55 protein-coding genes and 1 pseudogene (1 of these 56 running past the window's edge) are annotated in these 55,826 nt (G+C 59.8%); 39 read left to right on the top strand and 17 right to left on the bottom strand.

Annotated elements, in window-relative coordinates:
- From porU to ACYU7Q_RS21240, 3 genes are all read right to left on the bottom strand, one after another.
- Positions 1-353: the 5' end (the start) of a type IX secretion system sortase PorU gene (porU, locus tag ACYU7Q_RS21250; RefSeq protein WP_460611467.1), read on the bottom strand. 3,673 nt of this gene lie to the left of the window's left edge; only the first 353 of its 4,026 coding nucleotides appear in the window; it begins with the start codon at positions 351-353; its stop codon lies off the left edge, out of view.
- A gap of 147 nt (positions 354-500) precedes the next feature.
- The gene (locus tag ACYU7Q_RS21245) at positions 501-1,196 is read right to left on the bottom strand and encodes a CDP-alcohol phosphatidyltransferase family protein (protein WP_460611466.1); all 696 of its coding nucleotides are present in this window, start codon (positions 1,194-1,196) and stop codon (positions 501-503) included.
- A 66-nt stretch (positions 1,197-1,262) separates the two neighbouring features.
- Entirely contained in the window at positions 1,263-1,904 is a 642-nt protein-coding gene (locus tag ACYU7Q_RS21240; RefSeq protein WP_460611465.1) for an MBL fold metallo-hydrolase, read from the bottom strand.
- Between the two features lie 122 nt (positions 1,905-2,026).
- Here ACYU7Q_RS21240 and ACYU7Q_RS21235 point away from each other — a divergent pair, with 122 nt between their 5' ends.
- The 7 genes from ACYU7Q_RS21235 to ccsA (ACYU7Q_RS21205) all read left to right on the top strand — a co-directional run bounded on the left by ACYU7Q_RS21235 (position 2,027) and on the right by ccsA (ACYU7Q_RS21205) (position 11,562).
- Positions 2,027-3,103, top strand: coding sequence for an NAD(P)/FAD-dependent oxidoreductase (locus ACYU7Q_RS21235; RefSeq protein ID WP_460611464.1), 1,077 nt, complete (start codon positions 2,027-2,029; stop codon positions 3,101-3,103).
- A 224-nt stretch (positions 3,104-3,327) separates the two neighbouring features.
- Entirely contained in the window at positions 3,328-6,585 is a 3,258-nt protein-coding gene (locus ACYU7Q_RS21230; RefSeq protein ID WP_460611463.1) for a hypothetical protein, read from the top strand.
- A gap of 132 nt (positions 6,586-6,717) precedes the next feature.
- A complete protein-coding gene (locus tag ACYU7Q_RS21225; RefSeq protein ID WP_460611527.1) occupies positions 6,718-7,386 on the top strand; it encodes a heme exporter protein CcmB in 669 nt (222 codons plus the stop codon).
- A 2-nt stretch (positions 7,387-7,388) separates the two neighbouring features.
- A complete protein-coding gene (gene ccsA, locus ACYU7Q_RS21220) occupies positions 7,389-8,054 on the top strand; it encodes a cytochrome c biogenesis protein CcsA (protein ID WP_342295917.1) in 666 nt (221 codons plus the stop codon).
- Positions 8,044-8,289 carry a CcmD family protein gene (locus ACYU7Q_RS21215; protein ID WP_460611462.1) on the top strand — a complete coding sequence of 82 codons (246 nt, stop codon included), beginning with the start codon at positions 8,044-8,046 and terminating at the stop codon, positions 8,287-8,289. The genes ccsA (ACYU7Q_RS21220) and ACYU7Q_RS21215 overlap by 11 nt, the downstream gene beginning before the upstream one ends.
- Positions 8,290-8,345: 56 nt before the next feature.
- Positions 8,346-8,774: a cytochrome c maturation protein CcmE domain-containing protein gene (locus tag ACYU7Q_RS21210; RefSeq protein ID WP_342295914.1), complete on the top strand. Its 429-nt coding sequence runs from the start codon at positions 8,346-8,348 to the stop codon at positions 8,772-8,774.
- Positions 8,775-8,961: 187 nt separating this feature from the next.
- Positions 8,962-11,562, top strand: a complete 2,601-nt coding sequence (gene ccsA, locus ACYU7Q_RS21205) for a heme lyase CcmF/NrfE family subunit (RefSeq protein ID WP_460611461.1) — start codon at positions 8,962-8,964, stop codon at positions 11,560-11,562.
- 15 nt (positions 11,563-11,577) lie between these two features.
- Here the strand turns inward: ccsA (ACYU7Q_RS21205) and ACYU7Q_RS21200 are convergent, their stop codons facing one another.
- Together ACYU7Q_RS21200 and ACYU7Q_RS21195 are read right to left on the bottom strand one after the other, a co-directional pair.
- Positions 11,578-11,778: a hypothetical protein gene (locus tag ACYU7Q_RS21200; protein WP_460611460.1), complete on the bottom strand. Its 201-nt coding sequence runs from the start codon at positions 11,776-11,778 to the stop codon at positions 11,578-11,580.
- Positions 11,779-11,877: 99 nt separating this feature from the next.
- Positions 11,878-15,510: a T9SS type A sorting domain-containing protein gene (locus ACYU7Q_RS21195; RefSeq protein ID WP_460611459.1), complete on the bottom strand. Its 3,633-nt coding sequence runs from the start codon at positions 15,508-15,510 to the stop codon at positions 11,878-11,880.
- Between the two features lie 241 nt (positions 15,511-15,751).
- On the opposite strand from ACYU7Q_RS21195, the gene ACYU7Q_RS21190 reads away from it, so the two are divergent.
- The 9 genes from ACYU7Q_RS21190 to pruA all read left to right on the top strand — a co-directional run bounded on the left by ACYU7Q_RS21190 (position 15,752) and on the right by pruA (position 22,356).
- Positions 15,752-16,546, top strand: a complete 795-nt coding sequence (locus tag ACYU7Q_RS21190; protein ID WP_460611458.1) for a DUF2520 domain-containing protein — start codon at positions 15,752-15,754, stop codon at positions 16,544-16,546.
- Between the two features lie 70 nt (positions 16,547-16,616).
- On the top strand, positions 16,617-16,952 hold the full coding sequence (locus ACYU7Q_RS21185) for a 2Fe-2S iron-sulfur cluster-binding protein (RefSeq protein WP_211531860.1): 336 nt from the start codon (positions 16,617-16,619) through the stop codon (positions 16,950-16,952).
- A 116-nt stretch (positions 16,953-17,068) separates the two neighbouring features.
- Positions 17,069-17,305: a Fe-S cluster assembly protein IscX gene (gene iscX / locus ACYU7Q_RS21180; protein ID WP_460611457.1), complete on the top strand. Its 237-nt coding sequence runs from the start codon at positions 17,069-17,071 to the stop codon at positions 17,303-17,305.
- A gap of 148 nt (positions 17,306-17,453) precedes the next feature.
- Positions 17,454-17,648: a cold-shock protein gene (locus ACYU7Q_RS21175; protein WP_168673555.1), complete on the top strand. Its 195-nt coding sequence runs from the start codon at positions 17,454-17,456 to the stop codon at positions 17,646-17,648.
- 153 nt (positions 17,649-17,801) lie between these two features.
- Positions 17,802-18,740: a geranylgeranylglycerol-phosphate geranylgeranyltransferase gene (locus ACYU7Q_RS21170; RefSeq protein WP_460611456.1), complete on the top strand. Its 939-nt coding sequence runs from the start codon at positions 17,802-17,804 to the stop codon at positions 18,738-18,740.
- Between the two features lie 152 nt (positions 18,741-18,892).
- Entirely contained in the window at positions 18,893-19,588 is a 696-nt protein-coding gene (locus ACYU7Q_RS21165; protein ID WP_460611455.1) for a YjjG family noncanonical pyrimidine nucleotidase, read from the top strand.
- Between the two features lie 31 nt (positions 19,589-19,619).
- Positions 19,620-20,168 (top strand): nucleoside/nucleotide kinase family protein, encoded by a 549-nt coding sequence (locus ACYU7Q_RS21160; RefSeq protein WP_460611454.1) that lies wholly within the window; start codon positions 19,620-19,622, stop codon positions 20,166-20,168.
- Positions 20,169-20,204: 36 nt separating this feature from the next.
- Positions 20,205-20,630, top strand: coding sequence for a hypothetical protein (locus ACYU7Q_RS21155; protein ID WP_460611453.1), 426 nt, complete (start codon positions 20,205-20,207; stop codon positions 20,628-20,630).
- Positions 20,631-20,691: 61 nt separating this feature from the next.
- Positions 20,692-22,356 carry an L-glutamate gamma-semialdehyde dehydrogenase gene (gene pruA / locus ACYU7Q_RS21150; RefSeq protein WP_460611452.1) on the top strand — a complete coding sequence of 555 codons (1,665 nt, stop codon included), beginning with the start codon at positions 20,692-20,694 and terminating at the stop codon, positions 22,354-22,356.
- A gap of 155 nt (positions 22,357-22,511) precedes the next feature.
- Here the strand turns inward: pruA and ACYU7Q_RS21145 are convergent, their stop codons facing one another.
- The gene (locus ACYU7Q_RS21145; RefSeq protein ID WP_460611451.1) at positions 22,512-22,934 is read right to left on the bottom strand and encodes a response regulator; all 423 of its coding nucleotides are present in this window, start codon (positions 22,932-22,934) and stop codon (positions 22,512-22,514) included.
- The gene (locus ACYU7Q_RS21140) at positions 22,915-24,474 is read right to left on the bottom strand and encodes a sensor histidine kinase (protein ID WP_460611450.1); all 1,560 of its coding nucleotides are present in this window, start codon (positions 24,472-24,474) and stop codon (positions 22,915-22,917) included. Before ACYU7Q_RS21140 ends, ACYU7Q_RS21145 begins: the two co-directional genes overlap by 20 nt.
- A 235-nt stretch (positions 24,475-24,709) precedes the next feature.
- Between ACYU7Q_RS21140 and ACYU7Q_RS21135 the strand changes: the two are divergent.
- The 11 genes and pseudogenes from ACYU7Q_RS21135 to ACYU7Q_RS21085 form a co-directional block, all read left to right on the top strand.
- A pseudogene (locus tag ACYU7Q_RS21135) lies at positions 24,710-25,099 on the top strand (NADH-quinone oxidoreductase subunit A); the annotation flags it as partial.
- A 101-nt stretch (positions 25,100-25,200) separates the two neighbouring features.
- Positions 25,201-25,758, top strand: coding sequence for an NADH-quinone oxidoreductase subunit B (locus ACYU7Q_RS21130; RefSeq protein WP_201986275.1), 558 nt, complete (start codon positions 25,201-25,203; stop codon positions 25,756-25,758).
- A gap of 73 nt (positions 25,759-25,831) precedes the next feature.
- Positions 25,832-26,392, top strand: coding sequence for an NADH-quinone oxidoreductase subunit C (locus ACYU7Q_RS21125; protein ID WP_460611449.1), 561 nt, complete (start codon positions 25,832-25,834; stop codon positions 26,390-26,392).
- Positions 26,393-26,485: 93 nt separating this feature from the next.
- Positions 26,486-27,673, top strand: a complete 1,188-nt coding sequence (gene nuoD, locus ACYU7Q_RS21120) for an NADH dehydrogenase (quinone) subunit D (RefSeq protein ID WP_460611526.1) — start codon at positions 26,486-26,488, stop codon at positions 27,671-27,673.
- 21 nt (positions 27,674-27,694) lie between these two features.
- Positions 27,695-28,267: an NADH-quinone oxidoreductase subunit NuoE family protein gene (locus ACYU7Q_RS21115; protein WP_460611448.1), complete on the top strand. Its 573-nt coding sequence runs from the start codon at positions 27,695-27,697 to the stop codon at positions 28,265-28,267.
- 30 nt (positions 28,268-28,297) lie between these two features.
- Complete coding sequence (gene nuoF / locus ACYU7Q_RS21110; protein ID WP_460611447.1) at positions 28,298-29,638, top strand: complex I 51 kDa subunit family protein; 1,341 nt, start codon at positions 28,298-28,300, stop codon at positions 29,636-29,638.
- A gap of 27 nt (positions 29,639-29,665) precedes the next feature.
- The gene (locus ACYU7Q_RS21105; RefSeq protein ID WP_460611446.1) at positions 29,666-30,682 is read left to right on the top strand and encodes an NADH-quinone oxidoreductase subunit G; all 1,017 of its coding nucleotides are present in this window, start codon (positions 29,666-29,668) and stop codon (positions 30,680-30,682) included.
- Between the two features lie 146 nt (positions 30,683-30,828).
- A complete protein-coding gene (gene nuoH, locus ACYU7Q_RS21100) occupies positions 30,829-31,908 on the top strand; it encodes a complex I subunit 1/NuoH family protein (protein WP_460611445.1) in 1,080 nt (359 codons plus the stop codon).
- Between the two features lie 6 nt (positions 31,909-31,914).
- The gene (locus ACYU7Q_RS21095) at positions 31,915-32,493 is read left to right on the top strand and encodes a NuoI/complex I 23 kDa subunit family protein (protein ID WP_460611444.1); all 579 of its coding nucleotides are present in this window, start codon (positions 31,915-31,917) and stop codon (positions 32,491-32,493) included.
- Between the two features lie 84 nt (positions 32,494-32,577).
- Entirely contained in the window at positions 32,578-33,087 is a 510-nt protein-coding gene (locus ACYU7Q_RS21090) for an NADH-quinone oxidoreductase subunit J family protein (RefSeq protein WP_198067260.1), read from the top strand.
- Positions 33,088-33,217: 130 nt separating this feature from the next.
- Entirely contained in the window at positions 33,218-34,252 is a 1,035-nt protein-coding gene (locus ACYU7Q_RS21085) for a phytanoyl-CoA dioxygenase family protein (protein ID WP_460611443.1), read from the top strand.
- Positions 34,253-34,391: 139 nt separating this feature from the next.
- On the opposite strand, the gene ACYU7Q_RS21080 is transcribed toward ACYU7Q_RS21085, so the two are convergent.
- From ACYU7Q_RS21080 to aspS, 3 genes are all read right to left on the bottom strand, one after another.
- Positions 34,392-34,580, bottom strand: coding sequence for a hypothetical protein (locus ACYU7Q_RS21080; RefSeq protein ID WP_460611442.1), 189 nt, complete (start codon positions 34,578-34,580; stop codon positions 34,392-34,394).
- Positions 34,581-34,772: 192 nt separating this feature from the next.
- Complete coding sequence (locus tag ACYU7Q_RS21075; protein WP_460611441.1) at positions 34,773-35,234, bottom strand: hypothetical protein; 462 nt, start codon at positions 35,232-35,234, stop codon at positions 34,773-34,775.
- Positions 35,235-35,238: 4 nt separating this feature from the next.
- Entirely contained in the window at positions 35,239-37,002 is a 1,764-nt protein-coding gene (gene aspS / locus ACYU7Q_RS21070) for an aspartate--tRNA ligase family protein (protein WP_460611440.1), read from the bottom strand.
- Between the two features lie 170 nt (positions 37,003-37,172).
- Here aspS and ACYU7Q_RS21065 point away from each other — a divergent pair, with 170 nt between their 5' ends.
- The 6 genes from ACYU7Q_RS21065 (at position 37,173) to ACYU7Q_RS21040 (ending at position 42,227) form a co-directional block, all read left to right on the top strand.
- Entirely contained in the window at positions 37,173-37,613 is a 441-nt protein-coding gene (locus ACYU7Q_RS21065; protein WP_460611439.1) for a hypothetical protein, read from the top strand.
- Positions 37,614-37,685: 72 nt separating this feature from the next.
- On the top strand, positions 37,686-38,246 hold the full coding sequence (locus ACYU7Q_RS21060; protein ID WP_460611438.1) for a hypothetical protein: 561 nt from the start codon (positions 37,686-37,688) through the stop codon (positions 38,244-38,246).
- 84 nt (positions 38,247-38,330) lie between these two features.
- Positions 38,331-38,762 (top strand): nucleoside deaminase, encoded by a 432-nt coding sequence (locus tag ACYU7Q_RS21055; RefSeq protein WP_460611437.1) that lies wholly within the window; start codon positions 38,331-38,333, stop codon positions 38,760-38,762.
- 106 nt (positions 38,763-38,868) lie between these two features.
- The gene (locus tag ACYU7Q_RS21050; protein ID WP_460611436.1) at positions 38,869-39,483 is read left to right on the top strand and encodes a superoxide dismutase; all 615 of its coding nucleotides are present in this window, start codon (positions 38,869-38,871) and stop codon (positions 39,481-39,483) included.
- Positions 39,484-39,661: 178 nt separating this feature from the next.
- A complete protein-coding gene (locus ACYU7Q_RS21045; protein WP_460611435.1) occupies positions 39,662-40,792 on the top strand; it encodes an alkene reductase in 1,131 nt (376 codons plus the stop codon).
- Positions 40,793-40,940: 148 nt separating this feature from the next.
- On the top strand, positions 40,941-42,227 hold the full coding sequence (locus ACYU7Q_RS21040; RefSeq protein WP_460611434.1) for a nucleoside permease: 1,287 nt from the start codon (positions 40,941-40,943) through the stop codon (positions 42,225-42,227).
- A 110-nt stretch (positions 42,228-42,337) separates the two neighbouring features.
- Here ACYU7Q_RS21040 and ACYU7Q_RS21035 read toward each other — a convergent pair whose 3' ends face one another.
- Entirely contained in the window at positions 42,338-42,748 is a 411-nt protein-coding gene (locus tag ACYU7Q_RS21035) for a nucleoside-diphosphate kinase (protein WP_460611433.1), read from the bottom strand.
- A 226-nt stretch (positions 42,749-42,974) separates the two neighbouring features.
- Here ACYU7Q_RS21035 and ACYU7Q_RS21030 point away from each other — a divergent pair, with 226 nt between their 5' ends.
- The 5 genes from ACYU7Q_RS21030 (at position 42,975) to ACYU7Q_RS21010 (ending at position 47,317) form a co-directional block, all read left to right on the top strand.
- Positions 42,975-44,021: a DHH family phosphoesterase gene (locus ACYU7Q_RS21030; RefSeq protein ID WP_460611432.1), complete on the top strand. Its 1,047-nt coding sequence runs from the start codon at positions 42,975-42,977 to the stop codon at positions 44,019-44,021.
- Positions 44,022-44,058: 37 nt separating this feature from the next.
- A complete protein-coding gene (locus tag ACYU7Q_RS21025; RefSeq protein ID WP_460611431.1) occupies positions 44,059-45,102 on the top strand; it encodes an FKBP-type peptidyl-prolyl cis-trans isomerase in 1,044 nt (347 codons plus the stop codon).
- 89 nt (positions 45,103-45,191) lie between these two features.
- Positions 45,192-45,788 (top strand): FKBP-type peptidyl-prolyl cis-trans isomerase, encoded by a 597-nt coding sequence (locus tag ACYU7Q_RS21020; RefSeq protein WP_460611430.1) that lies wholly within the window; start codon positions 45,192-45,194, stop codon positions 45,786-45,788.
- Between the two features lie 12 nt (positions 45,789-45,800).
- A complete protein-coding gene (locus ACYU7Q_RS21015; RefSeq protein WP_460611429.1) occupies positions 45,801-46,322 on the top strand; it encodes an FKBP-type peptidyl-prolyl cis-trans isomerase in 522 nt (173 codons plus the stop codon).
- Between the two features lie 41 nt (positions 46,323-46,363).
- A complete protein-coding gene (locus tag ACYU7Q_RS21010; protein ID WP_460611428.1) occupies positions 46,364-47,317 on the top strand; it encodes an FKBP-type peptidyl-prolyl cis-trans isomerase in 954 nt (317 codons plus the stop codon).
- Between the two features lie 82 nt (positions 47,318-47,399).
- On the opposite strand, the gene recO is transcribed toward ACYU7Q_RS21010, so the two are convergent.
- The 4 genes from recO to ACYU7Q_RS20990 form a co-directional block, all read right to left on the bottom strand.
- The gene (gene recO / locus ACYU7Q_RS21005; protein ID WP_460611427.1) at positions 47,400-48,119 is read right to left on the bottom strand and encodes a DNA repair protein RecO; all 720 of its coding nucleotides are present in this window, start codon (positions 48,117-48,119) and stop codon (positions 47,400-47,402) included.
- 64 nt (positions 48,120-48,183) lie between these two features.
- Positions 48,184-50,565: a type IX secretion system anionic LPS delivery protein PorZ gene (gene porZ / locus ACYU7Q_RS21000; RefSeq protein WP_460611426.1), complete on the bottom strand. Its 2,382-nt coding sequence runs from the start codon at positions 50,563-50,565 to the stop codon at positions 48,184-48,186.
- Between the two features lie 71 nt (positions 50,566-50,636).
- Entirely contained in the window at positions 50,637-51,263 is a 627-nt protein-coding gene (locus ACYU7Q_RS20995) for a thymidine kinase (protein WP_460611425.1), read from the bottom strand.
- A 151-nt stretch (positions 51,264-51,414) separates the two neighbouring features.
- The gene (locus ACYU7Q_RS20990) at positions 51,415-51,753 is read right to left on the bottom strand and encodes a 2Fe-2S iron-sulfur cluster-binding protein (RefSeq protein WP_460611424.1); all 339 of its coding nucleotides are present in this window, start codon (positions 51,751-51,753) and stop codon (positions 51,415-51,417) included.
- A 37-nt stretch (positions 51,754-51,790) separates the two neighbouring features.
- Between ACYU7Q_RS20990 and ACYU7Q_RS20985 the strand changes: the two genes are divergently transcribed.
- Entirely contained in the window at positions 51,791-52,960 is a 1,170-nt protein-coding gene (locus ACYU7Q_RS20985) for a hypothetical protein (protein ID WP_460611423.1), read from the top strand.
- Between the two features lie 61 nt (positions 52,961-53,021).
- Here the strand turns inward: ACYU7Q_RS20985 and ACYU7Q_RS20980 are convergent, their stop codons facing one another.
- On the bottom strand, positions 53,022-53,969 hold the full coding sequence (locus ACYU7Q_RS20980; protein WP_460611422.1) for a hypothetical protein: 948 nt from the start codon (positions 53,967-53,969) through the stop codon (positions 53,022-53,024).
- Between the two features lie 389 nt (positions 53,970-54,358).
- Positions 54,359-55,654: a rod shape-determining protein RodA gene (rodA, locus tag ACYU7Q_RS20975; protein WP_460611421.1), complete on the bottom strand. Its 1,296-nt coding sequence runs from the start codon at positions 55,652-55,654 to the stop codon at positions 54,359-54,361.
- Between the last annotated feature and the right edge of the window lie 172 nt (positions 55,655-55,826).

The following is a 55,826-nucleotide window of genomic DNA, read 5'->3' as shown; positions in this document are numbered from 1 at the left end:
ATCTCGATACCGGTGATGAGTTGGGCTTCGGGGCCGGCCGGCAGCTTGCTGAGGTTGTAGAGCTTGGCATCGGCCGCCGAGAACGGCTCGTACACCATGTTGAGAAACTCGCCTTGGCGCACAGCCCCATTCAGGCGCAAACTGAACCAGCCCACCTGGTCATCCAGGGCCAACTGAGCTTCGCTGAAACCGGGCACTTTCTGCTTGCGTGGGTTCAGGGTGGGCACCTCGATGTAGCCGCCCCACTTCACTACGCCGTGGGCCGTGGTAACATCCGACTGGGCTCGAACCACCGGGGCCGCTGCCCCCACGATGATTCCCACGAATGCAACAAAGAGGAGAGAAAGACGCATATACCTTACTAATTGAGACTTGTTCCCTGTATGCCCTGTCTGTCACGTAGTGGTTCCCGCAACAGCACCACCGGTCGGCAGGTTCACCCGGTAGTGGCTTCTTAACAACCAAATAATCTATTTATTGCGTCCCTGCATCCAACAATACTACCGAACGGCCGTTTTTGGCACCGAGAGCAGCACGTAGAGCAGCACCACCAGCGGCACCGCGGCGGCCTTCAGCACCAGCAATAATCCTGCCGCCAGCAGCAGGAAAATGAACCGCCGCCGGTTATCGGCCCAGCGGAAGGTTTTAAACTTGAGGGCAAACAAAGGCAATTCGGCCACCAGCAGCCCCGAGAGCAGCAGCGTGAGGCCCACCAACACCAAGGGATTCAGAATAACCGGGGCAATGCCAAACTGGTCGTAGGCCAGAATGAGGGGCAGCGACGCCACCACCAGCGTACAAGCCGGGGTGGGCAGGCCGATGAAGGAAGTCGTCTGCCGGGTGTCGTTGTTGAACTTGGCCAGCCGCAGGGCCGAGAAAATGCTGACCAAGAAGCCGAAATAGGGTGCCCATTCCGGCAGCCCGCCCGTACCCACGCTCCGCGTGAGCAACTGGAAGAAAATGGCGCCCGGCACCACCCCGAAAGAAACCATGTCGGCCAGCGAATCGAGGTCTTTGCCGATGGCGGAGGATACGCGCAGGGCCCGGGCCAGCAGGCCATCGGCGAAGTCGGCGGCGGCGGCGGCGGCCACAAACCACGCCCCCATTTCCAGCCGGCCGGCAAAAATATTGGTCAGCGCCAGGCAGCCGCAGAGCAGGTTGAGGGAGGTTACGGCGTTGGGCAGGTGTCGTTTCAAAAGGAGAGGCGAAGTGAGGATGGTGAAGGAGCAAGAACGCCAGGCACAGCTTGGCGCAGAGTAGTTTTAGTTAAGAAACGGATTGCCGCGCCGCTCCTCGCCGATGGTGGTGGCGGGGCCGTGGCCGGGGTACACCACGGTATCATCGGGCAAGGTCATGAGCTCGGTTTCGATGCTGTGCAGCAGCGTGGCGTGGTCGCCGCCGGGCAAGTCGGTGCGGCCGATGCTGCGCTGAAACAACACGTCGCCGCCAATGACCGTGGCCGTGGGCGCGTGGTAGAACACGACATGCCCCGGCGCGTGGCCCGGCGTGAAACGCACTTCTAGCTCGGTTTCGCCGATGTGGATGGGCTGGCCGGCCACCAGCTCGCCGGTGGGTTCGGCCGGCTGGTATTGCGGGAAGCCGTAGTTGCCGGCGTAGGTGGGCACGGCGCGCAGCGTGGGCAGGTCGAGCCGATGCAGCAGGAATGGCGTGCCGGGCCAGGTGTTGAGCACAAATTGGTTGCCCAGCACGTGGTCGATGTGCGCGTGGGTATTCAGCAGCAGTACTACTTGTAAATTATTATCCTCCACGTACTCCCGCAGCGCCTGCTGCTCGGCGGGCATGTAGCAGCCGGGGTCCACGATGGCGCACTGCCGGGTGGCCTCGTCAATGAGCAGGTAGGTGTTTTCGGAAAAAGGGTTGAAGGTGAAACCAGCGACAGTCATGGCAAAACAGAGGGTCTGAGCAATGCGGAAAGGTACGACGCTGGGCGGAATGAGGAATTAAGAGCGGCGAAAACGTCTGTCACCCCGTCCCTCATTTGCCCAGTGTCCTTACCTTGCCGGCCATGACGGACTGTGATTTTCTGGTGGTGGGCCACGGCATTGCGGGCGCCACGCTGGCTTATGTATTGCGCGAGCGGGGCCACCGGGTGCTGGTGTACGACCCCGGCCAGGAAAACTCGGCCTCCAATGTAGCGGCTGGCCTGATGAACCCCGTGGCGGGCAAGCGCTTCGCCCTCACCTGGCGGGCGGCCGAGCTATTACCCTTCGCAGCTACGTTCTACCGCGAATTGGAGCTGCGCTACCAGCAGTCGTTTTTCACCGAAGCGCCCATTTTCAAAATATTCAGCTCGGTAGAAGAGCAGAATGCCATACTGGCCCGCAGCGCCGACAACCCGTGGGGCGATTTTGTAGCTGGTTTCGCCACCACCGACCCCGGCCTGCCCGGCGTGAACGCGCCCTTCGGCGGGGCGTGGCTGCGTAACGGCGGCCACGTAGCCGTGCGCGAACTGCTGGCCAGCATGGCCGCCGAAGGCACCCGCGCTGGCTGGCTGCGCCACGAAACGTTTGACTGGAATCAGCTGGTTTTCGAACCCTCCGGAGCCGAGTACGCCGGGCAGGTGCGGGCCCACCATGTCATCTGCTGCGAAGGGGCGGCCGCCGTGCGCAACCCCTACTTCAACTGGTTGCCGCTCACGCCTAACCAAGGCGAGGTACTGGATGTGGAATGCCCGGGCCTGAGCCCGGCCCAGGTGCTTAATCGGGGGGCCTATGTGGTGCCGGTGGGCGCAGAGCGGTTTCGGGTAGGCGCGACCTACCGCTGGCCGCCATTTTCGGACGGCCCCACGGCCGTGGGCCGGGAAGAACTGGCCGCCCGGCTCAGCGTGGTGACCGACCTGCCGTTTGCCGTAACGGGGCAGCGGGCCGGGGTGCGGCCCGCCGTGCGCGACCGCCGGCCGCTGGTAGGCCCCCACCCCACCGTGCCCGCATTAAGCTTTTGCGGCGGCTACGGGTCTAAAGGCGTGATGCTGGCCCCCCGGCTGGCGGTATTGCTGGCCGATTTTCTGACCAATCAGTCCGAGCTTTGGCCCGATGCCAGCTTGCAGCGCTACAACGCCTTACGGCCGGTTAGCGTAATTTAAACCCCTATTGCGCGCGGCTCCGGGCGGAGCGGTGGCGCTCCATTTGCCCGGTCAGTGTGCGGCCGGATAACAATTCTCTGTTAATGCTTTTATTGCAGCCCGGGCGGGCGGTTCCGGTACTGCGCAGGTAGGCGGCGCGGGCCGCAAATTTTTTAGCGTTTCGGCGGATTAATTTTTGTTTTTGCTCGTTGGTTCCCATTATGACCATTCCACTATCCACTACTATGAAGCGTACGCTCGGGGCTCTGGCGTTGCTCCTGCCGATGCTCTGCCCGCCTACGGCCCGGGCCCAAACGGCGCAGGAGCCTTTCGGCCGGGTACGCATCCAATACAAGGATTTTCGTTGGCAGCAGCTCAGCACCCAGAATTTCAACGTGATGTACTACGACGGCGGCCAGGCCAGTGCCCGCCGTGCCGCCGAGTACGCCGAGAAGGAGCTGCAACGCATCACGGCGCTTATCGGCTACTATCCGTACTCGAAATCGACGCTGCTGTTCTATAATTCGGTGGGCGACTTGCGCCAGAGCAACATCGGCCTCACCGCCACCCAGCAGCAGATAAACGGGGGCGAAACCCCGCTGGCCCGCATGAGCAAGGTCCAGATTGCCTTCACCGGCGAGGAAACCGAGTTCAAGCGCCAGCTCAGCACCCAGATAACCGAGGTGCTGCTCAATGACATGATGTACGGCGGCTCGCTGAAGGAAGTGCTCCAGAGCAGCTACCTGTTGCAGCTGCCCGACTGGTTTATCGGCGGGGCTTCGGCCTACGCCGCCGAGGGCTGGAGCGTGGACATGGACGGCTACATGCGCGACATGACCAAGCAGTACCCCACCGGCAACCGCACGGCCCCGTTTTTCCTGCGCAATTCCAAGCTGGCCGGCCAGAGCATCTGGAACTACGTGGCCGAGCGCTACGGCTACACCACCATTCAGAACATCCTGAACCTGACGCGCATAACCCGCGACGTAGAAGTTGGCATCAGTTCATCACTGAACGTGCCGTTTAAGGTTTTCCTGAAAGACTGGCTCACGTACTACCGCGAGCTTAATGGCCAGCCCGTGGCTACGCTGGTGGAGCCCGATAAGAAATTCCGCCAGAGCGGCCGCAACCGGCACGCCGATGTGTTCTCGCAACCCATTGTGAGTCCTAACGGCAAGCAAGTGGCTTACGCCCAGAACGAAGGCGGCCGCTACCGTGTGATGGTGGTGGACCGCGACGGCCGCCACCGCCGCACCCTGAGCCGCGGCGGCTACCACACCCCCGACCAGCAAGTGGAAACCCGCCTGCCCGTGCTGGCCTGGCGCGGCAACTCCCAGGTGGCCGTGGCCGAAATGAGCCGGGGCGAAATGGCCCTGCACCTGCGCGATGCCGACGGCCGCGGCCTGGTGCGCCGGGTGCGCGAAGCCATTCGGTTCTCGCACCCGGCCTCGTTGTTCGCCGCCTACGACCAGATATTGAGCATGAGCTACTCGCCCGATGGCAAAGCCTTGGCATTTAGCGCCGTGCGCAATGGACAGAACGACATTTACCTGTTGCGCGCCGGCAGCCGCAAAGTGGAGCAGCTCACCGATGACTTATTCGACGACGTGCAGCCGGTGTTTCTGCCCGGTAGTCAGGCACTGGTGTTCAGCTCCAACCGCTACCTCGATTCGCTGGGCCGCGCCCGGCCGGCCACGTTCCAGAACGTGGTGAACAACTACGACTTATTCCAGTACCACCTCGACGGCCGCGCCACGCCGGTTGAGACGCTGGTGAGTACGATTTCGAACGAAACCCGCCCCCGCGCCATCTCCGACGATGAAATTCTGTACCTCGGCGAGGAGAGCGGCGTGCGCGCCCTGTATCGGTATTCGCTGAAAACCAAGCAGCACGCGCTGCTGACCAACTGGTTGCCGAATACGCAGGACTTTGATTACAGCCCGCAGACTTCGGCGCTGGTATTTGTGGCCCCGGCGCAGGCCCGCGACATTCTGTATGTGTACCCCGAGTACCCGTTGCCGACCACGCTGCCCCTCACCAAAACCGCCCGCCAGCAAACGCTGGAAGAACGGTCGGCCGCGCCGCGGGCTGCTACCCCCAAGCCGGCCGCGCCAGCCCCCACACAAGCCGCTGCTACTGCAGTTGAGCCCGCCGCTACGGATACTACTTCGCAGCCAGCCACCCGCCGCGAGCGCCGCAAAGCCAACGAAGCGGTGAACACCAGCGACTACCAGTTTGAGGAAGATGAGCCCGTGCAGGCTGCCGCGGCCAAACGCCGGCGCCTCACGCCTACCGCCGCCTCTACAGCGGCGGTGGCCACGGCCAAAGCGCAGGCCGAAGCCCCGGCGCTCACTGGTCCTTTCCGCTACGATACGCGCTTTATGGCCGATAACGTGTCGACTTCGCTTTACATGGACCCGCTGCTGGGCCTCGGCCTCCAGTTCAAGGCGGCCCTGACCGATGTACTGGAAAACCAGCGCATTGATGCCAGCCTGTTTGGACTATTCGACCTGCGCACCAGCAACATCCGAGCCTCCTACACCAACCTGACCAAGCGCTACGACTGGGGTATTTCTTACCAGAAGCAAGCTTACTTCTTCGACCTCGACGACGGCCGCTACCGCTACGGCCGCCACGAAATCGCCCCCACCATTGCCTACCCGCTCACCCACAACCTGAGTGTGCGCGGTGGCCCGCGCTTCGTAAGCATCTCGCGTACCCGGCTGGGCGATGTGTCGACGGAAACCGACCAGAGCTACAACTACTTGGGCTACAACGGTGAGTTGGTGTTTGATAACAGCATCAATACTGGCGTGAACATGGTGAGCGGTACCCGCCTGAAGGCCAGCGTCCTGAACCTGACCAACTTAAACAGCCAGAGCATGAGCTTCGGCAAGTTTGTCATCGACCTGCGCCACTACCAGAAAATCAGCCGCTCTATTGTATGGGCCAACCGAGCCAGCTACGGGCAGTTTTTTGGCCCCCGGCCGCAGGTGTTCCGCATCGGCGGTATGGATGATTGGCTGAATTCTGGCTACACCGGTTCCCGCTTTCTGACCGACTATCAGGCTCCCGACCAAGTGTTCAACCAGGAATTTGTGACCAACCTGCGCGGCTTCGATTACAGCGCCCGTAGCGGCCCGCGCTACGTTTTGTTCAACAGCGAGTTGCGCATTCCCATTGTGCAGTACTTCGCGCACCGGCCCATTTACTCGGGCTTTTTCCGCAACCTGCAACTGGTGGGCTTCACCGATGCCGGCACTGCATATTCGGGCACCAATCCATTTGGTACGGATAACTCGGCCAATACTGTAACCAAGCAGTACAACCAGTACTTTGGGGCTACGGTCACCAATTTCAGCAACCCCTTGCTTATTGGCTACGGCGTGGGTGCACGCACCACGCTACTGGGCTTTTATGGCAAAGTAGACGTGGCCTGGGGCCAGGAAGACTACGTAACCCACGGTCCGAAATTTTACTTCACGCTGGGCTACGACTTCTAAAGGCCTTCTTAAAAAGTGAGTCCTACCTGGAAGGTCCTGTTGAGCCCTGCTCGACAGGACCTTCTTTTTTTATACCCCTCAGCGACCGGTCCGGTCGTATCTTTGCGGCCCGAAACCAACCCGTTGCCTGTGCTGCTCCGCGAAATTTCTACTCTGCTGGCCAAAGACTTCCGCCTGGAATGGCGGCAGCGGGCGGCGCTGGGCGGGCTGCTGCTCTACGTGGGCAGCACGGTATTCGTGTGTTTTCTGAGCTTTAGCCTGCGCGGGGGCACGCCCCCGCCCCCGGCCTGGAACGCGCTGCTGTGGGTCATTCTGCTCTTCGCCGCCATCAACGCCGTGGCCAAGGGCTTTATGCAGGAAAGCCCCGGCCAGCGGCTGTATTACTACACGCTGGTGCGGCCACAGGCTGTTATTCTGGCCAAAATTCTTTACAACACGCTGCTGCTCACAGCTGTGGCGTTGTTGGGCTTGTTTCTCTACACCGTATTTCTGGGCAACCCGATTCAGGATGCGCCGCTGTTCGTGGCCAATCTGGTGCTCGGGGCCGTGGGCTTTGCCACCACGCTCACGCTGGTGTCGGGCATCGCGGCCAAGGCGGGCGGCAACGGGGCCACGCTCATGGCCATCCTCGGCTTCCCGCTGATGGTGCCCATGCTACTGCTGCTCATCAAGGTGAGCAAGAATGCGCTGGACGGGCTCGACCGCAGCGTGAGCCAGCAGTCGCTGCTCACGCTCCTGGCCCTGAACATGTTGGTGGGCGCTGTGTCTTATTTGTTGTTTCCTTTTTTGTGGAGGGGTTGAGTATGAAATGGACCTGGTGGAAGGTGTTGACCGTGGTGTTTTTGCTGTATTCGGCAGCGGCGGGCTTTTTGCTGCCGGTACCCCGGCTGGCCATTGTGAACGAGAGCATTCGCAACCTGTATTTCCACGTGCCCATGTGGTTTGCCATGATGGTGATTCTGGGCACGTCGGTGTTCCGCTCGATGCAGTACCTGCGCAATCCGTCGGCCCGGCTGGACATTCTCAGCCACGAGGCTGCCAAGTCGGGCATCGTGCTGGGGCTGCTGGGCCTGGCTACGGGCAGCCTGTGGGCCAAATACACTTGGGGCGCCTGGTGGACGCCCGACCCGCGCCTGAACGCCGCGGCCGTGGCCATGCTCATCTACGGGGCTTACTTGGTGCTGCGTGGCTCGTTCCGCGACGAGCAACAGCGGGCCCGTGTGTCGGCCATCTACAACATTTTCGCGTTTGCGGCGGCCATTCCGCTGCTATTTATCCTGCCGCGTCTGGCGGGCAACTCGCTGCACCCCGGCCAGACCGGCAACCCCGGCTTTAACAAATACGACCTCGACAGCACCATGCGGATGGTGTTTTACCCCGCCGTCATCGGCTGGATTCTCTTTGCTTTCTGGATGACTCAGGTGAGCAGCCGGCTGGCCTTCTTGCAATTGAAAATCGATGAAAAATAACCTCTTGACCCGTTTGTTCGGCGCGTTTGGCCTGCTGCAACTCCTGTTGTTCACCGCTACCACGGCCCTGGCCCAAGCCCCCGGCACCGAGGCTCCCGAAATGGCCGACGCGTTGCGGGCCAACGGCAAAATCTACGTGGTGGTGGCGGCTGTGGTCATCATCGTGGCCGGCCTGCTATTTTACCTCATCTCGCTCGACCGCAAGGTGAGCAAGCTGGAGAAAGAAATAAAGTAGCCCAAACCGTGCCCCCGCGGCACCCGAACGCTGTTACCGCTGTTAGCTATATCCGTATGAAAAAGTCGCACCTCTTCGTTCTGGCCATCATTGCAGTGGCCGCTGCCATCATCCTCAGCACCACCGCCGATGCCAGCGTGTACGTAGGCTTTGGCGAGGCCCGCGCCCGCGCCGCCGAAGGCAATACCACCAAAGTGCACGTAGTAGGCAAGCTGCCGCGCGATGCGCAAAAGCACCCGCTGGGCCTGGAATACGACCCCATGACGGACCCCAACTACTTCGCCTTCACGCTGGTAGACACCACCCATCTGGCCCAGCGCGTGGTGTACAACAACCCCAAGCCCCAGGATTTTGATGCCTCCGAGCAGGTGGTTATTACCGGCTGCATGAAAGGCGACGTGTTCATGGCCGATAACATTCTGTTGAAGTGCCCCAGCAAGTACGTGAAGAAGGATTTGAAGGGCGCGACGGCTTCGGTCAACTAAGCATTGATAGTGCTTGCCATAAAACCAGGCGGTGCCGGCAACGAATAATCGTTGCCGGCACCGCCTGGTTTTTTCATTGCTTTATCCGGCTCAAAAGCCCGAGCTGGCGACTTTTTCCTCGACCACTTGTTGTTGAACCTGCCGGCTCCGGCGGCGCGGCCGTAAATTTGCCCGATATTCTTTGCTTATGAACTTATTAGTAGGACAAATTGGCCACCTCAGCGTTATCGTGGCTTTTGCGGCGGCGCTGGTGGCGGCGTATAGCTATTTCCAGGCCTCGCGGGGCCGGGCGTTGGGCGAGGAAGATGCCAGCTGGCTGCGGCTGGGGCGCGGCGCATTTTTCGTGCACGGCGCGGCCATTGTTTCGGTGATTGTGTGCCTGTTTAACATCATCCACGCGCACCGCTACGAGTATTACTATGCCTGGAGCCACAGCTCCAATCACCTGCCGGTGCAGTACATGATTTCCTGTTTCTGGGAAGGCCAGGAGGGCTCGTTTCTGCTCTGGATTTTCTGGCAGGTGGTGCTGGGCTTCTGCATCATGAAGTTTAACCGCAAGTGGGAAGCGCCGGTGATGGCCGTGTTCAGCGGCGTACAACTGTTTTTGGTGAGCATGATTCTGGGCGTGGTGCTGGGCGGGTTGAAAATTGGCTCCTCCCCTTTCATCCTGCTACGCGAGTTCCTTACCGACCTGCCGGTGTGGAAGATGAACCCCAACTTCGTGCCCAAGGACGGCACCGGCCTCAACGCCCTGCTCCAGAACTACTGGATGGTGATTCACCCGCCCACGCTGTTTCTGGGTTTTGCGCTGACGCTGGTTCCTTTCGCTTTCGCTATTGCCGCGCTCTGGAAAAAAGAGCTCACGGCCTGGGTGAAACCGGCCTTGCCCTGGACGCTCATCGGCGGCGGGGTGCTGGGCGTGGGCGTGGTGATGGGCGCGTACTGGGCCTATGAAACGCTAAACTTCGGCGGCTACTGGAACTGGGACCCGGTGGAAAACGCCGTGTACATTCCGTGGCTGGTGCTGGTGGCCTCGCTGCACGGCCTGGTGCTGTGGCAGAAGCGCCGCACCGGCCTGCGCACCGCGTTTGCACTGGTGGTAGCTACGTTCGTGCTCATTCTCTATGCCACTTTCCTGACGCGGAGCGGCGTGCTGGGCAATGCCTCGGTACACTCGTTCACGGATTTGGGCTTGTCGGGCCAGTTGTTCATTTACCTGGCGGCCTTCACGGTGCTGGCGGTGGCGCTGCTGGTGTGGCGCTGGAAGGAGATTCCGATTTCGGCCAAAGAGCTGAATGCTTACAACCCCGAACTATGGGTATTTGTGGGCGCGACGGTGCTGTGCCTCGGGGCGTTCCAGGTACTGTTCACGACCAGCATTCCGGTCTATAATTCCTTTATGGGGCTGATTGGCATTAAGACCAACGTGGCTTTGCCAGCCGACCAGATTGCCCACTATTCCAAGCTACAGCTCTGGATGGGCGTGGGCGTGGCTTTGCTCTCGGGCGTGGCTCAGATTATGTGGTGGCAGCGCAATACCAAGGAAACGCTCATCAACTCGCTTACCGCACCCACGCTGCTGGCCCTGCTGGGCACGGCGCTGGTGGTGCTGCTGGTGCGCTATAATGGCCTCACGATTTCGCCAGCTTATGTGGTGCTGACCTTGGCGGGGCTGTTTGGGGTGCTGGCCAATTTCGGCACCATTTTCACGCTGTTGCGGCGCGGGGTGCGGCTCTCGGGCGGGGCGGTAGCCCACCTGGGCATCGCGCTGATGCTGCTGGGTATTTTGGCGTCGTCGGGGTACTCCAGCATTATTTCGCGCAACGTGTCGGGGCTGCTGTATTCGCGGGAATTCACCGAGGATTTGAACCGCGACAACGTGCTGTTGTGGCGCAACGAAACCGCGCCCATGCACGGCTACCAGCTCACCTACACGGGCCAGTATTTTGAGGTACCGGGCGTGCCCGGCTACGTGGACAAGCAGTTCCTGTACCGCACCGATGACGACTACAAGGCCGTGGCCCGTGCGCCCATCGCCGTGGATGGCAAGACCTACTACAAAACCGGCGACACGCTGAACATCCTGCCGGAAAACACTTATTACCGCGTCAACTACAAGGACCAGAAATCGGGCGAGCAGTTCACGCTGTACCCCCGGGCGCAGGTAAACGAGGAAATGGGCGGCCTGCTGGCTTCTCCGGCCATCAAGAAATTCTGGGGGCATGACATTTACACGCACATCAGCTCGGTGCTGGACCCGCGCAAGGAGAAGCCCTGGAGCGAGGCCAAGGAATCGGTACTGAGCGTGGGCGACACCATTTTCCTCAACGACTACTTTGCCGTGTTCCGGGCGGTGGAGGCGGCGCATGAGACGGCCGGCCTCAACCTGCAAAAGGGTGATTTGGCTCTGCAGGCCGACATGATTGTGTACGGCGAGAAGCGGCAGTACCACGTTCATCCCGTGTTTGTGGTGCGCAACCGCATGGTGGGCAGCCTGCCCGACGAGGCCGAAGACCTGGGGGTGCGCATCACCTTCAAATCGGTGGACCCGGCCAAAGGCAAGTTCACCTTCGGCGTGAGCACTACGCAGAAGGACTACGTCATCCTGAAAGCCATGGAAAAGCCGTTTATCAATTTGCTCTGGAGCGGCACGCTGCTCATGGCCCTCGGTTTCGGCCTGAGCGTGCGGCAGCGCGGCGGCAAGGGCGTGCTGGTCGATACATCGGCCGAAGCGGAAGCCCCAGCCCAGGCCGACGGGCGGCCCGTGCGGCCCCAGCCGGTGGGCTAGTGGGTAATGGTTATTTTAGCAAAAGGCCACTCCGGATAACGGGGTGGCTTTTTTGTGGCTGATGGGCGTCGTCGTTATGGTCGCAGGCACCAAATGGAAGTTGACTTGAGCAAAGTGCGGGCTGACACATGCCAAATGCAGGTTGACATGGCCCAAATGCAGGTTGGTAAGCATCACGGGGAGGTTGGTATGCCCCAAATGCAGGTTGGATGACATCACGGATAGGTTGGATGGTCGCCAACACGGGCGGATAGGACACAAAAAAAGGGCCGCCCAATGGGCGGCCCTTTTGCCGAAGTGTAGCGCAGCCGAAGCTTACTTCACAATCGAAATCTGCTGCTGGGTGTACTCCTCGCCGTTGCGGACTTTGATGGAGTAAATGCCCGAAGCGAGCGAGGACAGGTTCACGCTGTTGCTGAAGTTGTCCTTGGCCGAGCCCGTATACACGCGCTGACCGAGCATGTTGGTTACTTCCACGCTCATGGCCTGCTTGGCGTTGGCCCCGTGGATTTCGAGGTTGAACACGCCCGTGTTGGAGGGGTTCGGGAACACGCTCACGGCGCGCTTCAAAGCCTCCGAGGTAGCCAGCGGACCAGCCGAGATGCTGAGGTCATCGATGGCCAGGAAGCCCTGGTCGGCCTGGCTGATGGCGTGGAAGCCCACGTAGTAGTTGCCAGCCGTGGCGGGCGTGATGTCAAGCACGGCCGGGGTACTGGCGTTGCGGGCCAGCACGTAGGTGGCGCTGGTCATGTTGGGGTTGTTGTAAATCAGGTTGGTCTGGCCGGCAGGGGTAGCGGCGGCGCCGTACTTCACTTCCAAGGCCTCGGTGTAGGTGCTGGCCACGCGGTAGTAGAACGAGAGGCGGTAGGCCTGCGTGGTGGTCAGGCTCAGGGCCGGGGTGAAGAACCAGTCGTTGGCCGCCACCGTGTGCGTGGGGCCCACGTTGTTGTAGGAGTACACCATGGCGTTGGGGGCCGAGCGGGCCACGCTGGTGGTGGCCGGGTCTACCACGCTGCTGGTGGCGCGCCAAGTGAAGCCGTCGTTGTTGCTATCCGTGACGGTGATGCCGCAGGGCAGCGTCTGGCCAGCGACTATGGCGTCGAAGTTCTGGGTATATGGGAACGCCGCGATGGTGGGCGGCGTGCAGGCCGTGGTCACGCGAACGGGGCCACCCAGGCCGCTTTGCGACGTGGCGCTGCAAATGGTCTGGATGTAGAAATCGTAAGTGGTGCTGGGCGACAGGCCGGCCAGCGTGTAGGTGGTGCCGGTGAAGGTGGGCGAGGTGGTGCTGCCCGCGCCGCCGGGCGTGAAGCCCGGAGCCCCGTAGATAATCTGATAGCCAGTGGCAGTGGCCGCGGCCGTGAACGAGAACGAAGCCGACGTGGGCGTGCTGCCCGTAGCGGTCAGGCCCGTAGGCGTGGGGCAGGCGTTAGGGGCCGACGTTTCGGCCTCAATCATGTATCGCGAGTTGTTGCTGGCTGCATCAACCGGGGCCGTAGGCGTAGTGGTCGTGAGGTTGACGGTGTAGAAAGTAGCCGGGCGGGCCGGCGTTTCGTCCTGCACAGCCAGCGGGAACACGGCGGTGCTATTGGCGGGAGTTACAAAGGCCACGCCCACAAGGAAATCACCAGCCGGCACGTTGGCCGTGAGGCCGAAGGTGTGCAGTTGGCCCAGGTCGGCGGTAGTCAGGGTGTAGTCGGCTGAGCGGCCAATCAGGGCCCCGGTCGTGGCGTTCACGACCACGCCGTAGGCGACGGTGTTGCTGGTCGACAGGTTGGTGTCGTTGTAGATGAAAGCACGCACGGCCGTGATATCACGCGGGGTGTTCACAGTGAGCTTGGAGCAGAAGGCAATGGTGCGGGCCGCCGTAGTTACCGGTACCCCGAAAGCCCCGGTGGGGGCTACGCCGGGGGCGATGAACGAGAACTTGGTGGGACTGGTGGTCATGGCCTGGGCCACCGAGTTGTTGCCGGCCACGTCGTCGTTGGGCACGGTAACGGTCACCGTGTTAGCCCCGGCGTTGGGCAGAGAGATGTTGGTAAAGGTCAACACGCTGGTGGCACCCACGGCCAGCGAGGTCGCGGTCTGGGTCTGGGTGAAGGTGTTGGCGCCGCTGATGGTCAGTGTAACCACGGTGGGGGTGGTGATGGCGGCAGCTCCGGCGTTGCGCACCACGGCGCGCAGGCTAAAGGGGTTGCCGGCCGGCACGGCCACCGAGCCGTAGCCCTGAATTTCGTTCACGGCGATGTCGTTGTTGGCCGGTGCAGACGTCACGGCTTCCAGCATGAAGCGGGCATTGTTGGCCGCGCCGTTGTCGGTGGGAGGATTGGTCGAAGAAATGCTAGCGCTGTAGAACAGGCCCGTGCGGGCCGGGTTCTCGGCTTGGTAAGCCATGGGATACACCTGGAATCCTCCGGCCTGCACCACTTGTGCCAAGCCCACGAGGAAGCTGCCGGCCGGCACCGTGGGCGGCGACGTAATGGTAAACGTGTGCAGTTGGCCCAGGTCGGCCGCCGTGATGGTGTAATCGGGCGAGCGCCCTAGCAGCGCCCCGGTAGTCGCATCAACGACCACGCCGAACACGACGGTGCTTTGCTGGCTGTTGGCGGCATTGGGCACTAGGTTGACATCGTTGCCAATCACGGCGCGGACGGCCGTTACGGCCCGGGTGGCATTCACCGTGAACTTGCCGCAGAAAGCGCTGGTGAAGCTGGCAGCCGGCGAGAAGCCGTAGCTGCTGGTTTGTGGCACACCGGGCGCGATGAAAGAGAAGTCCGTGGCGCTCGTCTGCATAGCCTGCGAGAACGAGTTGTTGGTGTTGTTGCCGTCGCTCGGGACCGAGATAGTCACGGTGTTGGCACCCACGTTGGTCAGCGAGATGCCCGTGAAGTTCACTACGGCAGTACCGTTCACCGCCAGGGCGGTGGCATTCACGGTTTGGGTGTAAGTGTTGGCTCCGCTGATGGTGAGCGTAACGGGGAAGGCGGCCAGGCTCGTATTGCCCGCGTTGCTCACCTGGCCCCGGATGGAGAAGGGGTTGCCTACCGGCACCGCCATCGAGCCGTAGCCCTGAATGTTGTTGGCAGCTGCGTCGTTGGGCACTTGGATGGTGAAGCGGTAGGTGCGGCCCGGGTCGGGCAGCACCGTGCCGCGGATGTTGTGGGCGTTGACCCCGGTAGCCGCATAAGCGCCAGCCGAGAACAGCGTGCCCGACCACGGCGACACCGAAGACTTGGTGCCTACAATGGCTTGGGCGGTAGAACCGTCAGTGCCCTTGATACCCACCGTGATGAACTTGGGGTTGTCGGTGGCAACGGCACCGGCCGTGGCCGTGCCGTACACGAAGTCAATCTGGTTGCTGGTTTCGTACAGCTTTACCTGGAACGAGAAGTTGGCATACTGCGTGGCCACCGTGGTCGTGCCGGCCAGGCGTGGCTTATCGGCCACATTTTTCCACTGAATGGTGCACACGCGGTTGGGGGCCGTGCCGGTCGTAACCACCCGGTACTCGGTACCACCGGCCGAGCCAGCCGTCAAATCCTGGTTGAAGGGCAGAATCAGGTTGGCGTCGGTGCTGTTGAGCGGGCCGTTGATGGTGCTGTTGGCCCCATCGGTGAACTGGGCACCGGCCGGAGCCGTAGCCCCGAGCTCGATGAAGCCGTTCGTATTCAGCACAAACTGCGTGAATGCCGCGCCGTTGTAGTTGAAGGTGAAGCCGATGTTCTGCGCCGCCGAGTTGGCATCATCGGTGTTGGCTGTGGCAATGGCAGTGCCCGTCGTGCCAAGGTCAACGTAGGCGGTGGCACCACCGGCAAAATTGGTCGTACTGGTGGCCGAATACCCAAACTGCGCATGCGCAGAGGTAGCCGCCCCGGTCACAAACAGCGCAGCCAGCGCTAGTTGCCGAAGGCGCGCATTTGGCCTACGGCGATTGTATTGGTGAGTCATTAAAAGAGGGAGTAAAATGGGTGAATAAGGAGATTATGAAGCTAAGTAAAAGGGCTAAACTGACCTTTGTGCAAGTCGCCTTACAGACCGGACAGTAGCTTTGGGGCTACAAGTTGCTAAACTTTGGGCACAAATCAGTGAGCCCGCTCCTTTTTGCGGCTGCCTTAGCCATTGCACTGGCTGCAAGTAGGATAGTTAACCATTTGTTCTTTTTATTTATATCATATTTCATCATTAATTAATGACAAAAGGTCCGCCAACTTCTCTGCGAATTGGCTTATTTGGTACCGGCCGCGTGGCCAGTCAGCTGGCCCCGGCGCTGGTGGCCGCTGGCCACCAAATCGCCTTCGTGTGGAGCCGCACGGCGGCCGCTGCCACCGCCCTGACCGCCACACTCCCCGCCCCCCCGGCGCTGGCCACCCTGGCCCCGCCCCTGCCCCTGGCCGATGTGTACCTGCTGGCCGTGCCCGATGCGGCCGTGGAGCCGCTACTCGCCAGCATCCACTGGCCCGAGGGTGCCTTGGTGGCCCACCTGGCGGGCGCGTTGCCGTTGTCGGTTTTTGCCGCGCAGCCGGCGGTGCGCGGCGGCGTGCTCTATCCGCTTCAGACCTTCAGCCCGGGCCGGGCCATTGACTGGCCCACGGTGCCGCTCTGCATTGAGGCCGCCACGCCGGATGCCGAATCCACCCTGCGGGCCTTGGCCGACAGCCTCAGCCGGCACGTACTTCGGCTCGACTCAGCTCAGCGACTCAAGCTGCACGTGGCGGCTGTGTTTGCCAACAATTTCACCAATCACCTGTTGGGCATTGCCGATGCCTTGCTGGCCGAGGCCGCCCTGCCGCCGGAATTGCTGGCTCCGCTGGTGCGCGAAACGGTGGACAAAGCCTTGGCCAATCCACCCTTTACGGTGCAAACCGGGCCGGCAGTGCGGCGCGACGCGCCTACGCTAGCCGCCCACCACGCGGCCCTGGCGGCGCACCCGGCCTGGCAGGCGCTGTATGCGCAGCTCACGGCCAGCATTCAGGCCCAGCTTTGATGCCGGGGCCGGGAGGAGTACCTTTGCGGCGGCAAATGCCGTGTTTTTTTCGTCTTTTTTGATTCCTGTTTTGTCCGTTTCCGCCACCACCATCACCTTCCAGTTCAGCGACGGCCAGCCGGCCCAAACCCACGTGGCGGCCTCCGGCGAGTCGGTACTCGACGTGGCCCTGAACAACGGCATCCAGCTCCAGCATAACTGCGGCGGCGTGTGCGGGTGCAGCACCTGCCACGTCTACATCAACGCCGGCGGCGACGACCTGCCCGAGATTTCCGACAAGGAAGAAGACTTCATCGACCGCGCCGAGAACCCACGCATCAACTCGCGCCTGGCCTGCCAGTGCGTGGTGGAGAAGGACATGCAACTTGTTGTGACCATCCCGCCCCAGCATTTCCTGGGACACTAGTTTTTAGGGTGTGAGGGTATGGGGCGTAAGGGCAAGAGGCTAAGCAAATACCAATGCTTGCCCGTTCCTACAAAACCCCTGCCCTCCTGCCCCCATACCCTCTTACCCTTAACAACATGCCCCATTTCGAGCCGCCCATGCACTGGGCCGACCACGAGGATATCGCCATGGCGCTCTACGAGAAGTTCGGCGACGACTTCACGGAAGCCAAAATCTACCGTATTCGCTTCACCGAGCTGATTGAGTGGGTGTTGAGCCTGGACAACTTCGACGGCACCCGCGAGCAGTCCACCGAAGGCCACCTGGAGCAAATCCAGGCCAAGTGGGTGTACGAGTGGCGCGATAACCAATAGCGGAACTACGGACGAGCCTAAGCCCGTAATCGGCCAACCCCGCGTTGGCTTCCCGCGTAAGCGGTTTTGAAACGGCTGTTTATTGCTATTTCAGGCCTTTCCGCAGCCTTTACCCGGGCGGTTTTTCTTTTCCATTTTGTTTTTTTGCATGAAAACCGGCATCATCAAATTTTTTAACGAAGCCAAAGGCTATGGCTTCGTGACCGACGACCAAACGAAAGAAGACTTTTTCGTACACGTAACGGGCCTGAACGGGACCACAGTGCAACAAAATGACCGGGTGGAATTTGAAACCCAGGAAGGCCGCAAAGGCATCAACGCCGTGAACGTGCGCAAAATCTAAGCTTGAAAACACTCTGATGGCTGCATCACGCGCCATCGCAAAAGCCTCTCCCGCAACGGAGAGGCTTTTTTGTGCCCGGCGCACTCCTCCCACACGCAGGCAGCCCGCCACTTCTGCCGACCTTTGCACTTCGCCTGCCCCGTGCTTCTGCCGATGAATCCGCTGCCCCCCAAGCCGCCCGCGCCCGCCCTGCCCCCGCCGCCCCCTACGGAGCGACTGCGCACGGCCCTGCCCACGCTGGTGCGCTGGCCCAACCTGGTCATTATGCTGCTGTGTCTGGTGCTGGTGCGGGCCGGCCTGCTGCTGCCCGAACTGCCGCTGCGCGAGTCCCTGCTCAACCGGCGCTTCGGGCTGCTGGTGTGGGCGGCGCTGCTGGTAGCGGCGGCCGGCTACATCATCAACGACTATTACGACGTGAAAATTGACGCCATCAACCGTCCCGACCGGCTGGTGATTGGGCGCGTGGTGAACCGGCGCATGGCCATGCTGGCCCACTTGGTGCTGAGTGGCGTGGGCGTGCTGGTGGCCGGCTGGCTGCACCCCGTGCTGGGCCTGGTCACGCTGGGCACGGCGCTGCTGCTGTGGGGCTACTCGGCGCGCTTCAAGCGGGTGGCGCTGGTGGGCAACCTCAGCATTGCCACCCTCACGGCGGCGCTGGTGCTGCTGCCCGAGCTGCAATTGCAGTTGGAGCGGCATGACGGCCACAGCGTGGTGTGGCCCTACGCGCTGGCCGCCTTCCTGCTCACCATGGTGCGCGAAATCGTGAAAGATGTAGAAGACATGCGCGGCGATGCCCAGCACGGCTGCCGCACGCTGCCGCTGGTGTGGGGCGTGGCCCGCACCAAGTGGGTGGCCGGTTTTTTCCTGGCGAGTTTGGCGTTGCTTACGCTGGGCGCTACGGGCCGGCTTTTGGTAAGCGGGCACTGGCCGCTGGGCCTGTGGCTGCTGCTGCTGGTGCTGCTGCCCATGGCCCAACTAACGCGCCTGCTCATTCGGGCCGACCGGCGGCGGCACTTTCGCCACCTGAGCACGTTCTGCAAAGGCATCATGCTGGCCGGCGTGCTGAGCATGGCCCTGGCCGGGTCGCTCTGATGGGCACAACTAGGCCAAAGGCACGGTCATGCAGAACGTAGCGAAGCATCTTGCCCGCTTCGTTGTTTCAATTGAATTAGCGGTAGCCCGCGAGATGCTTCGCTACGCTCTGCATGACCGTTGATAATTCATAATTTATAATTCAAGATTCTTTGAAGACCTACCGTCACCTCTTCTTCGACCTCGACCACACGCTGTGGGACTTCGAGAAAAACGCTAACGAAACGCTGCGCACGCTCTACGAGCGTCACAACTTTGCCCGCTACAACAGCTTCTCGGTAGAGGAATTTATTCGGGTGTACAGCGACATCAACCACGCCCTCTGGCGCTTGTACCAAAGCAATAAAATCACCCAAAGCCAGCTGCGCGAAGTGCGTTTCAGCCGGACGCTGACGCGACTGGGCGTGCCGGAAGCGGAAATTCCGGCCACCATTTCGGCTGAGTTCACCGACATTCTCCCTCAGAAATCGGCCGTCTTCCCCTTCACGCACGAGGTGCTCGACTATTTAAAACCCAAGTATCGCCTGCACCTCATCACCAACGGCTTCAACGACATACAAGGCATTAAACTGGCTTCGTCGAACCTGACGCATTATTTCGAGGAGGTCATTACCTCCGAGGAAAGTGGCTGCCTCAAGCCCGACCCGCGCATGTTTGCCCACGCACTGGAACGCACCGGCGCCAGCGCCAGCGAAAGCCTGATGATTGGCGATAACCTCGAATGTGACGTCTTGGGCGCGTATAATGCCGGCATCGACCAGGTTTATTTCAACCCCGACAAGCGCCGGCATTTCAATCAGATTACGCACGAAATAAGCTGCCTGAGCGAACTGAAGGGCATTCTATAATTCGTCCGTCATCCCGAGCACGTTCTCATCCATGGTAAATCTCATCGGCCTCTCCGGCCGCCGGGGCAGCGGCAAAGACACCGTGGCCCGCATCCTGCAAGAGCTCCAGCCCGAGCGCAACTGGCAGATTCGCTCCTTCGGCGACTCTATCAAGTCCGTTTGCGCCGCCCTCACGGGCGAGGCCGTGGCCCCCTACTACACCCAGGAAGGCAAAGCCGAACTGGTGCCCACCTTTCACCGCACCCGGGGCGAAATGCTCCAGCAAGTGGGCCAGGCCCTGCGCTCGTGGGAGCCCCTGGTCTGGGTCGATGCCTTTTTCGCCGGCCTGCCGGCCAATGCCTTCGTGCTGGTGCCCGACGTGCGCTTCGCCAACGAGGCCGACCCCATCCGGACCCGCGGCGGCCTCATGTTGCGCGTGGAAGGCGACCCATTGCACCAGCGCGGCGATGGCACCCGCGACGACAACCACCCCAGCGAAATTGCGATGGACGACTACCCGCATTTCGATTTCACGCTCCACAACAACGGCTCTTTAGACGACCTCACACAGCAGGTACGCGAGCTAATGGGGCGGCTGTAGACACCATTTGTATCCACGCTCATTATAGCAACTCTTATGATTGCCAAAACCCTGATGCAAATGGTCCTTTTCTTAATCAGTATGCTGATGATTGGAACATTTCTTCTAGAAACAACTGGGCGCTGGAGTGCTAGTAAAGGTCCATTAGTCACAGCGCGCCTAAAGAATAAAGTTGAAATTATCAACCCTAAAGCGGCAAATAACACTTATAAACTTGAGTTGGAATTCAAAAGGAAAAAGGGTGATTCTGTTACCGCTACTACCGAAGTAAGCCAACATGTTTACGCGACATGTAGCACAGGAAGTCTGATTCCGATTCATTACCAGCTCAACGCCCCCGAGAATACTATTGTGGCAGCGGAAGGATGGTTTGAGTGGAGGACCTTGGCCATTCTGGCTTTTGGGCTGGTGCTACTTTATGCTTGCTTTAATGTTAAGGAAGGCAGGAAAGCGGTTCCGTAACAAAGGGGCTTTATAAACTGCCTTTACCTTTGCCCCACGCCCACTCAAACCTAATTCAATTATGGCCAACGGCTTTTTCAACGTCCCCATCCCGATTAACGAACCCGTCAAAGGCTACGCGCCCGGCTCGAAAGAGCGGCTGGAGCTTCAGCAGCAGCTCAAGAGCCTGCGCGGGCTGGAGCTGGACATTCCCATGCACATCGGCGGCAAGCAGGTGCGCACCGGCAACCTTAAGCGCATCAGCCCGCCGCACGACCACCAGCGCACCATTGGCCACTTCCACTACGGCGATGCCAGCCACGTAACCCAGGCCATTGAGGCTGCCCTGGCCGCCCGCACCGCCTGGGCCGAGCTGCCCTGGGAACACCGCGCCGCCATCTTCCTCAAAGCCGCCGACCTGCTGGCCGGCCCCTACCGCGCCCGCATCAACGCGGCCACCATGCTGGCCCAGAGCAAAAACGCCTTCCAGGCCGAAATCGACGCCGCTTGCGAGCTCATCGACTTCTTCCGTTTCAACGTGCACTTCATGCGCCAGGTGTACGAGCAGCAGCCCGAGAGCCTGCCCGGCATGTGGAACCGCCTGGAGCAGCGCCCCCTCGAGGGCTTCGTGTTTGCCCTCACGCCCTTCAACTTCACCTCCATCGCTGCCAACCTCCCCTCCTCTGCGGCCATGATGGGCAACGTAGTGGTCTGGAAGCCCGCCGACACGCAGGTCTACTCGGCCCAGGTGCTCATGGAGCTGTTCGAGGAAGCCGGCGTACCGGCCGGCGTCATCAACCTGATTTATGCCGACGGCCCAGTGGTGGGCGACGTGGTGTTCAAGCACCCCGATTTCGCTGGCATTCACTTTACCGGCTCCACCAAGGTCTTCCAAACTATCTGGCAGGAAATCGGCCAGAACATCCACCGCTACAAATCCTACCCCCGCATCGTGGGCGAAACCGGCGGCAAGGACTTCATTGTTGCGCACAAGACGGCCCACGCCAAAGCCGTGGCAGTTGGCATCTCGCGCGGCGCGTTCGAGTACCAGGGCCAGAAATGCTCGGCTGCTTCCCGCGTTTACCTGCCTTCGAACCTCGCAGATGAAATCCTGGGCTACGTGAAAGAAGACCTCGCTTCCTTCAAAATGGGCGACGTGGAAGACTTCTCGAACTTCATCAACGCCGTCATCAGCGAAGTCTCCTTCGATAAGCTCGCTAAATATATCGACGGCGCCAAAGCCGACCCCAACGCCGAAATCATCGCCGGCGGCGGCTACGACAAATCGAAAGGCTACTTCATCGAGCCTACCGTCATTCTGGCCAAAGACCCGAAATACATCACGATGTGCGACGAGCTGTTCGGCCCGGTCGTGACGGTGTTCGTCTACGACGCCAGCAAATTCGAGGAAACCCTGGAGCTGGTCGACACCACGTCACCCTACGCCCTCACCGGGGCCGTGTTCGCGCAGGACCGCTACGCCATCGACCTGGCCTCGAAGAAGCTGGTGCACGCCGCCGGCAACTTCTACATCAACGACAAACCCACCGGCGCCGTGGTAGGCCAGCAGCCCTTCGGCGGCGCCCGCGCCTCCGGCACCAACGACAAAGCCGGCTCCATCCTGAACCTGCTCCGCTGGGTATCGCCCCGCGCCATCAAGGAAACCTTCGTACCCGTGACGGACTACCGCTACCCCTTCCTCGGCTCCGAGCCAGCCGAGGATTTGAACCGCGACAAAGGCCTGTAAGCCGAAACAGAACGGCCCGCATCGAGTGATGCGGGCCGTTTTTGTTTTATTAACTCTGTTTTGATAAGCCGGGTTTTCCGGGTCGAAGCAGATGCTCATCTGAGTGATGTCGCTGTCTTCGTATACGTCCTGCAAGCGCGGGCCACGGCCCCCAATCAGCAGTCGCAGGGTTCGTCATCACCCAGCACGCCATCACCATCACCAAACCGGGACTGAATGGCGCGGATTTCTTCGCTATCCAAAGGCTTATGAATCAGGCCTGCCACCAGGGCGTATTGCTTTGATTTCTCCAGGTCTTTCAGCGCCAGCGACGAGGTGAGGATGTAGATGTGGCAATTGCCGCGCAACGCCTCTTGGTAGGGAGTCAGGGCATCGAGAAATTGCCAACCGTTCATCAGCGGCATGTTCAGGTCCAGAAACACGACTTTGGGTACGGCCTGGCTTCTCCCTACTAGCTTGTCCAGCGCCTCCCGGGCCGACTGAAACGTGCAGATGCAATTGGAAAACCCTTCGGCTCGCAACAGCGTCTCGGTGAGGTAGATGGCGAGGTCATCGTCATCAATGAGGTAGGTTTTCATCCGCATGGAGCCTGAAATGGAGAGTGAATTCGGTGCCTTCATCGGGGCGACTGGCTACGGACACCTGCCCCCCCATCGCTTCCACGTGCGCCCGCACCAGATACAGGCCGATGCCGCGCCCGGCCTGCCCCGCATGAAAGCGCCGATAAAGTTGAAAAACGTTGTTACCGGCCTGCTGCCGGTCAAAGCCCGAGCCGTTATCGCGCACCCTGATGGTCAGCCCTTCTCCGGGTGTCACGGTGGCCACGATGTCGATGCGCAGCGGCCGGGCATCGGCCCGGTACTTGATGGCGTTGGAAATTAGGTTGTGAAAGATACTATGAAAATAGGCCCGGCTGCCAGCCACGCGCAGGTCGTCCGGAATCTGGAGGTGCAGTTCGCCGCCCGCCGCTTGCAGCGTCTCCTGCAAGCTCAGCAGCGCCTGCTGGCACACGGCGGCCAGCGGCACCGGTTCGGGCCGGTAGCCGGCCTGCTCGTCGCGCACCGACAGGATGTCATTCACATCATTCAGCACCTCATCAAGCAGCCGTAGGCTCGTACGCAGGTTGTGCAGCGACGTATCAAACACCGCCGACTGCTTATCCACCCGGGCCAGTAGTTCACTAAAACCCAGGGCATTGGCAAGCGGGGCCCGCAGGTTATGCGACACGATGTAGGTAAACTGCTGCAAGTCGGCATTCTGGCCGATTAACTTCTCAGTCATCAGCCGTTGCTGTCGTTCGGCCTGCTTGCGCGGCGTGATGTCCTGCATGGCCCCAATCATGCGCACAGCCTGTCCCGTCCCATTGCGCAGCAGGTAGCCCCGGTCAAATACCTCGGCCCAGGTTCCATCGGCCCGCCGGAACCGGTACTCCTCCTGCCAAAATAGGTTCGTGGTTTCAAATACCATTCGGAGCAGACCCGTCACGGTACGTGCGGTGTCGTCGGGGTGCACGCTGTCGGCCCATTTGCTGAAAGGCGTCGGGTTTTCGGTGAGTTGATGACCAAATAAATCCTCAAATCCCTCCCCCCAATACAGCGTACCGGCGGCCACGTTCCAGTCGTAGATGGCGTCGGTGGTGGCCTTCAACGCATATGAAAACCGCTCGTTGCTGAGGCGCAGCGCCGTTTCTACCTGCTTTTCCTTGGTCAGGTCATGCACCACGCCCACCAGTTGGCAGCAGCGGCCCTGCTCGTCGGGCACCGGTGTCACGCTCACTTCGCCCGTCACCCGGCCGGTGGGGTAGTCCGACGTTTCCTGCCACACCACGCGCTCCATGCTGGCAATGGCCTCGCGGTACTTGCCCAGCACCAGACTGAGCGAGGGCTCCGGAATGATGTCCTCCACGTATCGCCCCAGTACCTGCTCTACCGGCAGGCCGGTGGTTTTCTCAAATGCTTGGTTGGCAAATACAAACCTATAGCGCCCCTCGCCCTCCACATCCAGTACGAACGTAACATCAGCAATGGCATTAAAAAGGACCGAAAGCTGATGCTCCCGCTCCACCAGGGCCGCTTTGGTCGCCGTGAAGTCCCCCAAAGAATCAGCAGAATCAGACATGGAAAGGATAGAATGATAAGGGCCAGCTTGCCCCTAAAGAAAGCACATTCAATCCAAATAAAAGCCAGTAATGGGCCGAATATTTCCGCCCGTTGTTATCGCGGCAGTCCGCCATCACGGGTCCAAACTGGCCGTCACCGAAGTGGTTCACGTTTCAACATTGCGCCCCAACCCCGTGGGCGCTACCTTTGCCCTTCAGCGCCCGTGAGGCCTGTTTGCTATATAATTGACCACTATGTACCTAGCCCTGCCGGCTGCCAATTATCAGCCCTCCGATTATCTTCCCATTGTCATCCAATTCGGTCTGGCCCTGGCATTTGTGGCCTTCGCCATGGTGGTTTCGCACCTGGTAGGCCCCAAGCGCCACAGCACCGTGAAGGACGCCTCCTTCGAGTGCGGCATCGAATCGGTGGGCAACGCCCGTACCCCGATTTCGGTGAAATACTTTCTCACGGCCATTGTTTTCGTGCTTTTCGACGTGGAGGTTATCTTCATGTACCCTTGGGCCGTGAATTTCCGCGAGCTCAATAAGGACGGCTACTACGGCTTCATCGAGATGATAATCTTTATGGCGCTGCTGCTGGCCGGCTTTTTCTATATCATCAAAAAGGGCATTCTGCGCTGGAATGAAGCGCCGGCCGGCCAAACTTTCGTCAACGCGCCGGTGTTGGAAAACCGGCCCGCCCAAGTGGCGAAAGCCGCCTAATCTGATTGTCTCTTATAACTATGGCTGATAACCGAGTTCCTGAAATAAAAACCGTTGAGGCGCCCGAAGGCATCGAGGGCGCCGGCTTCTTCGCCACCTCGCTGGAAAAAGTGGTCGGCATTGCCCGCGCCAACTCGCTCTGGCCCCTGCCCTTCGCCACGTCCTGCTGCGGCATTGAGTTCATGGCCACCATGGGCTCGCACTACGACATTTCCCGTTTCGGCTCCGAGCGCCCCAGCTTCTCGCCCCGCCAGGCCGATTTGCTGATGGTGATGGGCACCATTGCCAAGAAAATGGCGCCCATCGTGAAGCAGGTGTACGAGCAAATGGCCGAGCCCCGCTGGGTGCTGGCCATGGGCGCCTGCGCCTGCTCGGGCGGCATTTTCGATTCGTACTCGGTGCTGCAAGGCATCGACCGCATCATCCCGGTCGACGTGTACGTGCCCGGCTGCCCGCCCCGCCCCGAGCAGGTGCTCGACGGCCTGATGCGCGTGCAGGACCTGGCCCGCAACGAATCCTTCCGCCGCCGCAACGCCCCTGAATACCAGGAGCTGCTGGCATCTTACAACATTAAATAGTCTGTATCAGGTAGTCGGCAGTCGGATAGAAAGGCCGCCTTTTTTCCGACTAGCTGGCTAATACCACCCCCGAATGAATCCTCAGGAATCTGCCGCCGCTCCCGAAGCGCCCGTTGCCGAAGACCCGATAAAGGCCCAGAACGCTCAGGTAATGGCGTTGCTAACCCGCCTGTTTGGCGAGGGCACCTTCACCGACGTGCACGAGCCCTACGGCCTGCTGACGGCGACTACCACGCGGGAGAAAATCCACGAAATCATTGCCGGCCTGCAGCAGGACCAGGAATTGAAGTTTCACTTCCTGACCACGATGTGCGGCATCAATTACCCCGAAAACGTGGGTAAGGAGCTGGGCATGATTTACCACCTGCACAGCATGACGAAGAACATCCGGCTCCGCCTGAAAATCTTCTTCCCGATTGCTGACCCGGTGGTGCCGACCCTGACCGACCTCTACAACACCGCCAACTGGATGGAACGCGAGGCCTACGATTTTTTCGGCGTCATCTTCACCGGCCACCCCAATCTCATTCGCATCCTTAACGTGGAGGACATGGACTACCACCCGATGCGGCGCGAATACCCGGTAGAAGACGGCACTCGCGAAGACAAAACCGACCTGTTTTTCGGCCGCTAGGCCCTTGGTAACTATATCATGGCAGTAAACGACGCCCTGGCAGGCACCCACAAGATTCAAGAAGAGGCCGCCGCCCAGCGCCCCGGCCAACTGATGCCCATTCTCAACGACTTCAGCCAGGAGCTGACGACGCTGAACCTGGGCCCCACGCACCCCGCCACGCACGGCATTTTCCAGAACATCCTGCAAATGGATGGCGAGCGCATCGTGTCCGGTGTGCCCACCATCGGCTACATCCACCGCGCCTTCGAGAAGCTGGCCGAACGCAAGCCGTTCTACCAGATTACCACCCTCACCGACCGGATGAACTACTGTTCGTCGCCCATCAACAACCTGGGCTGGCACATGACGGTGGAGAAGCTGCTCGGCGTGACCGTGCCGAAGCGGGCGCAGTACATCCGGGTGATTATGATGGAGTTGGCGCGTATTGCCGACCACCTTATCTGTAACTCGATTCTGGGCGTGGACACGGGCGCTTTCACCGGCTTCCTCTACGTGTTCCAGGAACGCGAGAAGATTTACGAAATCTACGAGGAAGTATGCGGCGCCCGCCTCACCACCAACATGGGCCGCGTAGGCGGCATGGAGCGCGACCTCTCCCCTGCCGCCCTCGCTAAACTCCGCGCCTGGCTGAAAAGCTTCCCGGCGGTGATGAAGGAGTTCGAAAACATGTTCAACCGCAACCGCATTTTCATGGACCGCGTGGTGAACGTGGGCCCGATTTCGGCGGAAAAAGCGTTGAGCTACGGCTTCACCGGTCCCAACCTGCGGGCCGCGGGCGTCGACTACGACGTGCGCGCCATGAACCCGTATTCGAGCTACGAAGATTTCGAGTTCGACATTCCGGTGGGCACCAACGGCGATACCTACGACCGGTTCATCGTGCGCAACGAGGAAATCTGGCAGAGCCTGCGCATCATCAACCAGGCCCTCGACAAGCTGCCCGACGGCCCTTACCACGCCGATGCCCCGCACTACTACCTGCCCACCAAGCCGGAAGTATACAAGAACATGGAGGCCCTGATTTACCACTTCAAAATCGTGATGGGCGAGATTGACGCGCCCGTTGGCGAGGTATATCACTCGGTGGAAGGCGGCAACGGCGAGTTGGGTTTTTACCTGATTTCGGACGGCGGCCGCACGCCCTACCGCCTGCACTTCCGTCGGCCCTGCTTCATTTATTACCAGGCTTACCCCGAAATGGCCGTGGGCACGACGCTGTCGGACGCCATTGTCATTCTCTCGTCCATGAACGTCATCGCCGGCGAACTGGACGCTTAGTTTTTGTTGAAATTGACTGCTATGGAGCCGACCACCGCGCCCACCAAACCGCAATTCTCCCCCGCCGCCCAGGCGGAAATCAAGCGCCTCCTCACGCACTATCCGGAAGACCGGAGCAAGTCGGCCCTGCTGCCGATTCTGCACATCGCGCAAGCCGAGTTCGGCGGCTGGGTGAGCCCCGAGGTACAAGACCTGGTGGCCGAAACTTTGAAAATCAAGCCGATTGAGGTGTACGAGGTGTCGTCGTTCTACACCATGTTCAACCTCAAGCCCGTAGGCAAGCATGTGCTGGAAATCTGTCGCACGGGCCCCTGCATGCTGCGCGGCTCCGATGAGCTGACGGCCAATCTGGAGCGCATCACCGGAGCGAAAGTAGGCGGCACTTCGCCCGACGGCGCCTTCACTCTGAAGGAAGTAGAATGCCTGGCTGCCTGCGGCTTTGCTCCCGTGGTGCAGGTGCGCGAGAAATACTACGAGCAGCTCGACACCCCCGAAGCGGTGGACGCCATGCTGAACGAATTGAAGAGTTTGGTGCATCGTCCGATATTGCCTTGGGAGGAAACGGGCCTGCCGAACTCCCTGAAAAACAACTAACAGCTGGCCATCAGCACAACGCTTAATCCTATGGGCCGCAAGCTATTAACTGAACATATCAACGTCGAAGGCATCAATACTTTCGAGGTGTACCGCAAGCACGGCGGCTACCGCTCCGTGGAAAAGGCACTCAAAACCATGACCCCGGATGAGGTGGTGGAGGAAGTGAAGAAATCGGGCCTGCGCGGCCGGGGCGGCGCGGGCTTCCCCGCCGGCATGAAGTGGAGTTTCCTGGCCAAGCCGGAGGGTGTGCCGCGCTACCTCGTTTGCAACGCCGACGAATCGGAGCCCGGTACATTCAAGGACCGTCAGCTAATGACAAAACTGCCGCATCTGCTGATTGAAGGCATGATTACGGGCAGCTATGCCTTGGGTGCGCGCACCAGCTACATCTATATCCGCGGCGAGTTGTTGTACGTGCTGCGCATCCTTGAGAAGGCCATTGCCGAAGCTTATGCAGCAGGTTTCCTGGGCGAGAACATCCTCGGCTCGGGTTACTCGCTCGATTTGCACGTGCACCCCGGTGGCGGGGCTTACATCTGCGGCGAAGAAACGGCGTTGTTGGAATCGTTGGAAGGCAAGCGCGGCAACCCGCGCAACAAGCCACCGTTCCCGGCCGTGCAAGGGCTTTACGCCCGCCCCACGGTGGTAAACAATGTGGAAACCATCGCAGCGGTGCCGGTTATCGTGAACGAAGGCGGCGACGAGTACGCCAAAATCGGCATTGGCAAGAGCACGGGGACCAAGCTCATTTCGGCCTGCGGCCACTTGAATAAGCCCGGCATCTACGAAATTGAATTGGGCCTGCCTGTTGAGGAATTCATCTACTCGGATGAGTACTGCGGCGGCATCTGGAAAGGCCGCGACCTGAAGGCTGTAGTGGCTGGTGGTTCGTCTGTGCCAATTCTCCCTAAAGAATTGATTCTGAAAACCGCCGCTGGCGAAAATCGCCTCATGACTTACGAGTCACTGAGCGACGGCGGCTTCGTGACGGGCACCATGCTGGGTTCGGGTGGCTTCATTGCGATGGACGAAACGACGTGCATCGTGAAGAATACCTACAATTTCTCGCGCTTCTACCACCACGAGTCGTGCGGACAGTGTTCGCCCTGCCGCGAGGGTACGGGCTGGATGGAAAAGGTGCTGCACCGACTGGAGCACGGCCACGGCTCGATGCACGACATCGACCTGCTGGTGAGCGTGGCCAAGCAGATTGAAGGCAACACCATTTGCCCGCTGGGCGAAGCAGCAGCGTGGCCAGTGGCTGCCGCGGTGCGCCACTTCCGCCACGAGTTCGAGTGGCACGTGACCAATCCCAAAGAGGCTACGGCCCCCGGCGCGGTTTATCGGGACGCGGCCGTATTGGCCTAATTATTATCGAAGATTATCCTCCTGAAAATGGCTAAAATAACGTTCGACGGCATTGAGGTGGAAGTTCCGGACGGAACCACCATCCTGAACGCGGCCCGCCAGATTGGCGGGGGCATCGTGCCGCCCGCCATGTGCTACTATACCCCGCTGAAGGGTTCGGGCGGCAAATGCCGCGCTTGTCTGGTGAAAGTTTCGGCCGGTTCGGCCAAAGACCCGCGCCCCATGCCCAAGCTGGTAGCCTCGTGCATCACCACGGTGCAGGACGGCATGGTGGTGGAAAACACCATCAACCAACAGGTGATGGACGTGCGTAAAGGCATTGTAGAAATGCTGCTCATCAACCACCCGCTCGACTGCCCGGTGTGCGACCAAGCCGGTGAGTGCAGCCTGCAGGATTTCGCCTTCGAGCACGGCGTGAGCACCACCCGCTACGAAGAAGAACGCCGCACCTTCGAGAAAATCGACATCGGCCCGCTCATCCAGCTGCACATGACGCGCTGCATCCTGTGCTACCGCTGCGTGTACACCGCCGACCAGCTCACCCCCGAGCGCGTGCACGGCGTGCTGGGCCGCGGCGATGCCTCGGAAATCGGCACCTATATTGAGAATATCATTGACAACGAGTTCAGCGGCAACGTTATCGACGTGTGCCCGGTGGGCGCGCTGACCGATAAAACCTTCCGCTTCAAGCAGCGCGTGTGGTTCACGAAGCCCGTGGACGCCCACCGTGACTGCAAAACCGACAAGTGCAGCGGCCGTGTAACCCTCTGGTACAAAGGCAAAGACGTATTGCGTGTAACGGCTCGCAAGGATGCTTACGGCGAGGTGAAGGAGTGGATTTGCAACACCTGCCGCTTCGACAAAAAGGAAACCTCGGACTGGGTGCTTGAAGGCCCGGCGCACATCAGCCGCGCCTCGGTGATTGCCCAGAACCACTACGAATTGCCAGTGGTGAACCCGCAGGTAATTCAGGACCTGCCCGAAAGCACTACCCGCGAGCTGGAGCGCAACCCGCCGCTGCGGTTGGGTGGTTTGAATAATTAAGTAGAACGATAATCAAAGAACGTCATGCAGAGCGCAGCGAAGCATCTTGCCCGCGCAACGCAATTTAATCAATAGGATTAATGCCCCGAGCAAGATGCTTCGCTGCGCTCTGCATGACGTTCTAACGACTTAGCAAATACCACAAAATGACTCTCCCCGCTCTGGGCTGGCAAGGCCTCGTCGTTCTGGCAACCTTCGGCATTTCGCTGCTGATTGCCACGTATTGCACCTACGCCGAGCGCGTAATTGCCGCATTCCTGCAGGACCGGGTGGGCCCGGACCGCGCCGGACCCTTCGGCCTGCTGCAGCCGCTGGCCGATGCCGTGAAGCTCTTCACCAAAGAAGAATTCTTTCCCGCCGGCGCCAACCGGGCACTGTTCGTCTTCGGTCCCTGCCTGGCGATGGTCACGGCGTTGATGTCGTCGGCGGTGATTCCGTTCGGCAATTTCCTGCAGTTCGGCGATACCATTGTGCACCTGCAAGGCATCGAAATCAACGTGGGTATGCTCTACGTGTTCGGCATTGTGTCGCTGGGCGTGTATGGCATCATGATTGGCGGCTGGGCCTCGAACAACAAGTTTTCGCTGTTGGGCGCCATCCGTGCGGCTTCGCAGAACATTAGCTACGAGCTGGCTATGGGCCTGGCCCTGATTGCCGTACTGATGATGTCGGGTACGCTCTCGCTGCGCGAAATCACCTTGCAGCAGTCGGTAGCCGGCGAGTGGCACTTCTGGAACATCACCAGGCAGCCGCTGGGCTTTGTTATCTTCATTGTGTGCGCTTTTGCGGAGACGAACCGCACGCCATTCGACCTGCCCGAGTGCGAAACCGAGCTCATCGGCGGTTACCACACCGAGTATAGCTCCATGAAAATGGGCCTGTACCTGTTTGCCGAGTACATCAACGTATTCGTGGCTTCGGCCGTGATGAGCGTGCTTTACTTCGGGGGCTTCAACTTCCCGTTCCAGTACGAGCTGCGCGATTGGTTGGTATCGAGCCGCGGCCTGGAGTTGGTGACGGCTCAGAACATCATCACCATCCTCGGGCTGGTGGGCCTGTTCGCCAAAATCTTCGGTTTTATTTTCTTCTTCATGTGGGTGCGCTGGACGCTCCCCCGCTTCCGCTACGACCAGCTGATGCGCCTGGGCTGGACCATACTCATCCCCCTGGCTATTTTCAACATCCTGCTCACGGGCGGCCTGATTACGTTCGGCGTAATTAAATAACGACTTATGGAATCCTTAAGCAAACGCGCCAAAGTCCTCGAAAAGAAGCCCATGACGCTGGCCGAGCGGGCTTACCTGCCGGCTATTTTCCAGGGCTTGTCGATTACGATGCAGCACTTTTTCCGGGCGGCGACCAAGAAGCAGGTCACCATTCGGTATCCGGAAGAGGTGCGCCCCTTCTCCCCCGTGTTCCGCGGCCTGCACGTGCTGAAGCGCGACGAAGCCGGCCGCGAGCGCTGCACGGCCTGCGGCCTGTGCGCCGTGGCCTGCCCCGCCGAAGCCATTACGATGGTAGCCGGTGAGCGCAAGAAAGGCGAAGAAGGCCTCTACCGCGAGGAAAAATACGCGGTGAGCTACGAAATCAACATGCTGCGCTGCATTTTCTGCGGCCTGTGCGAAGAAGCCTGCCCCAAAGCGGCCGTGTACCTGCAAGCCGATAAAATGGCCCCGCCGCGCTTCGAGCGCGACGAGTTCATCTACGGCAAAGACCGGCTGGTGGAGCCTGTGTCGCCGGATAACCGCTCGAAGCGCGGCATTCAGCTCACGCCCGAACAGGCTGATAAGCTGCGCGCGCAACTCGCATAATGTAGCGCGGACTTTTAGTCCGCGACTGGCATTTCTTCTTTTACCATTGCTCCACTCGCGGGCTAAAAGTCCGCGCTACTGCTTATGTCTCCTCTCTTCCTCTTTCTCTCGTTCGTGGCCCTGCTGAGTGCATTGGGCGTGGTGCTGGCCAAAAACCCGGTGCACAGCGTCTTGTTCCTCATCCTCACGTTCTTCACGCTCTCGGGTCACTACCTGCTGCTGAACGCGCAGTTCCTGGCCGCCGTGAACATCATCGTGTACGCCGGGGCCATCATGGTGCTGTTCCTGTTCGTGATTATGTTCCTGAACCTGAACGAGGACACCGAGCCGCACAAGCCCGCCCTGGCCAAGTTCGCGGCCGCCATCGCCGGCGGTTCGCTGCTGCTGATTCTGGTGGCGGCGCTGCGCAACGTGAGCCCGGCCGGCTACGACCCCACCAGCTTCGATTCGCAGATTGGCATGGTCGACCGCCTGGGCATGGTGCTGTTCAAGGACTATGCGCTGCCGTTTGAGCTGGCCTCCATCCTGCTGCTGGCCGCCATGGTAGGCTCGGTGATGCTGGGCAAGCGCGAGACGGGCGAGCGGAACTTCTAGACAGCCTTGGTTGAAATGAGAAGCGGCAACTGAACTTTCAGTTGCCGCTTTTTTTATGTTCTGCTGTAATTTGCTGCGGCCCGATAAAACGCTGTCTGGCTTCCCGGTTTACCACGTTTTTTAAACGCCTATGAAAGTCCAGATTGCCCTTGCTGCACCAACAGAAACCGGAGCGCTCGGCGTGCAACAACTAAAGCGTTTTTGGTCGCAGGCGATGGCCCAACGCAATGGCGCGTTTATTGAGCAATCGGAGAAAAACTGGCGCTTCGAAAATCTGCTGCTCAATGGGCTTGGGTTGCCGCTGGAAGAAACCATGCGCTACCTGATGCAATCGGCCCCGAGCTTTGCCGAGTTTGAAAACTGGGTTCTGGCAAAAAATAACGGGCAGATTGACCCATTGCAAATCGAGCGCCTCAACAGCATCTTTTCCAATCAACCCTATCCGGAAAGCCTGACTAAAAACCTGAGCGAAATAGGGGAAGAGGAAGACGTACTGAGCGCTGAAGATTTGGCTTTCTGGGAGGAACACGGCTATGTAATCCTACGCACAGCTATTTCGAAAGAACAGGCGCGGGCGACCGAAAACGCCGTTTGGGAAGTACTTGGAATGGACCCACAGAACCCGGCAACCTGGTATGAAAAGCCCATTGGCAAGGGTATTATGATGGACTTTTACCATCATAATACCCTGCGTGAAAACCGGCAATCGAAGCGAATCCAGAAAGCTTTCGCCCAGCTGTGGCAAACGGCCGATTTATGGAAAACCACCGACCGTACCAGCTTCAACCCGCCCGAAACCGCCACCTACCAGCACCAGGGCACGCCCCTGCATTGGGATATGAGTTTGAAGCCGCCGCTGCATTTTGGCACCCAGGGTCTGTTGTACCTCTGCGACACGCCCGCCGAGCAGGGCGCTTTCCGCTGTGTGCCGGGTTTCCACCGCAGGCTGGAGGACTGGCTGGCCACGCTGCCCGCCGGCACCGACCCACGCCGGGTAAATCTGGACGCATTGGCCGTGCCCATTGCGGCCGAAGCCGGCGACTTTGTCATCTGGCACCACGCGCTGCCGCACGGCAGCAGCCCGAACCATGGCACCTACCCACGCATCGTGCAATACCTCAATATGTACCCGGTCGAGTTCAAGGAAAATATAGCTTGGTTGTAACGAGTGGCAGAGTAGCAGGTCGCGTCACGCTCCCAAACAGCAATGCCGACCCCAATTGGGTTCGGCATTGCTGTTTGAGTCAAATTTTAATTTTTAAAACTTATTTATCAAGTAGAATATCCGAAAAACGATACCATAATTAATTGTAAGCAGCAACAGCAGTAGTCGTATTCACCTGCGCGATAACTGTGGAGCGGACGGGCATGGAACGGTAAGTGAGCACCCGCATCTTGTGCATTGGCGAAGCCACTAGCTGCACTTGCATCAGAGAAGCAGCAAGAGCAGTCCAGAACAGGAAAACGGCGGCGAAGATGTACAGTTTAGACATAGGGGCGAGTGGTTAAATGGTTAACTGATACAAACCTACTCGGTGCATGAGGGGTTAGGGTTGCCTCTTCGCTTAGTCAGGCTCGCGGCACGTTGAACTAAGGGTTTTGCGACCCTAACGCATCGGGATTTTCTCACCCCAATAAAAAAGCGGCGACTGAAGTATCAGTCGCCGCTTGCTGTTTCTGAAGATTCAAAGCTGTTTAGGAGAGTACTTATTCGCATACATCTGCAAAGTATTCCAATCAACATCTAGTTCTCTCGCGGATATTCTTGCTATTTCCAGGCCTTGATTTGAATAAATTCGATTGACAATAACCAAATCGCGGGAAACACTGCGATAGGACGCTTCTGTTTTTGTTATTAACTGCACCCTGCTCCAAGACAGGAAACCAGTTTTAACAGTCCAGATTCCACGAGCGCCAATCTTGAATTGTGGCCCTTGTTGAAAAGCCCTTTTCACCGCTTGCCATACCAGAAAAAGCCCGAACAATGGCCACAATAATGCCACCCAAGACCAGAGCCAGTACGCAAGGGCCGAGCCTCCCAATAGCAATGCAAGGCCTATCAGAATATCGAAGAGAATGGCGCTTTGTGAATAGCCAATCTCATGTTCGAGCTTGATTTCCTTGTTGCTGAAGGCGGGCTTTTTCATTAAGCTACTTCGCCACCACATCCGTTTTAATGCTCAACTCCTTCAGCTGCGCCTCGGCAATGGGCGAGGGCGAGTCAATCATCACGTCGCGGCCCGAGTTGTTTTTGGGGAAGGCGATGAAGTCGCGGATGGAATCCGAACCGCCGAAGAGGCTGCAGAGGCGGTCGAAGCCGAAGGCGAGGCCACCGTGGGGCGGCGCACCGTACTCGAAAGCGTCGAGCAGGAAGCCGAACTGGGCTTGGGCTTCTTCGGGGGTGAAGCCGAGCAGCGAGAACATGCGGGCCTGCACGGCGCGGTCGTGGATGCGGATGGAGCCGCCGCCGATTTCCACGCCGTTTATCACGAGGTCGTAAGCGTTGGCGCGGGTCTGGCCGATGGTTTCGGGGTTGTCGAGCAGGGCCAAATCCTCGGGTTTGGGCGAGGTGAAGGGGTGGTGCATGGCAAAGTGGCGGTTTTCCTCTTCGCTGAATTCGAGCAGCGGGAAGTCAATCACCCACAGCGGCGAGAACGAGTTGGGGTCGCGCAGGCCGAGGCGGCGGCCCATTTCGAGGCGCAGCTCGCTCATGGCTTTGCGGGTTTTGGCTTCGGGGCCGGCCAGCAGCAGGATGAGGTCGCCAGGGTTGGCGTTGAAAGCGGCTTTCCACTTCTGCAATTCTTCCTGCGAGTAGAACTTATCCACCGAGGATTTCACCTGGCCGTCGGCCTCCACGCGGGCATACACGAGGCCGGTGGCGCCGATTTGCGGGCGCTTCACCCACTCCGTCAGTTCGTCGATTTGCTTGCGGGTGTAGGCGGCGCAGGTGGCGGCGTTGATGCCCAGCACCAGCTCGGCGCTGTCGAACACGGGGAAGCCCTGGCCCTTCACGGTTTCGGTGAGGTCGCCGAACTTCATTTCGAAGCGGGTGTCGGGCTTGTCGTTGCCGTAGTCGCGCATGGCGTCGGCGTAGGTCATGCGGGGCACGGTGGGGAAATCGAGGTTTTTGATTTCCTTGAACAGGTAGCGCACCAGGCCCTCGAACATGTCGAGGATGTCTTCCTGGGTCACGAAAGCCATTTCGCAGTCAATCTGCGTGAATTCGGGCTGGCGGTCGGCGCGCAGGTCTTCGTCGCGGAAGCACTTCACAATCTGGAAATACCGGTCGAAACCCGACACCATGAGCAGTTGCTTGAACGTCTGAGGCGACTGCGGCAGGGCGTAAAATTCGCCGGGGTTCATGCGGGAGGGCACCACGAAGTCGCGCGCGCCTTCGGGCGTGGACTTGATGAGCACGGGCGTTTCGACTTCGATGAAGTCCTGGCCATCCAGGTAGCGGCGCACGGCCTGGGCCATTTTGTGGCGCAGCATGAGGTTGTTGCGCACCGGGGTGCGGCGCAGGTCGAGGTAGCGGTACTTCATCCGCAGGTCGTCGCCGCCGTCGGTGTCGTCTTCGATGAGGAAGGGCGGCAGCTTGGCGGGGTTCAGGATTTCTACCTTTTCGGGACGGACTTCGATGGCGCCGGTCGGGATTTTGTCGTTTTTGGAGTAGCGCTCGGCCACTTTGCCGGTCACTTGCAGCACGAACTCGCGGCCGAGCTGGCGGGCAGTTTCGCGCACGGCGTCGGCTTCCACGCCTTCTTCTAAGGTCACTTGGGTGAGGCCGTACCGGTCGCGCAGGTCAATCCAGAGAATGGCGCCCTTGTCGCGGGTGCGCTGCACCCAGCCGCAGAGGCTGACGGTTTGACCAATGTGTTCGGGGCGAAGCTCGCCGCAGGTGTGGGTACGTAGCATGAACCGCAGATTTTAACAGATTTGACGGATACGAACGGTTTCGTTCGGGTCCGCTTTTTTCTGCGAAGGTAGCCACTAGGCGGGCGGGGCGAAACCCAAACTTTGGTACGGAGTATGCAAAGGGCATTAGCAACCGTCTTTCTTTGTCTTCTCAATCCTTTTAAGCCCTCATGAAATTCTTCCCCGCTCTCGCTCTGGCAGCCGCCCTCCTAGTAGCCGGCTCCGCGCAGGCCCAAACCAAAATCAAGACCAAGAGCAAGTCCGACGACTCCGGAACCGTCATCAAATCAAAGGGCACGACGGATGCCGTGACGCTGGACGGGCCCATTAAGCGCATCGAAACGCTGTCGGGCATCGACGTTTTCCCCAAGCCAAACTCGACCGACATCCTGCTGAGCTTCACCCAGCAGTTCACCAAGCCCGGCACGCTGGTGATGACCGACTACAAGAACAAGGTGATGTACCAGACCGAGCTGGACCCCGCCAACAACACCGGCGCGCCGGTGAACCTGGGCAAGATTCCGGCCGGCACCTACCTGGTAGAAGCCAAAACCGGCAACTACTTGTACTGGAAGAAGGTGCGGATTAAGTACCCCACCATTCGTCGCTAACCGACACCTTAGCAGTGCCCCGGCCCTAAAAGCCGGGGCACTACTTTTATGCCCTTATCGTTGCTTTCTGCTATGAAATCGAAATTCGCTTCGCTGCTGCTGCTGTTCATTGGCCTCACGGCCTTCGCGCCCAAGCCCAAGCTCACCACCGTGAAGCTGGCCTCCAGCCTGAGCGTGGGCGTGCCTGTGGGCTTCGCGCCGCTGCCCGACGACGGCATTGCCGTGAAATACCCTTCGCCGCGCAAGCCGCTGGCCGTGTTTTCCAACCCCAGCGGGCGCGTCGACTACAGCGTGGCCGTGCGGCCCACTACCTTCGAAAGCTTCGATTACGGCGTGCTGATTAAGATTTACAAATCCAGCATCCAGCGGCTTTACACCAAGGTTGACTTCATCAAGGAAGATATCCGGACCGTGAACGGGCGCGATTTTATCTATTTCGAATTCGTTTCGACGGTGGCCGACAGCAAGCGCACCGGCAGCCAGCTGGCCCCCATCAAACGCTACCAAACCGTGCAATACGCCATTGAGGGCACGCAATTGTACGTCTTCACCTTCGTGGCGCCGGCCGAGGAGCAGGCGCAATGGCAGCCCACGGCCCAGGCCGTCATGGCGGCCATTGTGATGAAGAAGTAGCGTAGCGCGGACTTTTGGTCCGCGAATGAAAACGCGCTTTTGCGCAAGTGCGGATATAAAAGTCCGCGCTACAACCCTCCCCGGATGAACGACGATTATTTCATGACGCAGGCGCTGGCCGAAGCCGAAAAAGCGCTGGCCGCCGATGAAATACCCATTGGCGCTGTCGTCGTGTTTGAAAATCAAATAATTGGCCGCGGCTACAACCAGACCGAGCGCCTGCGCGACGTAACCGCCCACGCCGAAATGCTGGCCCTGACCGCCGCCGCCAATTACCTCGGCAACAAATACCTGGCCGACTGCACCCTTTACGTCACCATCGAGCCGTGCGTGATGTGCGCCGGGGCCAGTTATTGGGCGCAGGTGAAAGCCGTGGTGTTCGGGGCCGACGAACCGAAAGTGGGTTTTCGGCGGCATGGAGCACTATTGCACCCGCGCACCAAGCTGCGCGGCGGTGTGCGGGCCGAAGAATGTGCGGAGTTGATGCGGCAATTTTTCAGTTTAAAGCGTAAATAATCTACTTTTGATATTGGATGGGCCGCAGCCGGAACCAGCCTTGGACCCGGCTGTTTGACAGCTGCCCATTTCACTCACTCTTCACCACCCAAACCCTTTTTCAGTTATGGCTTTCGAACTCCCCAAACTTCCGTACGCTTACGATGCGCTCGAACCCACGTTTGACGCGCAAACCATGGAAATCCACCACAGCAAGCACCACCAGGCTTACGTGACCAACCTGAACGCGGCCATCGCGGGTACGGAAATGGAGAACCAGTCCATCGAGGAAATTCTGCACAACATTGCCAAGGCTCCCGTGGCCGTACGCAACAACGGCGGCGGCCACTACAACCACTCGCTGTGGTGGACCATCCTCTCGCCCAACGGCGGCGGCCCGGCCACCGGCGCGGTAGGCGAAGCCATCACCAAGGCATTCGGCACGTTTGATAAATTCAAGGAAGAATTCACCAAAGCCGCCACCACGCGCTTCGGCTCGGGCTGGGCGTGGCTGTGCAAGCAGCCCGACGGCTCGGTGCAAATCTGCTCGACCCCGAACCAGGACAACCCGCTGATGCCCGAAACGGGCTGCAAGGGCATGCCCATCCTCGGCCTCGACGTGTGGGAGCACGCTTATTACCTGAAGTACCAGAACCGTCGCCCCGACTACATCGCCGCGTTCTTCAACCTCATCAACTGGGATGAAGTGAACAAGCGCTTTGCCGCTGCTTACGCCGCGTAGTTTCGGCAGCAGCTGTTAATTGTTGTCTGAAAAGGCCCGTCCCCACCCGGAGGCGGGCCTTTTTTATTGCGAATGCAGCTTGTAAACCCAGTCGAAAACAATTCGTGTACGTACCTGCTTTATCACCGCGTTTCATCAAATCCGGCAACTCACGCACGACGCCACTTAACTCGAACTCATGTCAAGCAAAGCCTTTGAGCCCGCCAAACTGGGCAACCTCACCCTCGCCAACCACCTCGTAATGGCCCCCATGACGCGCAGCCGCGCCCTGGGCAACGTGCCCAACGAGTTGATGGCCGAGTACTACCGCCAGCGCGCCACCGCCGGCCTCATCATCACAGAAGGCGTGTCGCCCTCGGCCGATGGCCTGGGCTACGCCCGCATTCCCGGCCTGTTCAACCAGGAGCACGTCACCAACTGGCAGCGTGTAACGGAAACCGTGCACCACCACGGTGGCCACATTTTCGTGCAGCTGATGCACGCCGGCCGCGTATTTCACCCCCTCAACCTCCCCGAGGGGGCCGAAGGCATTGCCCCTTCGGCCGTGGCCGCCCAAGGCCAGATGTGGACCGACCAGCAGCAGATGCAGGACCAGCCCGCGCCCCGCGCCCTGCGCACCGACGAGTTGGCCCGCGTGCGCGACGAGTACGTGCACAGCGCCAAGCTGGCCCTCGAAGCCGGTTTTGATGGCGTGGAACTGCACGGCGCCAACGGCTACCTGCTGGAGCAATTCCTGAACCCCGCCAGCAACCAGCGCACCGACGAGTACGGCGGCAGCATCCAGAACCGCGCCCGCTTCGTGCTCGAGGTGACCAAAGCCGTGGTCGAAGCCATTGGCCCCGAGCGTACCGGCATCCGCCTCTCGCCTTGGGGCGTGTTCAACGACATGCCCGTTTATCCCGAGATTAACGAAACGTACGCCTACCTGGCCGAGGAGCTCCAAAAAATCGGCATCGTGTACCTGCACCTTGTCGACCACCAAACGATGGGCGCACCCGCCGTGCCGGCCGAAGTAGTGCCGCTCATCCGCGCGAAGTTCACCAACACACTCATCCTGAGCGGCGGCTACACCACCGTAGAGCAGATTGACGAGGCCCTCGCCGGCAACGCCGACCTCATAGCCATGGGCCGCCCCTTCATCTCGAACCCCGACCTGGTCGAGCGCCTCGAAAAAGGCCTGCCCCTGGCCGAGGCCGACCAAGCCACCTTCTACGCCCCCGGCCCCAATGGCTTCGCCGACGGTTATACCGACTATCCTACGGCCGACGGCCAGCCCGCCGGCACATTCTTGCCTACCTACGAGGCGTAAAACGCCCCTCAGCGGCTGATTGAGGCCCCTGCGAAGCTTGCCCCCCGCCGGGCACTTCGCAGGGGCTTTTTTATTTATCTTTGACGGTCGTGGCCCGTGCGCCGCGCTTGCATTTGTCTTATCCCACCCCTTTTGCCCTGTCCCCCGCATGAACACAAAGCTGCGCCTTACTGTCCTGAGCTTCCTCCAGTTCTTCATCTGGGGCTCGTGGCTGATTACGATTGGCGCTTATTGGTTTCAAACGAAGCAATGGTCCGGTGCCCAGTTTGGCGCCATCTTCTCGACCATGGGCATTGCTTCCATCTTCATGCCCTCGCTCATGGGCATCGTGGCCGATAAGTACGTGAACGCCGAAAAACTCTACGGCGTGCTGCACATCCTGGGCGGCTTGGTGCTGTGCGCCATCCCGCAGGTAACGGACCCCGGCACGTTCTTCTGGGTTATCCTGCTGAACATGATTTTCTACATGCCCACGCTGGCGCTGTCCATTGCCGTGTCGTATTCCATTCTGAAACGGCAGGGGCTCGACGTGGTGAAAGACTACCCGCCCATCCGCGTGTGGGGTACCGTGGGCTTCATCGTGGCCATGTGGACAGTGAGCTTGCTCGGCTTTGAGAAATCGGCCAGCCAGTTCTACGTCGCCGCCGGCGCGGCTATTCTGCTGGGTATCTATTCGTTCACGCTGCCCCCCTGCCCGCCGCAGTCGGCCAATACCTCCAGCCAGAACCTGGCCGAAATTCTCGGCCTCAAGTCGTTTGCCATTCTGCGCGACCGCAAGATGCTCACGTTCTTCCTCTTCGCACTGCTGCTGGGTGCCGCGCTGCAACTCACCAACGCCTACGGCGACACTTTCCTGCACGATTTCGACAAGAACCCGGCCTACCAGGAAACCCTGACGGTGAAGTATCCGGCCATCATCATGTCCATCTCGCAGATTTCGGAAACGCTGTTCATCCTCGCCATTCCGTTCTTCCTGCGCCGCTTCGGCATCAAGCAGGTGATGCTCTTTAGCATGATTGCCTGGGTGCTGCGCTTCGGCCTGTTCGCCTACGGCAACCCCGGCCAGGGCCTTTGGATGATTATTCTCTCGTGCATTGTGTACGGCATGGCGTTCGACTTCTTCAATATCTCGGGCTCCCTGTTCGTCGAAACCCAGACCCAGCCCAGCATCCGGGCCAGCGCGCAAGGCCTGTTTATGATGATGACCAACGGCTTCGGAGCCGTGCTGGGCAGCTCGCTCAGCGGCCTCATCATCCAGCATTACTTCACCGATGCCAACGGCGTGAAGGACTGGCACAGCATCTGGCTCACGTTCGCGGGCTATTCGCTGGTTATTGCGGTGCTGTTCGTGTTTATCTTCAAGCACAAGCACACCACGCAGCCGGCTGAAGAAATTACGCCAGCCAACTCGCTGCTCTCGGTGGAACAGGCATAAATAAACTCAACAATACAAGATTGGTATAAAAACAGTCTTTTTTTGGTATAAAGAAAAAGCCCGTTCTGCATGCGCAGAACGGGCTTTTTGCTGCCTTTCGGCGGTCGAAATTACTTGTTACCGAAGAAAAAGTCGCCTTCAATCTGGGCGTTTTCGTCCGAGTCCGAACCGTGCACGGCATTGGCTTCGATGCTCTTGGCGTACTTCTTCCGGATGGTGCCTTCCTCGGCGTTGGCCGGGTTGGTAGCGCCGATGAGGGTACGGAAATCAGCCACCGCATTTTCTTTTTCGAGAATGGCCGCCACGATGGGGCCGCTCGACATGTATTTCACCAGGTCGTTGTAGAACGGACGCTCGGCGTGCACGGCGTAGAACTGGCCGGCGCGCTCGGCGGTGAGGTTGAGTTTCTGGAGCTCCACGATGCGGAAGCCGCCGGCCTCAATCATGCTCAGGATGCCACCAATGTGGTTTTCCTGAACGGCATCGGGCTTAATCATCGTGAATGTGCGGTTGGTGGCCATTGCGTTGGTCGGGGGAGATTTGGGGGTTAAAAATATTATTGAGCCACAAAAGTAGCACCAAAGCCCACGGGTTGCTTTGGCCGGGTTTGGCCGGCGGTTGAGATACTTGCGGAGAACCTTCCGGGGGGAATGCGTTGTTGGGAACGGATTTATGCCGACTTTTGCCGCCCCAATTATTCGTAAGCCACCGGCCCTCAGTTCCGTTTCCGGGCCATTCACGTTGTCGATGTCTAGTTCCATTTCCGCGCTGCAAGCGTTGCTGGCGCAGCCCAAGCAGGTCGTTATCACCACCCACCACAAACCCGACGCCGACGCGCTGGGCTCGTCGCTGGCCTGGGCCGGCTACCTCAAGCAGAAAGGCCACCACGTTACGGTGGTCACCCCATCCGATTATCCGGCCTTCCTCAATTGGATGGAGGGCAACGACGAAGTAGTTATCTATGACAAGCGCCAGAACGACCGGCAGGTGCGCGACCTCATCGCCCGTGCCGAGGTCATCTGCTGCCTCGATTTTAGCTGCCTGGGCCGCATCAACGAGCTGGGCGAATACATCCGCGTAGCCAGCGCCACCAAGGTGCTGGTCGACCATCACCAGGAGCCCGAGGACTTTGCCGACATCACGTTTTCGGTGCCCTCGGCGGCGGCCACGGCCGAACTTATCTTTGAAATTATCCGCGACCTGGGCGACCAGGACCTCATCACCAAGGGCATGGGCGAGGCGCTGTACGCGGGCATCATGACCGATACGGGCTCGTTCCGGCACCCCAGTACCTCGCGCAACGTGCACCTGATTATCGCCGAGCTGCTGAAGGTGAACATCGATTTGTCGTCGGTGCACCGTCGCATCTACGACTCGCATTCTGAAATTCGCCTGCGTTTCCTGGGCTTTGTGTTAAAAGACAAGCTGGTGGTGAACCGTGAGTTTAACACCGCCTATATCGCCATTACGCAGGATGAGCTGCGCCAGTACCAGAGCAAAACCGGCGACACCGAAGGCCTGGTAAACTACGCGCTGAGCATCGAGGGCATCAAATTCGCGGCGGTTTTTATCGACCGCGGCGTGGCCGTCAAAATTTCTTTCCGCTCAGTGGGCAGCTTCTCCGTCAGCGACTTCTCGCGCAAGCATTTCGACGGCGGCGGGCACCACAATGCCGCCGGCGGCATCAGCTACCAGTCCCTTGATGCAACCGTGGAGCGCTTCCTGAGCATCCTGCCCGAGTACAAGGAGCAATTAACGGGTGTGCCCGCTGCCGTAGCGCCGCCGGTGGCGTAACTTTGAACCGTATCTGACTCTCACTTTTTTAATTTTCATGCGTTTTTCCTCCCGCTCTGCGCGGCAGCTGGCCCTGGCGGCCGGCGTGCTGAGCTTCGCTTCTCTCACCGCCTGCAACAAAGGCGGGGGTGACTTTGCCAAAACCAAGTCCGGCATCGAATACAAGATTTTTAAGAAAGTCGGCAACAGCTACGAGCGGCGCGAAATCGGCCCCGACGGCGACCCGACCTACAAGGACCGCGTGGGCAAGTTCCTGCTCGGCAACATGCAGTACCGCACCGGCAAGGACTCGGTGCTCCAGAACACCCGCCGCGACGTGGGCCTGCCCGTGCCCCTGCCCCTGCAGGAGCTGAAGCAGAAAGGCATGCCCGACGAGGCCCTGTCGCTGCTCCAGCCCGGCGACAGCGGCGTGTTCCGCTTCCAGGTCGATTCGCTCATCAAGCCCAAGTCGGGCCAGCCGGTGCCGCCGTTCCTGCGCAAAGGCGGCAACGTGGTGCAGATGTTCGTATCGACCACTGATAAGCTCATCACCCAGGCCGAAGCCCAGGCCATGCAGCCCGAGCTGCAAAAGCGCGCCATGGCCGCCCAACTGAAGCAGCGCATGGCCTCGCCCGAGTACGCCAAGCAGATGCAGGCCCAGAAGGATGCCCAGGCCAAGATGATGGCCACGCCGGAAGTGCAGGCTCAGTTGAAAAAGGATGATGCCATCTTGCAGGAATACATCAAGAAAAACGGCCTCACCGTGCAGAAGACGCCCTCGGGCATCTACTACCAGGTGCTGAAGCCCGGCACCGGCGCTCCGGCCAAAGCCGGCCAGACCGTGAGCGTGAACTACAACGGCACGCTGCTCAGCGGCAAGCAGTTCGACTCGTCGGACAAAGCCGGCAAGCCAATTGATTTCCCCCTCGGCCAGGGTGCCGTGATTCCGGGTTGGGACGAAGGCATTGCGCTGCTCAACAAAGGCAGCCGCGCCATTCTGCTCATTCCTTCGTCGCTGGCCTACGGCACGCGCGGCGCCGGGGCCGACATTCCGGCTAATGCGCCCCTGCGCTTCGAGGTGGAACTAGTGGACGTTCAATAATCTTTATTACAGTGCTGGATTCCGGCCAACGGGCGGCGCGGCATTGCTGCCCGGGCTCCGTTGGTCGGAATCTTTTTATCCTCTTCGCCATGAATAAAATTCTGCTCCGTGCGCACCATTGGGTGCTGGGTGCCTGCCTGCTACTCGCCGCTCCGGCCTTATGGAGCTGTAACTCGCAAACAGCCTATCAGAAGAATTTGGCAGAGCACCAGAACCTGCTAAAGGCCATCGATGAGGACACCATTCACAACTACCTGGTGCGGCATCGCTTGTTGAACAAGGCCCATCGCACCAATTCTGGCCTGTACGTGGTGGACAGCGTGGCGGGTACCGGCACGCCCGTTACCATTGGCAAGCAAGTGCGCGTCAAGTACATCGGCCGGTTTCTGAGCACCGGGGCCAATCCGGGCTCGACGGGTTACCCGGCGTCGTACGGCAACGCCAATTACCCACAAGGCACCATTTTCGACAATTCCTCCGAAAATCATACCCAGTGTGGCTGCGTCGTGTTCACGGGCGGCAGCGGAGCCATTCCGGGCTTCAATGAAGGCTTGCTGCTGATGCGCCAGGGCGACCGCAAGCTGCTGCTCATCCCATCCTACTTGGCCTATGGGCCCGCCGGCTCGTCCTCTATCCCCACCGATTCGGCCCTGATGTTTGACGTGGAAATCCTCGAGGTTTTTTAAGTATTTCGGTCTATGCACGGCACCTTGGGCACTGGATGGGGAATGGGCGGCCTGCTGCTCTTGCTGGTGCTTGGTGGCCCGGTGGCCGAGGCCCAGATTAGTCCCAAGCCGGCCGTGCCCACCACGCCCACCGCCCCCGCTGCCGGAGCCAGCCCCGATACCGCGCACCTCGCACCGCAGTTTACGCCGGGCGGGGTGCGTTTTGTGTTTCGGGAGCGCGGCGCGGGGCCACTGCCCAAGCCCGGCCAGCGCGTGGCCGTGCGCTACACCGGCTTCTTGCCCGATGGCCATGTCTTTGATGCGACGGCCGCCTCGGGGGAGCCGGTGCGGTTTCGGGTGGGCCGCAAGGAGGTAATCGCAGGTTGGGATGAGCTGTTGCCCCTGCTGCCCGTGGGCTCCCGGGTGCGCGCCTCCATACCGGCGGCGCTGGCCTACGGTGCAGCTGGCGTGCGCGACCCCGACGATGACTCCCGTTATGTAATCCCTCCCAATACCGAGCTGGTGTTTGAGATGCAGGTCATCAGTGTGCGGTAATGTTTACTGCCGCAGCTCGTATCAGAACTTTACTTTTAATAATGCGAAATCTATTTTTTGCCGCGTTAGGCGCCCTGTTTAGCTTGGCCCAAACGGCACAGGCGCAAGCCCCGACCACTACTTTTTCCCGCCTGCCTACGGGCACTGAGTACCGCCTCTTTCGCAAAGATGCCGCCGGGCACTATCAGCCCCGGGCCCTCGCCCCTACCGATGCCCCCTACGCCAGCCGTGCGGGCCAGGTCCTGACGGTGTTCATGGAATTCCGCACGGGCCGTGATTCTGTGCTCATGAACTCGCGCCAGATGCAGCCGCTGCCCCAGCCGGTGGCCCTGCCCGCGCAAGTCACTCCCGGTAGCCTGGAGGAAGCATTGGGCCTGTTGCTGCCCGGCGACAGCGCCATCTTCCGCTTTCCGGCCGATACTGTATTTGCGAAAACCTTCCGCCAGCCGGTGCCGCCGTTTCTGCGCAAGAGTGGCAACACACTGGTGGTGCTGGCCAGCGCCCGCGAGCTGGTAACGATGGCCGAAATGACGGCCCGCCACCAGAAGCTGCAGGAAGAAAGCGTGCGGCAAGGCAAAGCCCTGGCCGCTGCCCAAATGACCAAGGACGTGGCTGCCATTCAGGCTTACCTGAAAAAGAACAAGGCCACGGCGAAGAAAACGGCGGGCGGCACCTACTACATTCTCAAGAAGCTGGGTACCGGCGCTACGCCCAAAACCGGCCAGACCGTACGCGTGCTCTACCGGGGCACGGTGCTGGCCACGGGTCAGGAATTCGATTCCTCGGCTAAGCACGGCAACGAACCCATCTCCTTCGTATTGGGCCAGGGCCAGGTTATTCCGGGTTGGGACCAGGGCATTGCCATGCTCAACAAGGGCAGCAAGGCCGTACTGCTAATCCCCTCGCCCCTGGCCTACGGCCCGCGTGGGGCCGGGGCCGACATCCCCGCCAATGCCGTGCTCCGCTTCGAGGTAGAGCTGGTTGACTTTAAATAAGAAGTCACGCTTAAAAAGGACTTGGTTTATCGCAAGCGAACTGCTCACTGGGCGGTTAGCTTGCGATAAACCAAGTCCTTTTTTAGTTGAGAACCTGCGATAGAATTTCGAGAGAGCGGATTTCGCCCATCTGCTCTACGTGCAGCTGGTAGTAGCGAATGAGCACGTTCAGCAGCTCGTGGCGTACGCGGCCGTTGGGGATGGTGCTGGTGGCAGGGTCGCGCAGCAGCTCGTCGAAATAACCGTCGAACTCGTGCAGTCGCAGGGTGGCCGGCCCGGTTACGCCTTTGGCGGTGGCCGCGTGACCCGCCATAATCACCTGGTCGGTCAGTTCACTGCCAGAGCTGATTCCAAAGCCCAAATAAGCCGCCAGTTGCAGCAAAAACGTCAGTGCAAAGTTCTCGCTGCCCGCTGCTTGCCGGTCAAAGTCCAGAATCGAGTCGTGCAGGAACTGAAACAGGGGTTCGTTCTGCTCTTCCTCGCGCACGGCCCGGCCCACTACTTCCGACAGAAACAGTACCACGCTGCTTTTGTGCACATCGTATGGCAACGTCTGGAAGGGCTCGGCGCACCGATACTCCGACAGCCGCGTGAGGCCGCCGCTGCCCCGGGCCACGTAGGCCACCAGCTCCAGCAGCGTAAAAGGCTGAAACAGGGCAATTCGCCCCGGCGGCTTGGCCTTACGCACGCTGTTCACTACGTAGGTCTGCACGCCCAGCCGCTCGGTGTACACCCGGGCAATGATGCTTGTTTCGCGGTATTTGAGGTAACTGAGGACAATGCCCCGGGTCTTAATCAGCATGTACTAGAAAGGAAAAAGGAAGAAGGGGAAGTGATGATGTGCACCGTTTCCTCTTCTACGTTCCTCATTTGCTAAGGACGGCCACTTTGCTTACGCAGCCGTTTTTTCCGTCGGCATCCGACGATAGGACCAGGTAAATGCCCGAGCGCACGCGCTGGCCATTGGGCGTGGTTAGGTTCCAGGTAACAGCCCCGCCGGTGGCCGTGGTGGCGTATACGAGGTGGCCCGCCACGTCCGTAATTTTCACCAGTCCGTTATTGGCCAGGCCGGTGATGCCGACCACACCCTGGAAATCCGGACGCACGGGGTTGGGGAATACAGCTGTGCAGTGCGGCTCGCCCTCGGTTACGGTGGCCGAGCCTCGGTAGGCCACCACACCGGCATCGGTGGCCACCCACACTTCGCCGGTCTTGTCGTTCACCTTCACGTCCACGATACGATTGGACGGCAAAGGGCTGTTGGCAGTGGTGAAGTGCAGCAGGGCTTCGTCGGCATCGGGACTGAACAGCCAAAGGCCGTTATCGGTCCCAAACCACTTGCGGTCGGCCCCGTCGACGGCCAGCGTCCGCACAGCTTCGCTAAACAGCGCGGGGAAGCCCGTACCCTCCCCGCGCCGCACCACCGGCAGCGTGAACCCGGCCGTGGACAGAAATGGTCCGCTTGGGTCATTAAACACGGCCACACCCTTGATGGTAGCTGCCCAGATATAGCCGCGCCGGTCTTTCGCCAGCTCGTAAATCTGGTTGTCGGGCAGGCCATTGGCGGACGTAAACAAGCGCGGTGGATTGGGATTGGTGGTGGCAGGGTCCACGGCGTAAATGCCAATGGCGGGCCCGGTACCGTTGGGGTCAGTTTTGCGCGATACCGTGACCCAGGCGTAGCCGTTATCATCGAGAACAATCCGCTCAAGCTCCTGCAAATGAGGCACCCATGGAATAATCTGCCAAGTGGTAGTGGCTGGGTCCAGGATGAACAAGCCTGAGCTGCCGGGCAGCAAATGCCGGTTTATCACCCAGACTTTGCCTTCCGGCGTGGCCGCCACATCCGTTACTTCGACCCGGTTATTTCCGAACCCAAACGTGCCGATGAGGGGACTACCGGTCGGGATGCCTTGGCCAAACTGCCGCACCTGGCCGGGCCCTTTCCACTCCAGCAGCCCGCCGCCATTGGCTCCTACGTACAGCGTGCCGTCGGGTGTGCGGGTTCCGCGCACGGGGCTCAGCAAACCGGGGGTTGGACTTGTGTCACCGGGCAGCTTCGGCGGATTGAAATAACTCCATTGCCCTCCGCTGTATTCGTAAAATCCATTCCGAAAGTAATTAGGAAGGTAACGCTCGCCGTAGCCCCCCGTGAATACATCGACTATATTCGTACGGCTATCGGCCAATATACTGAATGCCAAGCTGCTTTCCGGCCCATTGGCCACATACGAATCGATAACGCGGCCGGTGCCGGCCTGCACCCGCTGCAGGCCTTTGTCGTAATTCGCCACGTAGTAGCTGCCATCGCGCGTGCGCAGGGCGTCCTGGATGTAGCTGGCCGTTGGCGGGGGCACCACAACAGCCACCGTACCGGTAATGCGGCGCACACCGGCATTATCATCAACTGTCAATACCCCAATGCTGCTGGAATGCATGTTACGAAACTGCCCCGCATACGTATTGGCCACTGACTGCCAAGCATTTGTCGTGAATTTATAAACCCCCACCCCGTCGATGGCGGCGTATACCTGGCCATCGTAAGCGGCCAATAACCGGTAGTTCGGCGTATTGGGATTGGGATTCAACGGCACGGGCAGCGAAGTGGTCCAGCTGCGGTAGTCCAGCAAGTTCGTGGTCAATGCGCCGCGCATCAGGCCGATGGAGGTAGCCAGGTATAGATAGCCCCCCGTCGAAACAGCATCATAGACGCTTACGGTTGTCCCTCCCGGGCCAATGTTGCTGTACGTGTCCGTAATTTCCAGCTTCGCCAAATCAAGTACAACCACTCCGAAAGTAGCCGACACGTACGCCTTGCCGCTGCTAATTGATATCCGATTGATTGGTCTGTCGCCGGCCTGAACACCGCCCTGCCCTAGTTTGCGCAGCACATCGTTTATGTTGCGCACACTGCCATCGGGCCGCAGGACGTCAATATTGGCATTGTTATACCCCAGCACTGTTTGCTTCGTCACCGAATCGTAGGCCAGGGCCCGCACAGCTACGTCATTCAGGCCGTCGCGTCGCGAAAGCACCTGGGTGGTATTCTGAGACTTATCCAGAAAGTAAAAGGCGTTTTCCGTGGCTACGTACAACCGGTTACCGGCATCGGCTAGCAGCAGGGGATGGTTGGTAGGAAGGTGCAGCTGCCAGTCGCCATAGCCGACAGTGTTTTGGGCAAAGGCACCGCTCGTACAACACAGAAAAAAGCCGGTTAACCCCAGCAAGCAACGGAAAAAGTGGGACATACGCTCAGCAAAAGCTCAAAGTAAGGATAGAAAGCAGCAGGGCTGCCATTGCCAACGCTACACCCCGAAATTTAGTGCGTAGCGGCCGAGCTGGCTTCCGGGGTGGGTTCTTTGGCCTGCATTCCCTCCAGGAAACACGGCCGGCAGCGGGCTTCGTACGAGTCCGTTTCGCCCAGCAAAACCTGGCTGGCACTCGCCGCAATGCGGTAGGAATACGACGCGATTTCGCCGCAGCACACGCACACGGCGTGCACCTTGGTCACGTACTCGGCCGTGGCCAGCAGGGCCGGCATGGGGCCGAAGGGCCGCCCCAGGTAGTCCATATCGAGCCCGGCCACGATGACGCGGGTACCGTTGTTCGCCAGCTGCGCGCACACGTCCACCAGCGAATCATCAAAAAACTGGCCTTCGTCGATGCCCACCACATCGGACCCGGCCGCGAGCAGAAGAATTTCCGAAGCAATGGCCACCGGCGTCGAGCGAATGCGAGCCGCGTTATGGCTCACCACGTCTTCGGCGTGGTAGCGCGTATCGAGCGCAGGTTTAAATATTTCGACCCGCTGCCGCGCAATGCGGGCCCGGGTGAGGCGGCGAATCAGTTCTTCGGTTTTGCCCGAAAACATGGAGCCACACACCACTTCAATCCAGCCCCGGCGGGGGGCATTGTGGCGGTTTCCGACGCGAGGTTCAATAAACAAAATACGGGCGGGCTTGGGTGATTTTGAATCCTAAAGTTAGGAACGAACCGCCAAGGGCAACGCCCGGGGTTTGCGCCGCCGCCAGCCCCGCACGAGCAAACGCCCTGACCGCCTGCCTCTCCCCGCCCCCACGGGTCCGCCAATATTTTGACTAATCCGCGGCCGGCCCTTCGCGGTACTGCACGTGGGGCAGTTTGGTCGCCTCGGGCACCCGGCCCGTGGCATCACCGGTGGGCAGCCCGGCCTGGCAGGTCAGGCGCTCATTGGGCAGCAGCCGGCCGGCGGCCTGGTAGCGCAGTTCGGCCGCCGTGAGCGGGCTCAGGTTTTCCTGGCCGGCCCGTAGCTGCAGGCGACAGGTGGTGCAGCGGCCTTTGGCCCCGCAGGCATGCATCCAGTCGTGGCCCGCGGCTTGCAAAGCCGCCAGCAGCGTGGCCCCAGCGGGTACGTTCACGGCCGCGCCGGGCAAGTTTTCAATCGTCAACAGGGGCATTTGTGCCTAACTTCGGCCACCGAAACCCGGCCTTTTTATGAACGACAAATATAGCCTCGCCAAGTGTGCACAGTATGGCCGCCGCCTGGCCGCCCGGCTCTGCGACCAGCACTTCGGCCCCCAGCCCACCGCCACCCTCGACGGACCGGCCGTGCTCAAATTCACGCCCGTTCGCCAGCTCAACTTATTGGTTATCCGCCAGCTGTTAGGCCAATGGCAGGCCGAGACGACGCGCCTGCGCAGTGCCTATTTCGATTTTGAGGCGGCTCCAGTCCAAGCGGCCCTGGCGCAGTTCATGAACGTACTTTCGCGGCACATCAGCCTGAATCGCGCGGCTTTTGAGCCACTGCTGGCCCAAGCGGCGGCCGACACTCTGGGCATTGTGGCCGACCCGGCGGGCAGCTTCCAGCGCCTGCTGCTCGGGAATGCCGAAACGCCAACGCTGGCTGGGCTGCGGGACAACCTGCGCTATTTTGACATCGACAAATCTTTTTATCAGGGCTTTGTCGACAGCCTGCCCGTGAGTGACGACCTCAGCCGCGATTTCCTTGCGCATCGGTTCGAGCTCTATCACGCCGCCAACTACAAGGCCCATCAGCCCATGCAGCGGCTCGTCACCGAACTCAGTACCCTGCTGCCCCTCACCACCGCCGATTTGCTGGAGGATGGCCCGGTATCCGCAGCCGCAACGCCCCCCCGAATTGAAGAGCCGGTTGTCGCCCCGGCACCAACTCCAGCCGCAGTAGTGCCTCCCACGTTCGTCGCGCCTCCCCAGGAAGAATCGCCGCAGCCAGTTGTTCCGAAGCCTGCCCCCGTTACAGCGGCTCCAGCCCGTCCATTACCAGATACCGACTCGGGCAACGTCCCGCTGCACGAAAAGTTGAAAGCAGGCCAGCAAGCCACTCCTCTTTTGGCCGAAACGCTTCGGGCAACGGCAGCCCCCGCTTCGCTGGCCGAGCGCGCCGGGCCTAAAGTTGATACCCTGCGCGAAGCCATTTCCATTAACCAGCGCTTCAGCTTCATCAACGAGTTGTTCAACGGCGAAAACATGGATTACCACGCCGCCATCCAGCACCTCGACTCCCTTCCAACCATCGACCAAGCCCGGAATTACGTTACTACGGACCTCTCGCAGCGTTACGACTGGAGCCGTAAGGAAGAGCACGTCAACAAGCTCTTGAAGCTGATTGAGCGCAAATTCGCGTAGCAACAAGCCTGTCGCTTTTCTGAATCAAGTGTTTTTTATCCAAGAAGGCTAGCCGGTGCGGCTAGCCTTCTTGTTGTAAGAATATTGGCTGTGGCCATTTAAATCCGACCAGTGCCAGCGCCAGCAGCAGTGGCCACACGGGCACAAGAAACCGCGCGGCCCCCAATGGCCCGGTCAGTGCTGCCACATACAGCAGCAACCCAACCGGTACCCAACGCCCGTAGCGCATAGGCGCGCTACCGTATTGTAGCCGGTTAAAACCGCGCATGGCAAGTCCTAACCGGGCAACGTTGGCCAGCAATATCACTCCCAACAATCCCAATTGCCCCCAAGGCAGGCTGGTAGCCGCCTGCCACAGCTTCCCTTGCCGGGCTTGCGTAAGCAAGCCTCCCCCGGCGGGCGGTAGCCACCCCAGCAGTTGGCCCAAATCGAACCGGCCCGGGTCCACAAATAAAGCCACCATTCCCTGCAGGTGTTGCCGCGCATACAGGCCAATATGCGCAGTCAGCATTGCGCCCGCCTGAGCCTGAATAAAATGCTGCCGGGTCGCAAAATCCGGCGCAGCATTCGCTTGGTCGATTACCTGCGTCACCCATTTTTCTTCTACATCCGGCCCGGCCATCTGCCGCAACACCCCGGCGGCGTTGTATTGCAGCAAGTTTATCTCCGCAATGCTGGAGAAATGAAAGTACCCCGTTCGGTGCTGATTCCACAGCATATACAGCCCCACCACCAGCACAGGCAGAAGCCCTATAGCCACCACCACTGGCCGGCGACAGCGCCATCCCACCACCGTTGCCAGAATAGCCACCACAAAAGCCAACGGATAAAAAACCGGCTTTAGCAGCAAAGCGGCAATCACAGCTACCGCCCCACCGGCACAATATCGCAGCCGTGGAGAATGAATAAACGCCAAGGCAGCGACTACAATACCGAGCACCGCCGTTTGCAGCAGCATTTCACTCATCAAAGCACTCGCATAGATGAGCTGCGCGGGAAAAGTCAGCACGGCCGCTACCGCCAGCGCCCAATCCCGGGGGCCCGGGCTGGCCCGCCGGCCCCACCACCGCAAAATCAGCCCAATGTTTAGCAGGCTAAGTATATTCTGAGCCACCAGCAGCATCACCGGCCACCCACCGGCCCCTCCCAGCCCCAGTATCGCCAACGGATAGCCTACTGGCCGAATCGTGAATTCCTGCACCGCCTGTCCACTCGGTGCCATCGTTGGCCAAGGCTGGGCATAAAGCTCCCCATGCCGCCACAAGTTCTCCGCTGCTTGGATGTAGCGCCCGGTATCCACAAAGGACCAACTTCCTTGGTGCAGTACCCACCCTAACGTTAATACGTGTGCGCCCACCAACACTGCCCACACCCAGCCCGGCACGTGCGATTTCTCCATTAGCGCACTAAATCCTGCTTGCGGTAAGCATCCAGCGCCAGCAGGCTAAACAGCAGAATGGTAAACGACCACAGTGAAGACCCTCCGTAGCTGAAGAATGGCAACGGAATCCCCACCACCGGGGCCAGGCCCATGGTCATCCCCATGTTCACGGTGATATGAAAGAACAACACACTGGCCACGCAATACCCATACGTGCGCCCAAACACCGATTTCTGCCGCTCGGCTACGTAAATAATGCGCCACAACAACGTCAAGTAAAGCCCGATTACTACCAGACTTCCCATCCAGCCAAACTCTTCGCCAACCGTACAGAAAATAAAATCGGTGCTCTGCTCAGGCACGAAATCAAACTTAGTCTGAGTCCCTTGCAGAAACCCCTTCCCCACCAATCCCCCCGACCCAATGGCAATCTTACTCTGGGTCACGTTCCACCCCTTCCCCAACGGGTCCGAAGACGGGTTGATAAGTATTTCAATCCGCTGCCGCTGGTGGGGCTGTAGCACGTGGTTGTAGAAGAAATCGACCCCTACGACCATTCCAATCACCGCCACCCACACCCCAACCGCCAGCGGCAGGTGGTGTCTCAGGATTCGCCGGTTTAATCCCAGTACAGCCAGCAGCATCACCGTAAAAGCTGCTACCAGCCACATTTTAGGCACCACCAAAGCTAATATCAGCACGATACCGGCAACGGCCAGTAGCAGCAGTATCAACGGCGACATTCCCTCCCGAAAGTAAGCCAGCAACAGCGCCCCAAAAACAAGTGCCTGCCCCGATTCATTCGACGCCACAATCAGCAACGGGGGCAGCAGCGTAATCCCCGCCAATATCAGCTGGTCACGCCAGTCCTGATACCGCAGATTAATACTCGCCATAAAGCGCGAAGCCGCCAGCGCAGTCGTAAATTTTGCAAATTCTGCCGGCTGCAGTCTTACCGGCCCCAATTCCAGCCAAGAACGCGACCCTGCAATTGGCCGCGCCACCACCATGGTCACCAACAGCAGCACAATCATCCCCGCATACATCGCATATGCCAAAGTATCATATGCCTTATAATCGACAACCAGCAGCACCACAATCAACACAATAGCCGTAGCAATCCATAGCAATTGCTTAAACCAGTTGAAAGCCATGAGCTTGTCAAAGCTCAAACTACTCAAAGGATTTGCTGGTGCATCCGGTGAGTAACTCGATGCGTAAATACAAACCCAGCCTATTCCGACCAATATTACATAAAGCAATACGGTGACCCAATCAATGCTTCGACTATAACGTGCGGGAGAAACTTGCACAGATAAGATAAATATGAATACGCTTACAAAAATACAATACTCTAGTTCCAGCAGTTCTGGTTCAGCACGACGTAAAGCAAAAATCCCTCTTGGTTGCTGGCGAAAGCATCCAAGAGGGATTCTCCTTGTAAAAGGTTGGCGGCGACCGACTCTCCCACCGGTGAAGGCAGTA

The organism is Hymenobacter terrigena, from assembly GCF_054776515.1.
The sequence above is the reverse complement of the archived record's forward strand: the minus strand, read 5'-3'. Positions and strand labels throughout refer to the sequence as shown.

Excerpts from the sequence above, each read along its gene's own strand:
- ACYU7Q_RS21130 (WP_201986275.1), top strand. The coding sequence starts at position 25,201 with ATGGCTGATAACCGAGTTCCTGAAATAAAAACCGTTGAGGCGCCCGAA.
- ACYU7Q_RS21020 (WP_460611430.1), top strand. The coding sequence starts at position 45,192 with ATGAATAAAATTCTGCTCCGTGCGCACCATTGGGTGCTGGGTGCCTGC.
- iscX (WP_460611457.1), top strand. The coding sequence starts at position 17,069 with ATGCCCCATTTCGAGCCGCCCATGCACTGGGCCGACCACGAGGATATC.
- ACYU7Q_RS21015 (WP_460611429.1), top strand. The coding sequence starts at position 45,801 with ATGCACGGCACCTTGGGCACTGGATGGGGAATGGGCGGCCTGCTGCTC.
- ACYU7Q_RS21240 (WP_460611465.1), bottom strand. The coding sequence starts at position 1,904 with ATGACTGTCGCTGGTTTCACCTTCAACCCTTTTTCCGAAAACACCTAC.
- ACYU7Q_RS21055 (WP_460611437.1), top strand. The coding sequence starts at position 38,331 with ATGAACGACGATTATTTCATGACGCAGGCGCTGGCCGAAGCCGAAAAA.
- ACYU7Q_RS21215 (WP_460611462.1), top strand. The coding sequence starts at position 8,044 with ATGAAAAATAACCTCTTGACCCGTTTGTTCGGCGCGTTTGGCCTGCTG.
- aspS (WP_460611440.1), bottom strand. The coding sequence starts at position 37,002 with ATGCTACGTACCCACACCTGCGGCGAGCTTCGCCCCGAACACATTGGT.
- ACYU7Q_RS21190 (WP_460611458.1), top strand. The coding sequence starts at position 15,752 with ATGACAAAAGGTCCGCCAACTTCTCTGCGAATTGGCTTATTTGGTACC.
- porZ (WP_460611426.1), bottom strand. The coding sequence starts at position 50,565 with ATGTCCCACTTTTTCCGTTGCTTGCTGGGGTTAACCGGCTTTTTTCTG.
- recO (WP_460611427.1), bottom strand. The coding sequence starts at position 48,119 with ATGCTGATTAAGACCCGGGGCATTGTCCTCAGTTACCTCAAATACCGC.
- ACYU7Q_RS21160 (WP_460611454.1), top strand. The coding sequence starts at position 19,620 with ATGGTAAATCTCATCGGCCTCTCCGGCCGCCGGGGCAGCGGCAAAGAC.
- ACYU7Q_RS21170 (WP_460611456.1), top strand. The coding sequence starts at position 17,802 with ATGAATCCGCTGCCCCCCAAGCCGCCCGCGCCCGCCCTGCCCCCGCCG.
- ACYU7Q_RS21140 (WP_460611450.1), bottom strand. The coding sequence starts at position 24,474 with ATGTCTGATTCTGCTGATTCTTTGGGGGACTTCACGGCGACCAAAGCG.
- ACYU7Q_RS21045 (WP_460611435.1), top strand. The coding sequence starts at position 39,662 with ATGTCAAGCAAAGCCTTTGAGCCCGCCAAACTGGGCAACCTCACCCTC.
- ACYU7Q_RS21175 (WP_168673555.1), top strand. The coding sequence starts at position 17,454 with ATGAAAACCGGCATCATCAAATTTTTTAACGAAGCCAAAGGCTATGGC.
- nuoF (WP_460611447.1), top strand. The coding sequence starts at position 28,298 with ATGGGCCGCAAGCTATTAACTGAACATATCAACGTCGAAGGCATCAAT.
- ACYU7Q_RS21035 (WP_460611433.1), bottom strand. The coding sequence starts at position 42,748 with ATGGCCACCAACCGCACATTCACGATGATTAAGCCCGATGCCGTTCAG.
- ACYU7Q_RS21210 (WP_342295914.1), top strand. The coding sequence starts at position 8,346 with ATGAAAAAGTCGCACCTCTTCGTTCTGGCCATCATTGCAGTGGCCGCT.
- ACYU7Q_RS21060 (WP_460611438.1), top strand. The coding sequence starts at position 37,686 with ATGAAATCGAAATTCGCTTCGCTGCTGCTGCTGTTCATTGGCCTCACG.
- ACYU7Q_RS21235 (WP_460611464.1), top strand. The coding sequence starts at position 2,027 with ATGACGGACTGTGATTTTCTGGTGGTGGGCCACGGCATTGCGGGCGCC.
- ACYU7Q_RS20985 (WP_460611423.1), top strand. The coding sequence starts at position 51,791 with ATGAACGACAAATATAGCCTCGCCAAGTGTGCACAGTATGGCCGCCGC.
- ACYU7Q_RS21105 (WP_460611446.1), top strand. The coding sequence starts at position 29,666 with ATGGCTAAAATAACGTTCGACGGCATTGAGGTGGAAGTTCCGGACGGA.
- nuoH (WP_460611445.1), top strand. The coding sequence starts at position 30,829 with ATGACTCTCCCCGCTCTGGGCTGGCAAGGCCTCGTCGTTCTGGCAACC.
- ACYU7Q_RS21085 (WP_460611443.1), top strand. The coding sequence starts at position 33,218 with ATGAAAGTCCAGATTGCCCTTGCTGCACCAACAGAAACCGGAGCGCTC.
- ccsA (WP_342295917.1), top strand. The coding sequence starts at position 7,389 with ATGAAATGGACCTGGTGGAAGGTGTTGACCGTGGTGTTTTTGCTGTAT.
- ACYU7Q_RS21200 (WP_460611460.1), bottom strand. The coding sequence starts at position 11,778 with ATGTCATCCAACCTGCATTTGGGGCATACCAACCTCCCCGTGATGCTT.
- nuoD (WP_460611526.1), top strand. The coding sequence starts at position 26,486 with ATGCCCATTCTCAACGACTTCAGCCAGGAGCTGACGACGCTGAACCTG.
- ACYU7Q_RS21025 (WP_460611431.1), top strand. The coding sequence starts at position 44,059 with ATGCGTTTTTCCTCCCGCTCTGCGCGGCAGCTGGCCCTGGCGGCCGGC.
- ACYU7Q_RS21010 (WP_460611428.1), top strand. The coding sequence starts at position 46,364 with ATGCGAAATCTATTTTTTGCCGCGTTAGGCGCCCTGTTTAGCTTGGCC.
- ACYU7Q_RS21065 (WP_460611439.1), top strand. The coding sequence starts at position 37,173 with ATGAAATTCTTCCCCGCTCTCGCTCTGGCAGCCGCCCTCCTAGTAGCC.
- ACYU7Q_RS21030 (WP_460611432.1), top strand. The coding sequence starts at position 42,975 with ATGTCTAGTTCCATTTCCGCGCTGCAAGCGTTGCTGGCGCAGCCCAAG.
- ACYU7Q_RS21145 (WP_460611451.1), bottom strand. The coding sequence starts at position 22,934 with ATGAAAACCTACCTCATTGATGACGATGACCTCGCCATCTACCTCACC.
- ACYU7Q_RS21230 (WP_460611463.1), top strand. The coding sequence starts at position 3,328 with ATGAAGCGTACGCTCGGGGCTCTGGCGTTGCTCCTGCCGATGCTCTGC.
- ACYU7Q_RS21090 (WP_198067260.1), top strand. The coding sequence starts at position 32,578 with ATGTCTCCTCTCTTCCTCTTTCTCTCGTTCGTGGCCCTGCTGAGTGCA.
- ccsA (WP_460611461.1), top strand. The coding sequence starts at position 8,962 with ATGAACTTATTAGTAGGACAAATTGGCCACCTCAGCGTTATCGTGGCT.
- ACYU7Q_RS21040 (WP_460611434.1), top strand. The coding sequence starts at position 40,941 with ATGAACACAAAGCTGCGCCTTACTGTCCTGAGCTTCCTCCAGTTCTTC.
- ACYU7Q_RS21095 (WP_460611444.1), top strand. The coding sequence starts at position 31,915 with ATGGAATCCTTAAGCAAACGCGCCAAAGTCCTCGAAAAGAAGCCCATG.
- ACYU7Q_RS21080 (WP_460611442.1), bottom strand. The coding sequence starts at position 34,580 with ATGTCTAAACTGTACATCTTCGCCGCCGTTTTCCTGTTCTGGACTGCT.
- ACYU7Q_RS21155 (WP_460611453.1), top strand. The coding sequence starts at position 20,205 with ATGATTGCCAAAACCCTGATGCAAATGGTCCTTTTCTTAATCAGTATG.
- ACYU7Q_RS21050 (WP_460611436.1), top strand. The coding sequence starts at position 38,869 with ATGGCTTTCGAACTCCCCAAACTTCCGTACGCTTACGATGCGCTCGAA.
- ACYU7Q_RS21195 (WP_460611459.1), bottom strand. The coding sequence starts at position 15,510 with ATGACTCACCAATACAATCGCCGTAGGCCAAATGCGCGCCTTCGGCAA.
- ACYU7Q_RS21115 (WP_460611448.1), top strand. The coding sequence starts at position 27,695 with ATGGAGCCGACCACCGCGCCCACCAAACCGCAATTCTCCCCCGCCGCC.
- ACYU7Q_RS21125 (WP_460611449.1), top strand. The coding sequence starts at position 25,832 with ATGAATCCTCAGGAATCTGCCGCCGCTCCCGAAGCGCCCGTTGCCGAA.
- ACYU7Q_RS21075 (WP_460611441.1), bottom strand. The coding sequence starts at position 35,234 with ATGAAAAAGCCCGCCTTCAGCAACAAGGAAATCAAGCTCGAACATGAG.
- ACYU7Q_RS20990 (WP_460611424.1), bottom strand. The coding sequence starts at position 51,753 with ATGCCCCTGTTGACGATTGAAAACTTGCCCGGCGCGGCCGTGAACGTA.
- pruA (WP_460611452.1), top strand. The coding sequence starts at position 20,692 with ATGGCCAACGGCTTTTTCAACGTCCCCATCCCGATTAACGAACCCGTC.